General features: G+C 38.6%; 51 protein-coding genes and 1 riboswitch (1 of these 52 running past the window's edge). Of the genes, 5 read left to right on the forward strand and 46 right to left on the reverse strand.

All coding sequences use genetic code 11. From position 1 onward, the window contains the following. The 31 genes from PLZ15_10170 to PLZ15_10320 all read right to left on the reverse strand — a co-directional run. A protein-coding gene (locus tag PLZ15_10170) for a DUF494 family protein (GenBank protein ID HOI30109.1) crosses the window boundary here: on the reverse strand, positions 1-319 show its 5' portion. Its footprint begins 137 nt before the window's first position; the window shows 319 of its 456 coding nt (coding positions 1-319); its start codon is at positions 317-319; the stop codon falls past the left edge of the window. A gap of 4 nt (positions 320-323) precedes the next feature. Then, positions 324-764, reverse strand: a complete 441-nt coding sequence (gene ybeY / locus PLZ15_10175; GenBank protein ID HOI30110.1) for an rRNA maturation RNase YbeY — start codon at positions 762-764, stop codon at positions 324-326. 14 nt (positions 765-778) lie between these two features. Then, on the reverse strand, positions 779-1,360 hold the full coding sequence (locus PLZ15_10180) for a gamma carbonic anhydrase family protein (GenBank protein ID HOI30111.1): 582 nt from the start codon (positions 1,358-1,360) through the stop codon (positions 779-781). Between the two features lie 17 nt (positions 1,361-1,377). Continuing rightward, positions 1,378-2,973 carry a S41 family peptidase gene (locus PLZ15_10185; protein ID HOI30112.1) on the reverse strand — a complete coding sequence of 532 codons (1,596 nt, stop codon included), beginning with the start codon at positions 2,971-2,973 and terminating at the stop codon, positions 1,378-1,380. 4 nt (positions 2,974-2,977) lie between these two features. Further along, positions 2,978-4,486, reverse strand: coding sequence for a lysine--tRNA ligase (lysS, locus tag PLZ15_10190; protein HOI30113.1), 1,509 nt, complete (start codon positions 4,484-4,486; stop codon positions 2,978-2,980). A 12-nt stretch (positions 4,487-4,498) separates the two neighbouring features. Continuing rightward, a complete protein-coding gene (gene dacB, locus PLZ15_10195; protein ID HOI30114.1) occupies positions 4,499-6,013 on the reverse strand; it encodes a D-alanyl-D-alanine carboxypeptidase/D-alanyl-D-alanine-endopeptidase in 1,515 nt (504 codons plus the stop codon). After that, entirely contained in the window at positions 5,982-6,695 is a 714-nt protein-coding gene (locus PLZ15_10200) for a pseudouridine synthase (GenBank protein ID HOI30115.1), read from the reverse strand. Before PLZ15_10200 ends, dacB begins: the two co-directional genes overlap by 32 nt. Next, entirely contained in the window at positions 6,676-7,365 is a 690-nt protein-coding gene (gene scpB, locus PLZ15_10205; GenBank protein HOI30116.1) for an SMC-Scp complex subunit ScpB, read from the reverse strand. Before scpB ends, PLZ15_10200 begins: the two co-directional genes overlap by 20 nt. Next, positions 7,358-8,077, reverse strand: a complete 720-nt coding sequence (locus tag PLZ15_10210; protein HOI30117.1) for a segregation/condensation protein A — start codon at positions 8,075-8,077, stop codon at positions 7,358-7,360. The genes scpB and PLZ15_10210 overlap by 8 nt, the downstream gene beginning before the upstream one ends. A 3-nt stretch (positions 8,078-8,080) precedes the next feature. Continuing rightward, positions 8,081-9,067 carry a tryptophan--tRNA ligase gene (trpS, locus tag PLZ15_10215; GenBank protein ID HOI30118.1) on the reverse strand — a complete coding sequence of 329 codons (987 nt, stop codon included), beginning with the start codon at positions 9,065-9,067 and terminating at the stop codon, positions 8,081-8,083. Positions 9,068-9,137: 70 nt separating this feature from the next. Continuing rightward, positions 9,138-9,341: an HNH endonuclease gene (locus tag PLZ15_10220; protein ID HOI30119.1), complete on the reverse strand. Its 204-nt coding sequence runs from the start codon at positions 9,339-9,341 to the stop codon at positions 9,138-9,140. A gap of 649 nt (positions 9,342-9,990) precedes the next feature. Then, positions 9,991-11,085: a tRNA 2-thiouridine(34) synthase MnmA gene (gene mnmA, locus PLZ15_10225; GenBank protein ID HOI30120.1), complete on the reverse strand. Its 1,095-nt coding sequence runs from the start codon at positions 11,083-11,085 to the stop codon at positions 9,991-9,993. Between the two features lie 172 nt (positions 11,086-11,257). Further along, the gene (locus tag PLZ15_10230) at positions 11,258-13,930 is read right to left on the reverse strand and encodes a PAS domain S-box protein (protein HOI30121.1); all 2,673 of its coding nucleotides are present in this window, start codon (positions 13,928-13,930) and stop codon (positions 11,258-11,260) included. A 371-nt stretch (positions 13,931-14,301) separates the two neighbouring features. Further along, on the reverse strand, positions 14,302-14,682 hold the full coding sequence (acpS, locus tag PLZ15_10235) for a holo-ACP synthase (GenBank protein HOI30122.1): 381 nt from the start codon (positions 14,680-14,682) through the stop codon (positions 14,302-14,304). Beyond that, complete coding sequence (gene ggt, locus PLZ15_10240; protein HOI30123.1) at positions 14,683-16,380, reverse strand: gamma-glutamyltransferase; 1,698 nt, start codon at positions 16,378-16,380, stop codon at positions 14,683-14,685. It lies immediately after the preceding gene. Further along, a complete protein-coding gene (locus PLZ15_10245) occupies positions 16,358-17,272 on the reverse strand; it encodes an MlaD family protein (GenBank protein ID HOI30124.1) in 915 nt (304 codons plus the stop codon). The genes ggt and PLZ15_10245 overlap by 23 nt, the downstream gene beginning before the upstream one ends. Beyond that, a complete protein-coding gene (locus tag PLZ15_10250; GenBank protein HOI30125.1) occupies positions 17,244-17,621 on the reverse strand; it encodes a hypothetical protein in 378 nt (125 codons plus the stop codon). Before PLZ15_10250 ends, PLZ15_10245 begins: the two co-directional genes overlap by 29 nt. A gap of 9 nt (positions 17,622-17,630) precedes the next feature. Then, positions 17,631-18,911 (reverse strand): hemolysin family protein, encoded by a 1,281-nt coding sequence (locus tag PLZ15_10255; protein ID HOI30126.1) that lies wholly within the window; start codon positions 18,909-18,911, stop codon positions 17,631-17,633. Between the two features lie 31 nt (positions 18,912-18,942). After that, complete coding sequence (ssb, locus tag PLZ15_10260; protein HOI30127.1) at positions 18,943-19,362, reverse strand: single-stranded DNA-binding protein; 420 nt, start codon at positions 19,360-19,362, stop codon at positions 18,943-18,945. A 150-nt stretch (positions 19,363-19,512) separates the two neighbouring features. Next, positions 19,513-19,986: an SPOR domain-containing protein gene (locus tag PLZ15_10265; protein ID HOI30128.1), complete on the reverse strand. Its 474-nt coding sequence runs from the start codon at positions 19,984-19,986 to the stop codon at positions 19,513-19,515. Positions 19,987-20,101: 115 nt separating this feature from the next. Next, positions 20,102-21,373: an outer membrane protein transport protein gene (locus PLZ15_10270; GenBank protein HOI30129.1), complete on the reverse strand. Its 1,272-nt coding sequence runs from the start codon at positions 21,371-21,373 to the stop codon at positions 20,102-20,104. Between the two features lie 72 nt (positions 21,374-21,445). Further along, positions 21,446-21,946 carry a hypothetical protein gene (locus PLZ15_10275; protein ID HOI30130.1) on the reverse strand — a complete coding sequence of 167 codons (501 nt, stop codon included), beginning with the start codon at positions 21,944-21,946 and terminating at the stop codon, positions 21,446-21,448. Further along, the gene (locus PLZ15_10280; GenBank protein ID HOI30131.1) at positions 21,939-23,435 is read right to left on the reverse strand and encodes an acetyl-CoA carboxylase biotin carboxylase subunit; all 1,497 of its coding nucleotides are present in this window, start codon (positions 23,433-23,435) and stop codon (positions 21,939-21,941) included. Before PLZ15_10280 ends, PLZ15_10275 begins: the two co-directional genes overlap by 8 nt. A 1-nt stretch (position 23,436) precedes the next feature. After that, positions 23,437-25,782: an endonuclease MutS2 gene (locus PLZ15_10285; protein HOI30132.1), complete on the reverse strand. Its 2,346-nt coding sequence runs from the start codon at positions 25,780-25,782 to the stop codon at positions 23,437-23,439. 8 nt (positions 25,783-25,790) lie between these two features. After that, positions 25,791-26,336: a CvpA family protein gene (locus PLZ15_10290; protein ID HOI30133.1), complete on the reverse strand. Its 546-nt coding sequence runs from the start codon at positions 26,334-26,336 to the stop codon at positions 25,791-25,793. Beyond that, a complete protein-coding gene (locus PLZ15_10295; protein ID HOI30134.1) occupies positions 26,333-26,785 on the reverse strand; it encodes a GatB/YqeY domain-containing protein in 453 nt (150 codons plus the stop codon). The genes PLZ15_10290 and PLZ15_10295 overlap by 4 nt, the downstream gene beginning before the upstream one ends. Before the next feature lie 67 nt (positions 26,786-26,852). Beyond that, a complete protein-coding gene (locus PLZ15_10300) occupies positions 26,853-27,266 on the reverse strand; it encodes a biopolymer transporter ExbD (GenBank protein HOI30135.1) in 414 nt (137 codons plus the stop codon). Between the two features lie 15 nt (positions 27,267-27,281). Further along, the gene (locus PLZ15_10305) at positions 27,282-27,827 is read right to left on the reverse strand and encodes a biopolymer transporter ExbD (GenBank protein HOI30136.1); all 546 of its coding nucleotides are present in this window, start codon (positions 27,825-27,827) and stop codon (positions 27,282-27,284) included. A 15-nt stretch (positions 27,828-27,842) separates the two neighbouring features. Then, positions 27,843-28,526: a MotA/TolQ/ExbB proton channel family protein gene (locus tag PLZ15_10310; protein HOI30137.1), complete on the reverse strand. Its 684-nt coding sequence runs from the start codon at positions 28,524-28,526 to the stop codon at positions 27,843-27,845. Between the two features lie 117 nt (positions 28,527-28,643). Beyond that, on the reverse strand, positions 28,644-29,336 hold the full coding sequence (locus tag PLZ15_10315; protein HOI30138.1) for an SDR family oxidoreductase: 693 nt from the start codon (positions 29,334-29,336) through the stop codon (positions 28,644-28,646). A 5-nt stretch (positions 29,337-29,341) separates the two neighbouring features. Further along, positions 29,342-30,379, reverse strand: a complete 1,038-nt coding sequence (locus PLZ15_10320) for an endonuclease/exonuclease/phosphatase family protein (GenBank protein HOI30139.1) — start codon at positions 30,377-30,379, stop codon at positions 29,342-29,344. Positions 30,380-30,458: 79 nt separating this feature from the next. On the opposite strand from PLZ15_10320, the gene polA reads away from it, so the two are divergent. After that, on the forward strand, positions 30,459-33,251 hold the full coding sequence (polA, locus tag PLZ15_10325; protein HOI30140.1) for a DNA polymerase I: 2,793 nt from the start codon (positions 30,459-30,461) through the stop codon (positions 33,249-33,251). Positions 33,252-33,319: 68 nt separating this feature from the next. On the opposite strand, the gene PLZ15_10330 is transcribed toward polA, so the two are convergent. The 8 genes from PLZ15_10330 to fni are packed head-to-tail and all read right to left on the reverse strand — an operon-like array spanning position 33,320 to position 43,071. After that, entirely contained in the window at positions 33,320-34,075 is a 756-nt protein-coding gene (locus PLZ15_10330) for a hypothetical protein (protein ID HOI30141.1), read from the reverse strand. Next, positions 34,047-35,189, reverse strand: a complete 1,143-nt coding sequence (locus PLZ15_10335; GenBank protein HOI30142.1) for a PQQ-binding-like beta-propeller repeat protein — start codon at positions 35,187-35,189, stop codon at positions 34,047-34,049. Before PLZ15_10335 ends, PLZ15_10330 begins: the two co-directional genes overlap by 29 nt. Then, positions 35,186-37,999: a hypothetical protein gene (locus tag PLZ15_10340; GenBank protein ID HOI30143.1), complete on the reverse strand. Its 2,814-nt coding sequence runs from the start codon at positions 37,997-37,999 to the stop codon at positions 35,186-35,188. Before PLZ15_10340 ends, PLZ15_10335 begins: the two co-directional genes overlap by 4 nt. Then, on the reverse strand, positions 37,996-39,027 hold the full coding sequence (locus tag PLZ15_10345; protein ID HOI30144.1) for a bifunctional phosphoglucose/phosphomannose isomerase: 1,032 nt from the start codon (positions 39,025-39,027) through the stop codon (positions 37,996-37,998). The genes PLZ15_10340 and PLZ15_10345 overlap by 4 nt, the downstream gene beginning before the upstream one ends. A gap of 1 nt (position 39,028) precedes the next feature. Then, complete coding sequence (ptsP, locus tag PLZ15_10350) at positions 39,029-40,783, reverse strand: phosphoenolpyruvate--protein phosphotransferase (protein HOI30145.1); 1,755 nt, start codon at positions 40,781-40,783, stop codon at positions 39,029-39,031. Position 40,784: 1 nt separating this feature from the next. Further along, positions 40,785-41,051 (reverse strand): HPr family phosphocarrier protein, encoded by a 267-nt coding sequence (locus tag PLZ15_10355; protein HOI30146.1) that lies wholly within the window; start codon positions 41,049-41,051, stop codon positions 40,785-40,787. Then, entirely contained in the window at positions 41,051-42,037 is a 987-nt protein-coding gene (locus PLZ15_10360) for a polyprenyl synthetase family protein (protein HOI30147.1), read from the reverse strand. The genes PLZ15_10355 and PLZ15_10360 overlap by 1 nt, the downstream gene beginning before the upstream one ends. Then, positions 42,034-43,071, reverse strand: a complete 1,038-nt coding sequence (gene fni / locus PLZ15_10365) for a type 2 isopentenyl-diphosphate Delta-isomerase (GenBank protein HOI30148.1) — start codon at positions 43,069-43,071, stop codon at positions 42,034-42,036. Before fni ends, PLZ15_10360 begins: the two co-directional genes overlap by 4 nt. A 143-nt stretch (positions 43,072-43,214) precedes the next feature. Between fni and PLZ15_10370 the strand changes: the two genes are divergently transcribed. Then, positions 43,215-44,726, forward strand: a complete 1,512-nt coding sequence (locus PLZ15_10370) for an MFS transporter (GenBank protein ID HOI30149.1) — start codon at positions 43,215-43,217, stop codon at positions 44,724-44,726. Between the two features lie 31 nt (positions 44,727-44,757). Here the strand turns inward: PLZ15_10370 and PLZ15_10375 are convergent, their stop codons facing one another. The 3 genes from PLZ15_10375 to PLZ15_10385 are packed head-to-tail and all read right to left on the reverse strand — an operon-like array spanning position 44,758 to position 47,647. Then, complete coding sequence (locus PLZ15_10375) at positions 44,758-45,597, reverse strand: hypothetical protein (GenBank protein ID HOI30150.1); 840 nt, start codon at positions 45,595-45,597, stop codon at positions 44,758-44,760. 1 nt (position 45,598) lies between these two features. Beyond that, entirely contained in the window at positions 45,599-46,873 is a 1,275-nt protein-coding gene (locus PLZ15_10380) for an MFS transporter (GenBank protein HOI30151.1), read from the reverse strand. A gap of 30 nt (positions 46,874-46,903) precedes the next feature. Further along, the gene (locus tag PLZ15_10385; protein ID HOI30152.1) at positions 46,904-47,647 is read right to left on the reverse strand and encodes a class I SAM-dependent methyltransferase; all 744 of its coding nucleotides are present in this window, start codon (positions 47,645-47,647) and stop codon (positions 46,904-46,906) included. Between the two features lie 158 nt (positions 47,648-47,805). On the opposite strand from PLZ15_10385, the gene smpB reads away from it, so the two are divergent. Genes smpB through PLZ15_10400 form a run of 3 tightly spaced genes read left to right on the forward strand, consistent with a single transcriptional unit; the run spans position 47,806 to position 50,078 of the window. Next, positions 47,806-48,261, forward strand: coding sequence for an SsrA-binding protein SmpB (gene smpB, locus PLZ15_10390; GenBank protein ID HOI30153.1), 456 nt, complete (start codon positions 47,806-47,808; stop codon positions 48,259-48,261). 20 nt (positions 48,262-48,281) lie between these two features. Beyond that, the gene (gene tyrS / locus PLZ15_10395; protein HOI30154.1) at positions 48,282-49,514 is read left to right on the forward strand and encodes a tyrosine--tRNA ligase; all 1,233 of its coding nucleotides are present in this window, start codon (positions 48,282-48,284) and stop codon (positions 49,512-49,514) included. Positions 49,515-49,532: 18 nt separating this feature from the next. Continuing rightward, positions 49,533-50,078 (forward strand): arginine decarboxylase, pyruvoyl-dependent, encoded by a 546-nt coding sequence (locus tag PLZ15_10400; protein ID HOI30155.1) that lies wholly within the window; start codon positions 49,533-49,535, stop codon positions 50,076-50,078. A gap of 17 nt (positions 50,079-50,095) precedes the next feature. Here PLZ15_10400 and PLZ15_10405 read toward each other — a convergent pair whose 3' ends face one another. The 4 genes from PLZ15_10405 to PLZ15_10420 form a co-directional block, all read right to left on the reverse strand. After that, positions 50,096-51,487 (reverse strand): sodium:solute symporter family protein, encoded by a 1,392-nt coding sequence (locus PLZ15_10405; GenBank protein ID HOI30156.1) that lies wholly within the window; start codon positions 51,485-51,487, stop codon positions 50,096-50,098. After that, on the reverse strand, positions 51,474-52,127 hold the full coding sequence (locus tag PLZ15_10410) for a thiamine diphosphokinase (GenBank protein HOI30157.1): 654 nt from the start codon (positions 52,125-52,127) through the stop codon (positions 51,474-51,476). The genes PLZ15_10405 and PLZ15_10410 overlap by 14 nt, the downstream gene beginning before the upstream one ends. After that, positions 52,124-54,601 (reverse strand): TonB-dependent receptor, encoded by a 2,478-nt coding sequence (locus PLZ15_10415; protein HOI30158.1) that lies wholly within the window; start codon positions 54,599-54,601, stop codon positions 52,124-52,126. Before PLZ15_10415 ends, PLZ15_10410 begins: the two co-directional genes overlap by 4 nt. A gap of 92 nt (positions 54,602-54,693) precedes the next feature. Then, positions 54,694-54,793: riboswitch (TPP riboswitch) on the reverse strand. A gap of 20 nt (positions 54,794-54,813) precedes the next feature. Then, the gene (locus PLZ15_10420) at positions 54,814-57,588 is read right to left on the reverse strand and encodes a LysM peptidoglycan-binding domain-containing protein (GenBank protein HOI30159.1); all 2,775 of its coding nucleotides are present in this window, start codon (positions 57,586-57,588) and stop codon (positions 54,814-54,816) included. Between the last annotated feature and the right edge of the window lie 83 nt (positions 57,589-57,671).

Consider the following 57,671-nt stretch of genomic DNA (forward strand, 5'->3'; position numbering starts at 1 on the left):
GTTCAAGTATGGATTCCAGATTCTCAATATCCATCAGACCGAGATTTGTAAGGTGCAGTATATAGTTATGGTTGTCCATACCTAGTATGTCTTTCTCATCTTCAGTTAATATCCTTTTACTTTTGCTTACCGAAGAATTCTTTTTTTCATGTTTTTTATTCAAAAGCATTTTATCATAAATCAAACTGAACGCTATTCCAAGAGTCTGCTCGTCGTAATCTTTACTTTTAGATAAATTATGATTGATATCTTCAAGCGGTATATTCCTGCTCAGCGATTCAAGTATATGTGTTATTACTTCCACAATTTTATTCTTCATATTATTATTGTGTTATCCTTTCAAAGTTACTTATTAAATTAAGTAACCTCTCTTCTTCCGCACGCATTAAGTTCTTTTGTGCTGGAGTTTTGTCCCTGTAACCTATTAAATGAAGAATGCCGTGAATTATTAAACGTCTTATCTCTGTTTCGTATTTAGTTTTAAATCTTCCTGCATTCTCCTTTGCTGCTTCTGCAGAAATTAAAATCTCGCCGTCTAAATTATTACTTTCAAGCGAATAATTAAAGGTTATTATATCTGTAGCATAGTTATGTCTAAGAAACTTCTTATTTACAGGAATAATAGATTCGTTTGTGATGAAATTAATTTCGAGAGAAGTGACATCAAGCTGAAGAATTGATTTAATCCTTCCGACATACTTATGTACGGCCATTTTGTCAATTCTGATTCCCTTTTCGGATGAGACAGTCAGATTCTTAATCATCTATACACCTGTAATTAAAATTTATAACCGCTTTTTATTAATGAATCAACGGTTGTTTTAGTATAAGAAACATATCGTTTTGCCGATATTTCAAATTCCTCGATTTCCTCTTCGGAAAGATCTCTTACTATGCTTGCCGGTACTCCGGCCGCTAATTTCCCTGTCGGAACAAAGAAACCAGGCCTTACAACTGCCCCTGCAGCCACCATAGATCTTTCCTCTATCACTGCGCCGTCCAGTACGACAGCTCCCATACCGATGAGACAAAGATCCTTCAGTTTACATCCATGTAAAGTAACGCTATGGCCGACAGTTACTTTATTGCCAATTATCAGGGGAAATTTGCCGTTTGTAACATGGAGCATAGAAAGATCCTGGATATTTGTCATCTTTCCTATTTTTACAAAATTAACATCACCCCGTACAACGCAATTATACCAGACGGATGAGTCTTCATCAATTTCAACATCCCCAACTATTTTAGAGCCGGGTGCAAGAAAGACAGTCTTATTTATTTTTGGAAAGAGGTCACCATATGGAAATAATTTATTCTCTCCTTCTAATGTATTATGTAAGAACTTTTTATCGTCGTTCATTTAATCCTGATTTACTATTAATTCGAAATCATTTTACCCGCTTCATCAATTAACTGAAGTGCTTTTACAAACTGACTATCATCTCTTAATAGGACTGAATACCATCCTTCATCCTTGAAGAGATCTCTTGCTATAAATGCTTTAAGTCTTATCCCGATCAGATGATTATCTCTTTTGTATTGCTCAAGATTAAATTTAATATTAAGGGACTCTGCAAACTTTACGAACTGATTCATAACTGATTCAGAGATAAAATAGTTTTCCAGAAATGATTTTAAATCATATTTACCTTTAATATCTTTCCCGTTGCTGTCGAGATACTTCCTTATAAACTGATAATACGCATTGTTCCTTCTAAGTTCCATTGAGTAAGGTGTTTCTTCACCTGTCACTACTTTATAATCCGGAGTAATTCCACCTCCGCCGAAAACTTTTCTTCCATTATTTGTCCTGAACATCGTTTTGAGCGTATCTTGAGCTCCCGAATAAACTTGCGATTCATTTACTACAGAATCTATATCTATCAATTCCGAATAGTATTTTTCTTTATCCGAATACTCTCGTTGTATAGCTCTGCCTGAAGGGGTTAAATATCTGGCGATTGTAATTCTTACGGCTGAATTATCATCCAGTAAAATTGATCTTTGGACAAGTCCTTTGCCAAATGTTGTTTCTCCTACAATAAGTCCCCGGTCCCAGTCCTGAACAGCACCTGCAACAATTTCACTCGCCGAAGCGCTCCCCCTATTAACGAGAATTACCAGCGGCAGTTTTTCATAAGGAAATGATTTTGAGGCACGGAATTCCTCGTTGAAACGGTCTATCCTGCCTTTATTTGTTACAATAATTTTATCGCCGTCAATAAAAAAATCGGAAATATTAACTGCCTGGTCCTCATATCCTCCGGGATTATTTCTGAGGTCGAGAATCAGTCCCTTCATACCCGATTCACTTAAAGTTGAGAGGGCTTGCTCTATCTCTTCCGTAGAAGTCTCCGAGAATCGGGTAAGATTAATATACCCTATCGTTTCATTGTACATCAGCGCGACATCAACCGAATAAAGATTTATCCTGTCCCGCCTGATTTTATAGTCTACAAGTTTTGAATTGCCCGGACTAAGAATGGAAACATCAACATTCGTACCTTTTTTACCCCGCAATTTTTTAATGACATCATTATTGGAAAGTCCCACTGCACTAGCCCCATCGATCTTAATTATCCTGTCGCCGGATTGAATTCCAACCGATTCACTTGGCCCGCCGGTAATTGCGGAAACGACAACGATAGTATCTTTTATAATCTGGAACTCAATTCCTATTCCTTCAAAATTTCCCCTTAACTGTTCTTCTGAAACCTCCTGCTCACTTATTGGAATATACACAGTATGAGGATCGAGACTGTTGAACATTCCTTTTATCGCTTCTTCAACTAGAACTGACCCTTTTAAAGAATCGATATAGAGATTTTCAGTATATCTGAGCACATCACTGAATTTTTTAACATCCTGACTGGAACCTGAAATAAAAATGAAGTCATTCAGTTTTACTCCGCCGTAGAGTCCGATCAGAAGAATGATTGCATAAACCGGTATTTGTTTTATATACTGTTTCATCAGTTTACTTTTGCGGTTTCATTTGAGGAAATAGAATTACGTCGCGAATGGATGACTGATTAGTAAGAAGCATTACAAGTCTGTCGATTCCAACACCAAGGCCTGCAGTTGGAGGCATACCGAATTCGAGTGCTCTTACAAAATCCTCATCAATCTGGTGGGCCTCATCGTCGCCTTCCTCTCTCATTCTACCCTGATCTTCAAATCGGTTTTTCTGGTCGATAGGATCATTCAGCTCGCTGAAAGCATTGCAGATTTCTCTGCCGAGTACAAATCCTTCAAACCTTTCAACTAATCCTTCTCTTGTCCTGTGCTTTTTTGCTAATGGAGAAAGTTCAACCGGATAGTCTGTAATGAATGTCGGCTGAATCAATTTCGGCTGCACTGTGACTTCAAAAAGCTCATCGATCAATTTTCCTTTACTCTCGCCTCCTTTTATTTCAACGCCTCTGGATTTAAGAGCTTTAACAAGCTCGTCGTAAGTCGTGCTCATTACATCAATACCGGAGATATTCTTAATTTCATCAACCATAGAAATTCTCTGCCAGGGAGCAGTAAAGTTGATTTTGTTTCCTTCAATTTCGAATTCGAGAGTACCGAAAACATTTTGACATACATAAGCCACCATCTCTTCAACAAACGACATCATCCAGAAATAATCTTTATAAGCAACATAAAGCTCGAGCATAGTGAATTCCGGATTATGAGTTCTGTCCATTCCCTCGTTCCTGAAATCCTTCGATATTTCGTAAACTCCGTCGAATCCACCCACAATTAAGCGCTTAAGATAGAGTTCATCGGCAATGCGCAGATAAAGGTCTACATCAAGAGCATTGTGATGGGTTATGAAAGGACGCGCTGTAGCTCCGCCGTAAAGAGGCTGAAGAATTGGTGTCTCAACTTCTATAATTCCCTTTTCATCCAGATACTTACGTATTTCAGTAACAATTTTTGAACGGGTAATAAAAACTTTTTTCACCTCCGGATTAACAATCAGGTCAACGTACCGCTGACGGTATCTCAGTTCTTTATCAGCAAACTGATCGTAAACTATTTTGTTGCCGTTCTCATCAAGAGCTTCTTTAGCAATTGGAATAGGCAGCAGCGATTTTGAAAGCAATTGATACGAACGGGCATGTACGGAGATCTCGCCTGTTTTAGTTTTAAATACGTATCCGTTAACACCAATTATATCGCCAATATCAAGAAGTTTAAAAATATCGTAAACCTCTCCGATGTCGTCTTTTTTCAAATAGATCTGAATTCTGCCTTCTTTATCCTGAATATGGGCGAAAGATGCCTTACCCATTCTTCTAATTGCCATTATCCTGCCGGCAATCTTAACATCCTTATTCTCAAGCAGTTCAAAACTATTCTTAATATTTGTCGAATAATTATCCACTTCATAACTGTAAGCAAAAGGCATTATCCCTTTCTCAACCAGTTCTTTCAACTCCTCGCGTCTTCTTTGAACTAATGAATTATATTCCTGTTCCGGATTAACAATTTCCAAATTTTCCTCCGATTAATTTCTTGTAAAATTCACAAGTCGGTTGCAGACATTGTCAATTATATAGTTTATTAAACTTGGCGAAACTAAAAAATTATTTACAATAATAGAAAACGCAAAAGTTTCCCCGCCGGTGGTTTTAAGATAACCCGAAAGAGAAGAAATATTCTCATTGAAACCGGCTTTTGCTCTAACATTATTTTCTGCCGAAGTTCTTTTCATCCTTTCTGCGATTGTTCCGTCAACACCTCCAACAGGCAGCGAATCGTAGAACGGTTCATATTCCTCTGAACTGTAAACGTAGGTTAAAAGATTTATTATCTGACGTGGCGATACTAAATTTAGCCGGGATAAACCGGAGCCGTCAACCATAACCATATTTTCCGGATTAACACCCATCGAGTAAAAAAGTTCCTTGCATGCTTTAACGCCGTTTTCCGTAGTACCGAAATTATATGCTTCGTAACCGATCGTCTTCAATATCTGTTCCGCGTAAAAATTATTGCTGTGCTTATTCAGTTCTTTTAGAATCATATGCATCGGAACTGATTCATGAAGAATAAGTGGCGATAGGTTTTCAGTCAGTATAATTTTTTGTGATGAAGCTATGCTGCCGATCTTCCCTTTTACAGAGATTCCCTTCTGTCCGCAAACTTCCTTGAATACCGTTAAGAAAAACATTGTAGGATCAGAAATTGAAATATGTTCAATAACAGGTTTCGAATCTTTTGCAATGCTTCCTGAAACGCTTATTACGTTTGTGCCTCTTAATTTGGAAACAGAAATTGTGTTTTGCGAGTTGTTATTAGACGTAATAACTTTTTTTATAAGGGATGCATAAGCCGTATTCGGTATTACTTCTATGTTTGCCGGAAACCCGGTTTCTGAAGGTTTTATGACTACAGTAATTGTATTATCATTAAAGCTGAGTGCGCCCGACGGAGCTGCAAACCAGGCTGATTCATTATCCCAGGACCACCCGCGACCGAGTCCATGATTGTCGAACGGTGCGTCATCTCCTAATATATCTCCTGTTATTTCCTTTATACCGCGGGATATTAGACTGTCCGCCCACGATTCAAAAACACCTGTAATGTTCCCGCTTAAAAAACGGTTTGAGATTGTAGGATCTCCAGATCCCTGGATTATCAAGTCACCTTCCAGCCGGTTGTTTTTTATTTCGCCGTTGGCATATAATGCCGTCTGGTAAACATAATTTGGTCCAAGCAGAAAAAGTGCAGCCGATGATGTAAATAATTTGATATTAGAAGCAGGATTAAAGAGTTTATCCGAATTACGTTTATAAATAACTTCGCCTGTTTTAAGAGATTTAATCAAAACACCCCAGAAAGCGTTGCTGACATTCGGATCGTTGAATGTATCATCAAGTTGTTCCCGGAGCTCTTCCAGTGAATTGTGAAATGTCTGCTTCTTAACTGTAGCTGTATCTTTCACCTGTCCGGTCACATTACAAAAAAGGAATGAAGAAAGGATAATACTATTTGTTATATGTCTTATATACTTTTTCAATTTCACTCAGATCCAATTTTCTATAGCTGCCGGCTGGTATTTCCTTAACATTAAAAATTCCGTAAGAAATCCTTTCAAGATTTGTAACCCTGTAACCGATTATTTCGAACATTCTTTTCACAAAATGATTTCTGCCTTCTGTAGCCGTAACATAAATCTTTTCCAGAATATTTTTCTTTAAATACTGAATTTCATCGAAGCGGCTTTTTCTTCCATCCATAAAGATCCCCTTCAATAATTTAAGACGATCTTCTTCCAGCAGTTTCTTATTCAATGAGGCCTTATATACCCTGGGAATTTTATTCTTCGGATGCGTAAGAAAATTTGTAAAATCACCGTCATTGGTAAGAATAAGTACTCCGGTTGTATCGTAATCAAGCCGGCCGACCGGATAGATCTTCTGATTTGTTTTGATAAGGTCGGTTACTTTTCTCCTTCCTTTTTCATCATCGGTAGTAGTAACATATCCCCGGGGTTTATTAAGGAGGAAATAGACTTTCTTCTTCGGCTTAATTTTTTCGCCGTCGAGTGTAACTATGTCATTTCCCTCGTCGATAAGCGAAGCCAGTTCGGTAACAATTTTCCCGTTTACAGAAACCCTGGCTTCTTTTATATATTCCTCGGATTTTCTGCGGGATGCAATACCGCACTCGGAAAGAAATTTATTCAGGCGTACTTTCATCTTCGGTTTCTATTTCAGGTTCAGATTCTTGTTCGGGTTCGGTGCTATTGCCCGTTTCATTTTCAATTGTCTCTTCAATTCCGCTCATCATAATTCTTCTTTTCTGTTCCAGGAAATCTTCATCCTTCATAATTTCCTCAATCTCCCTTGGTTTGGGCAGGTCGGATATATTTCTCAAGCCGAAGTATTTAAGAAATTCATCGGTTGTTATATATAGTAGAGGCCTTCCAACTGTATCGGCACGTCCCTGTATTGTTATCAGGTTTTTTTCGAGTAGTGTATTTATTGTATAATCGGAATTGACTCCGCGAATCGATTCGAGCTCAGGTTTGGTTAAAGGCTGCTTATAGGCAATAATTGCCAGCGTTTCAAGGGCTGCCTGGCTTAATCTTCTTTTACTCTTCTCGGTCGATAGGTAGCCGACGTATTTTGCATGGTCCGGTTTAGTAGCATGGATGTAACCATTGGCAATTTTAAGAATAGTAAACGCGTTGCCTCCCTGAGAATATTTTTCATTCAACTCATCTACTGTTTTTTCAACATCTTCGTCGGTGACGGAGATATCGCTGCCGTCAATTGCTTTTATAGCCGTAATAATCTCGTTGGAAGAGATCGGATCATCAGCTGCGAATATTAATGCTTCTACTACAGATATGTAGAGACTATCCATTTGCCAATCCATAAATAATAAAATCGTTTAATGACTTTGATTCCCTGAGGCCAATTTTACCTGCTTTAACCATTTCGAGCATTGCAATAAAAGTGACAACTATTTTAATCTTATTAGCAAGATCTTTCATCAACTCAATAAAACTAAGTTGTTTTCCGCCGTCCAGTTTATTGGCAATATAATCCATCTGCTCGTCGATAGTAACATTCCATTTTTTTATTTGATGAACCGGTTCAGCAGGGCGTTCTGCAATGGCTTTCTTAAATGCTTTGATCAGGTCGTAGAGTGTCACATTTTTCAGGAGAATATTAAAATCATGTGGCGCTTCTTTTTCATCCAGTTCATAATTCCCCCTGAACTGGTAATTCCTCATATTCGATTCGAGGTAGATGAATTCCTCGGACATCTCTTTATAACGCTTATATTCGAGCAGGGCTTTTACAAGTTCTGCCCTTGGGTCTACCTCATCTCCTTTTTCATCAATTTCCTTAGGCAGGAGCATTTTGACCTTTATCTGCATTAAAGTTGCTGCCATCAGGATAAAATCTCCTGCTACTTCAAGGTCCAGCTGCTCCAGCAACCTGAGGTATTCGATAAAATCTTTTGTGATTTTCGATATCGGTATATCATAGATATCGAGTTCATCTCTCTTGATAAAAAAAAGGAGCAGATCCAAAGGCCCTTCAAAATGCTGAAGTTTAATCTTATACATCAATTACCCCAATTTCATCATTAAGTGGACTTCTTGCATCGTTTCCGAAGCCAGTTTCTTTGCTTTGGCTTCACCATCATGCAAAATATCTAAAACTTTATTCAAGTCCTTTTCGTAACTCTTTCTTTTTTCAAGAATTGGGTAAAGTATTGAATTTATTTTTGAAGCACATTTCATCTTACAAGCCACACAACCTAGAGCACCGCTACGGCAATCAGTTTCAATTTCCTTTGTCTCTTCGGGATTGAATTTCTTATGATATGTAAAAACAAGACAAATTTCCGGACGGCCGGGATCATTCTTTCTTACCTTCAAAGGATCGGTTACGGCTTTTCTCAATTTTTGATTTACTGTATCAGCGTCATCCGAAAGGAAAATCGTGTTCCCGAGAGATTTACTCATTCTTTTTCCATCAAGACCGGGCAGCCTGGCAAATTGTGTGATTTTACCTTCAGGTTCGGGAAATACGGGAGCTTCCGGAGCATACTGCTGATTAAATCTTCTGGCTATCTCTCTGGTTATTTCAATGTGCGGTAATTGATCCTCTCCAACAGGTACAACCTCTCCCTTGTAAAGCAGAATATCTACAGCCTGAAGCACCGGATAACCTAGATGGCCAAATATTAGGTTCTCAATATTAAGGTCGCGAACCTGTTCCTTAAGCGTAGGATTACGCTCAAGTCGGGCTTTTGTAATAAGCATTGAAAAAATAAGGAACAATTCAGTGTGTTCCTTAATCTGCGACTGCCGGAACATTGGGGCCTTTTCCGGATCCAGTCCGGCCGAAAGCCAGTCTATTACCATCTCAATCGTATTATTATATATCTCATCCGTCGATAAATCCGTCGTTAATACGTGATAATCGGCTACGAGGTGGTAACTTTCGTATTGGTCCTGTAACTCGATCCAGTTTTCTAAGGCACCGACATAATTGCCGAGATGTAACCTGCCTGTCGGCCGCATTCCGCTTAAAATTCGCTTTTTAGACATAATTCTTGAGAATATTTGTTATCATAAAATTGAACGGACAAAAATAATGAAAAAAAAGGAGAATTACGCTTTAATGAAAAAGATATGGTTTCCAGGTTTCGTCCATCCTTCCTGCCGAACTCTTGATGAACATTATATGGTTTGGAGTATAAGGTCTGATCCGGAGTTGCAGATTGGCTTCGTCCGGGGTTCTGTCCCCTTTCCTGTTATTGCAAGGAAGGCAGGCAGCAACGAGATTATCCCAGCTCTCATCGCCCCCTTTCGATTTTGGAATTACATGGTCGATCGTTAACGGGAGATCCCCTCTGCCGCAATAAGCGCAACGGTGACCGTCTCTCTTCAGAATATTTCTGCGTGTTAAAATTATTTTTTTGTAAGGGACTCGTATAAAATCATTTAAACGGACAACCGTAGGCCAGGGGAAAGAATTTCTAACCGAGTGGATTTTCTTGCGTTGATTATCGGCGATAAGTTCTGCTTTCCCGAGAAAGATGAGAATGACTGCTTTTTTTACGTTGCAAATCGTAAGCGGTTCGTAACTCTGATTGAGAAGAAGGACTTTAGCATTGAGCGTACCATTTGTGCTAAATTTCCGTTCGAAGACTTACCTCCGGCAAAAGAAATTATTTTACTTAAGTGTTTTATGATTGATCCCTTTCAATCAGGGGCAAATATCGTAATTAATTTTAAATAATAAAAGTTATTTATTTGGATTGACCGGGTGAGAAGTGCTTATGTTTCATTCGGAATTATGAATCATAGTGACATGAATTTAACAATTCGTTACGGACAGATATTTAATTGCAATTCTTTTACATAAAGATACTGATTGATATCAGTAAGACAACGCGCCTGTTGTCAGTCCGGACTTTTGCGTTAATCTCCAGTGCTATCGTAAAATAAAGTCAAGGAGGATTGTGCGGTTATTTCTTGATTACGCCGCCTGCTAGGACGTAGCCAAGTTCATCATAGAGGACAAGTGACTGACCCGGTGTTACAGCGTTTTTAGGCTCATCAAACTTAATTGTAATTGATGACTGGCCTGCCTCAATCACTTCCGCTTTCGATGCTCTATCGGAATAGCGGATCTTTCCGAATACTATTTCACCCTTCTTCAGCTCACTTTTACTCACATAATTTACATCATCTGCTGTGACAGTCGCTTCCAGCAGTTCCTCTTTATCACCGATTTCAATTATACCCTTATCGGTATTGATCTCTTTAACATAGACGGGTTTACCGAGCGCGACATTCAGACCCCGGCGCTGACCGACAGTATAGAACGGAATCCCCTTATGCCTCCCCACCTTTTCGCCGTGATAGATGAAATCGCCCTGCTCAACTTTCTCAATAACATCCGGAATTCTTTCTCTGAGGAACCTTTCGTAATTGTCATCCGCGACAAAGCAGATCTCCTGACTGTCTGGTTTTTTAGCCGTCTTCAATTTAAAATCCTCTGCAAGCTGGCGTACTTCATCTTTTGTAAGGTGTCCTAACGGAAAGAGAGTGCGGCTTAAACTCTCCTGTGTAAGTCCCCACAATGCATATGTCTGGTCTTTCCGGTTATCCATCGAGTATCTTAGAGTGTGACGGTTGGAAGTACTATTATAGTCAACCATTGCATAGTGCCCGGTGGCAACATATTTGGCATCGAGCGAATCAGCCTTTTTAAGAAGCTCTTCCCATTTAATTTTCCTGTTGCAAACCACGCACGGATTAGGTGTCCGGCCGTGGAGATATTCATCCACAAAATTCTCAATTACAGCTTCTTCAAACGCTTTTGTAAAGTCGACAGTATAATGAGGGAATCCCAGGTTAGTTGCAACATTCTTAGCGTCGAAAATTGCATCTAACGAGCAGCATCCCGATTCATGTTTTGGGGCTCCGCCTACTTCCATGAATCCCCATGTTTTCATTGTAATACCTATTACTTCGTAACCCTGATTTCTCAGCAGTGCTGCGGCTACGGAGGAATCTACTCCGCCGCTCATTGCCACTATTACACGTTTATCGTTCAAATATTATCCTTTCAGGACTATTAGTCTATTTTGCAACAACAAATATATGGAATTAGTTTAGTTTGATAAAACAGGGGGATTTTTATGATTATCCTGAATAAATCTCTGACTAATTTAAGTTTTATCTCAGAGTTTACAGCCATATAAGAAATTCTGTAATGCTTCTATCCTATTAAACAACCTTTGATTGCGGCAAAGTAAATGAAAATGTAGTTCCCTTCCCCTCTGCACTTTCAACCTTAATTGACCCGCCGTTTTTTTCAATCATTTCTTTGCAGATCAGCAATCCTAATCCGGTTCCTTTCTCTTCATTTGTTCCTTTAGTTGTGAAATGATTATTAAAGCTGAATAGTTTCTTTAGGTTATCCTCTTTGATTCCAACACCGCTATCCATTACAGATATTTTAACAAATTCATTTTCTTCAACGGCAGAAAGTGTGATAGATCCGCCCGAATAACTGTACTTAATTGCATTAGAAATTAAATTTCTCATTATGGTTTCAAACATATCCCTGTCAACAAGAATACTAAGTTTCTCTTCAATCTCAAGTTTTAGATTTATTCCCTTTGAACGGGCAATGTTTATTTGAATATCGATAAACTGTGCGATCTCTTCAATTATATTAGCCGGTTCCGGTTTGAATTTTATAGTGTCGGACTGCAGCCTCGACCAGTCAAGCAGATTATTCAACAATCTCAATGTACCATTAGATATGTTCGATATCCGTCTTATGAATTCAAGTTTTTCTTCCTCAGCCAACTCTTTATAATTATCATCTAAGAATTGCGAGTAGCCTAGCAGTGCCTGAAATGGGCTTTTAAGGTCGTGTGCGATTATCGAAAACAGTCTGTCTTTCATACTGTTAAGGGACTTTAATTCATCGGCATTCTCTTTTATCTGGAGTTCGAATATTTTCCTTTCTGTAATATCCTGCACAAAACCGATCGACTTTGTAAGATTTCCTTTTTCATTATACTGGTGAATGCACTTTTCAAATAAGTATCGGAGCTCACCGGAATCTTTCTTGTATATTCTATGCTCAATCTGATAAGGGATGTTTTTATTTTCCAATGATTTTTTAAATAGCTCGTCAACGGAATGCCTGTCATCCGGATGGATCAACTCAATAAATTTATCGTAGCTGGGAGTGAACTTACCGGCTTCTACACCAAGAACCCTGAAAGTCTCCTCGGACCAGGTAAGTTTTTTATCGGCATGATCCAGTTCCCAGCTCCCTACCTTAGCCATCTCCTGCGATCTTTTTACAACAAGGTCGTTATTCCTCAGTTCCTCCTCTATCCGCTTTACTTCAGTAATGTCATGAACCAGAGAATAAACTGAATTCAATTTACCATTCGGGTCGATATAAGCGGAATTGTACCATTCACAGGTTATTACAGATCCGTCCTTTCGGTAATTCTTGTTGATATTAATATTACTCGTTTTTGTATTCTCTATCATATCCTGCGAGAGTGTATCAACTTTCTTAACATCCTCTTCATAAACCCATTTAAAATCGCCGATTCTTTTGCCGATAACCTCCTCAGCTTTCCAGCCGAACATATCTTCAGCGCGTCTGGACCATTTAATTATTTCGTAATTGCTTCCGAATTCTATTGTTGCAAGTGGAGTATTTTCTATGTGAAAATTCAAATGATTTAAGGAATGACTTAGTTTCGACTCGATCAATTTTCTATCTGTTATATCGAGAAGATGAACTAGGTAACCGCTTATCTTACCGTGAGAATTGAACCATGGATTTATCAGGCAGTTGAAGTAATACCTTCCCGTTTTAATCGTCTTATATATTTTTTTATCCTGTACAATATCGAAGTCATACTCAAAATCATAATTTACCTGCTGACCGGTCTTTAAGAGGATGCGTGCTTCCCCGGGTAAATTCGGGTCGTCATACAAATAGAAACCTGAAACTTCATCCCTGTTGACAATACCGAACAGATCCAGAGCAGCCTGATTAATCTCCAGAAGTCTTGCGTTCTGATCGTACAATTCCATTGGGACAGGCGATTGAGAAAAAATGCTTTTGAATTTCTCCGCGCTGACGAATAATTCATTTTCAATCTTTTTCTTTTCGGAAATATCCGCTCCTGAAATAACTGAGCCGATTATTTTGCCGAGACGGTTCCTGACCGGAGAATAATTGAATTTAGCAAACCATGTCTCGCCAGTTTCCTTATTACGGAGCGTAAATTCTTCTTCGCTTCCCGATATGCCGCTCAATGCCCGTTTGGCAGGTGAATCTTCGTACGAAACTAAATTGTTCTCTCTATCATATACTTCGAAATATTTCATGAAACCGTCTAGCGGGATATTCGATATCTCTTTTCTGCTCAACCTGCTGAATCGAACGAAAGCATCGTTGTATGCAATTATATTATTTTTATTATCTGTAACTATAATTGCATCTGAAAGGCTTGAGAATACTGCTTCTATCAGGTCACTCCCTTTAACCGTTTCATGTTCGGGACTTTTTAATTCATTTGTATCGCGCAGGATGAATAGGATAGAATCATTTCCTGAATTACCTGAAAAAAGGATGGATGATATTGCCGATTCAAATATCTTACCGTTCAGCCTTAAAAACCGTAATTTGCCGTTCGCCTTCCCCTCTTTCTTTGTCTCCTCAAGAATTATATTCATACGGTTATCAGAGGGGTCCATAATTCCCTTAATTCCTAACAGACATAATTCAGCTTCGGGCAGGCCGAATAAAATGGATGCCTGCTTATTTGCAGAAATAATTTCTCCCCCGATAGAAGATACTATAATGGAATCCGAGCAGTGATCCCATGCCAATCGAAATGCCGCTGAATTATTTTCCACCACGCACTCCTCAAAATGGATAGTTGTAATATTAGAAATACTCTTTCGGTTGGCTTCTGCAACTGCATCTACATCTATTGCTTATACTGCTTGCTGTGATTGTAAAAGTATTTTACAATTCTGAACTATTTATATGTAGTAACCGTAAATACAAACAGGGAACACTTTAATTTAATCTACTTTTACTTGTATGATTTTTTTAAAAATTCGGCTGGTTTACAATTTAATGTAAGAATTTTAGTCTCATAAATCACCAAAATAATTGAATGATTTCTTGTTCAATGATTCTATTCACAAAATTGAATAATAGCAGGTGAGGAGATTTCTTACCCGGTTATTTCAGGGTTTAAGTATTGGATTATGAAATGATATTATTTTTTTAATGAATACAGAATTGCAACACTGGTAACGTAATTTTCTGAGTGGCTCATAGATATCTTAAGGTCTTTACCATGATTCAGGTAATCCTTAAGTGAACCGTAAAACTTTACTTTTGGAAGTCCGTTCTTCTCGTTAAAAATCTCTATCTCCTGCCAGCTGTAGACTTCGGCGGAATCGCATGAAAGGGCTTTGTAGATTGCTTCTTTAGCCGCAAAACGGGCAGCAAGGTGCTGATACTTATTTTTCTTGGTAAGGCAGTACTCCAGTTCAAGAGCAGTGTATATTTTATTCAAAAAGCGTTCGCCGAAGCGGTCAACGCTCTTCTTAATTCTTTTGATCTCTATTATGTCTATTCCAACGCCGAGTACCATTTACTCTCCCGAAGCTTTTCCAAATGCGCGCGGATCCGAGGCGCCGTAAAAAGTATTTTTATCAGCATCGATAATTATCCCCTCCATCCTGCCTAATGATTTCAACGTTCCAAATTTATGACCTTTAACAGTCAATATCTCCTTAACTTCTTCCGAAATACTTCCCTTTTCATAATAGATTTCATCAGGAAGCCATTGATGATGAATACGGGGACTTTCGATAGCTTCGTAAATATTCATTTTAAAATCGATTACGTTTATAATTACCTGAAGAACCTGCGTAATAATTGTAGAACCGCCGGGTGAACCGATTACCATAAACGGCTTACCTTCTTTCAGTACAATCGTAGGCGTCATAGAGCTTAACATTCGTTTACGAGGCTGTATCGAATTGGCATAGCTCCCAATAAGACCGTATTGATTAGGTGCTCCGGGTTTGCTGCTAAAATCATCCATCTCATTATTTAGAAGGAATCCGAGTCCGTCTACAACCATTCTGTTTCCATATGCGCTGTTCAGCGTGTAGGTGGTGCTGACCGCATTTCCGTATTTATCGGCAACTGAATAATGGGTTGTCTCTTCACTCTCATGGTATTTTAACTTAGAAGGAGCTATCAATTCGGACGGTAAAGCATTCTCCAAAATTGAATTAGCGATATTAGCTCCGTACTTTTTAGATGTAAGGAATTCTACAGGAACCGGATAGAAATCCGGGTCTCCTAAATGAACTGAGCGGTCGGCATAGACTCTTTTCAGTGTTTCTGTCAGCAGGTGATAGTAACGGCCGCTTTGAAAAGTCAGTGAATCGAGACTAAAGTTTTCCAGAGTATTCAAGGATTGAATAAGGCATACTCCTCCGGATGATGGAGGGCCCATAGAAATGATTTTGTGTCCCCTGTAAGTTCCGGCAACAGGTTCACGCTCAATTGTTCTGTATATTTCAAAATCCTTTAATGTAAAGATTCCGCCGTATTTATCTGATTCCTCAATGAACTTAGCTGCAATTTCTTTTTTATAAAATCCTTCTATTCCGTTTTCTTTTATATAGTTAAGTGTTTTAGCTAAATCCTTTTGGACAAACAGATCACCCTCTGAGTATTTATTCCCCTCCTTTGTAAATATCTTTGCGGAGGGTTCATAATTTAGATATTCATCATGATAATAATTGATCGACTCAGCCATATCCTTCGTTAAAACAAAACCTTTTTCAGCCAGATCTATTGCAGGTTGAATTACCTCGGCAAGCGTCATGGTCCCGTATTTTTCCAGCGCTGTTATAAATCCGTGGACTGTTCCGGGGACACCGGCAGATCTCCAGCCGAGCTGACTATTCTTTGGATCGTAATTGCCGGCACTGTCCAGGTACATCGTTTCGAAAGCAGCAAGCGGAGCAGTCTCCCGGAAATCCAATGTTGTACTCTTCCCGCCGGCAGTATGAATAACCATAAACCCGCCCCCGCCGATATTCCCCGCGGTTGGGTAAGTAACAGCCATAGCAAAACCGGCGGCCACTGCCGCGTCGATCGCATTTCCGCCTCTGTTTAATATCATTGCGCCTACATCGGTTGCCGGCGGACTTGCGGTAACAACCATTCCGTTTTTTGAGACAGCGGGTTTACCTTCCGCCAGAAGAAGATAAGATGAAATGAAGAATAGTAGAGTTGTAATCAGGATTTTAGAAGAGATCGATATTCGCATCAACCTTTATTCCCTCTTTTTGAAGCTGCTCGAGAAGTAACCTTGTCAGCTCCTTCAGATTTGTTAGGGAGGATTTTAAGTCGTCTACCAGTGTAGTATCGTTTATCAGTCGGCCTATATTATTCCGGCTGCTGTTAGTTTCATCGATTAATTTATTTACTTTGGAAATAAGAATACGGGAATCATCGAGTGTATTTTTAAGTGATGAAATCGTGCTGCTTAGTGAATCCTTATTTGTTTCTATAAACTTATTCAGGGATTCTGTCAGTTCTATTCCGGAATTAAGGAGAGAATTTATTTCGGACCGGTTTTCAGAGATCAGAATATTCAGATTCTCGGTTAGTTTTGTAAGGTTAGCCAGGGATAGTTTAAGGTCGTTGTTGAATTGTGAATCTGTAAGAGTTGTATTAAGGCTGGAAAGAGTGATTTTAACTTCTCTTATAACATCTACTAGATCCTTTTCAACCGAACCGAATACAGCCATTGCGGAGGCCACATCCCCGAGGAATAGACCGTTTTGTATTAACGAAAGGTTAAGATCATTTTCCGAAGCTCCGGGATCCACTTCAACTTTCTTTCCGCCCATCAGGTCAAGCATCATAATGTGAAACTTTGCGTCCTCTTTCAACTCGATATCGGAATCAATATTTATTTTTACCAGAACATTATTCTTCTCAATCTTCATATCGTCTACAAATCCTTTGCGTACTCCATTAATCGTAACAGGATCGCCTATTTCCAGTCCGGCGACAGAACTGAATTTAACCGTAAGCTCTTTTCTCTGCGCGTTAACGTTTATGTTTTTTGCCCAGCCGAAGACCCAGATTATTATAATTAATCCGAGCAAAACGGTAATGCCAACTCTAATTTCCGATTTCCGCTGATCCTTCATTTCCTTTTACCATGTTTTTAAGAGCAATAAATTCAACAGAATCAATTCTGCCGTCGTGAATAAAATACCTTGTCTGATCAATCAGATCCCCGAACTTATTCATACTTGTTTCAAAATTCCCTTTTTTAAAGAATCCGATATTATCATGGAGCAATGATTTTAACGAGTCCTGGTATACCGATTTTTCAAGGGAACTGATCTTTTCATCCATTTCTTTAAGGGCAACTTCAAATATTTTTTCCTTCCCGATTCCTGATATCTCCGGCCAGTATTGCCTGTAGAGGTAGAGTCCTACTCCTATGATAATCGTAAAAAGAGTAATTCCGGTAAGAAAACAGCCTTTTTTCATTAACCTATTCTAGGATGAAATTCTTTCTACAAGAACCTTGTTGATTCTTTTGTTGATTACTTCTTTGACGGTAAATTTATAGTTATTATAAGTAAAATGAAAACCTTGAGCCGGAATAATACCCGCATGATTGAAGATAAAACCGCCTACAGTATCGTAGTCGTCGTTTTCTGAAGCTAAATCCTGCTCAAGCAGTTCGTTCAACTCAAATATTGATACTTTTCCGAGAACCATATAAGAGTTTTCGCTAAGCTTAATAATTTCCTTCTCTTCACGGTCGTACTCGTCACGGATATCGCCGACAATTTCTTCAATAACATCTTCAAGGGAAATTAAACCGGCAGTGCCGCCGTATTCGTCAACTACTATCCCGAGGTGCATTTTTTTATCCTGGAAATCGTGAAGCAGGTCGTTAATCAATTTGGTTTCAGGTACGAACATTGCATCTCTCGCAATTTTCCGTAATGACAAAGTCTTCCTAAGTTCCGGGTTTCTTAGATAAGGAAGAAGGTCCTTAGCATAAATTATCCCTGCAATATTATCAAGGTTATTATCGTACAGAGGAATACGGCTATGCCCTGAATCCGTTATAACATTCATCAGTTCCTCGAAACCGGTATCAATAGAAACAGCAACAATATCAACTCTCGGAGTCATAACCTCGCGGGCTGTTACATTCTTAAAATCGACAATACTCTGAATAATTTCATTCTCCCCTTCTTCGAACGTCCCTTTCTCGGCACCGAATTCAGCTAGCTCCGAAATTTCTGTTTCCTTAAGAGCCGTTTTAGTCTTATCGGATTTAATTCTGGAAGTAACAAAACGGAGGATGTCTGTTATGATTTTTGCTATCGGATAGAAAATTATACTTATCCAGTAAAGAGGGATTGCTACTAATTTTGCGAATTGCACCGGAAAACGGTTCGCCCATAACTTGGGTGTAATTTCACCAATAAAAAGTATTATGGCGGTTAAAATTATTATCTGTAGAAAAAGAGCCACTTCCTTCGAAATATTAAGAGAAGCAGCCGCATCGAGCGCAATCAGGACTGCGATAATCGATGCAGAGATATTGACGATTGTATTGCCGAGGAGAATTGTTACAAGAAGACGCCTTGGATTTTCGAGCAGAACCTGAATATAGCTGCCAACAATCCTGTGGGATTTCTTAAGTTCGCGAATCTTCTTTTTATCAAGTGAAAAGAGGGCTACCTCAGATCCCGAGAAGAAGGCTGAAAGTATTAATGAAATTACAAGTAACGCTGATCTAACTATCCAGTCCGGGTCCAACTAAATGTTATCCTATCTTGTTCAACAAAATTTAGAACGGAAGATCATCATCTTCATTCGGGGCAGAAGGAGCTGCGATATCGTACGAGCTTCTTTCGGATGCCTGTTCACCGTTCGATTCCCTTCCTTCCAGCGGAATCAGTTTTTCCGAGATAATTTCAGAAATATACTTCTTTACTCCGTCCTTATCGGTATAATCCCTTTTCGAAATTCTCCCCTCAACATAAAACTTTTTCCCTTTTTTAAGCGCTTCTTTGTAAAAATCGGGAAGACTGTAGGCAACTACATTGTGCCATGTAGTCTCATTCACCCAATTGCCGTCCCGGCCTTTATATCCGCGCGAGGTTGCAATTGAGAATGTTGAAACAGACGTATTATTCGTCGTAAAACGATGCTCGGCATCATTACCCAGATTTCCTATAAGCATAACTTTATTTAGTGAGAATGCCAAATGATTCACCTTTTATTGTTTTTAATTGCCGGTTAAAGATTATAATTATTCGTTGAAATTGCAACAAATTATTTTCTTTACATTTTTAGATTATTGAACTAGTCACTTTTCAGCTTATTAAATGAACAAATCAATGATACAATTCTTTCTCTATTGTTCCGTCACAATGAATGCGTCTTTGAAAACGGGAATTTTCCAGATTGTATTCCTTACACTTTCAGCCTCTACCCTTTCCTTAAACGGCGAAAGATGAACCGTGTAAAGTTTATTTGGACCTTTTTGTGTAAGATTCATAAGGAAAGAGATCTTAGACTGGTTTTCGATTATAAACTGTTCAGCCCTCTCTCTTGTGGAAAAGGCGCCCAGCTGAATGATATATTTAACTTCAGCAGGTACTATTTCTTTTTCTGCAGGAATAACAGTCGTATCAACTATTGCCTTTGCAGTAGAATCTGACATAACTTTTTCAGCAGCTTCAGGTTCGGATTTAACCGTATCAATTTTTTCCACATCATCAAAAACATAAAAATCCGGTTCCCTGTTTTCCTGCGTTGTTTCAGTTGATGCAGTACACCCGATTATTAAACTGAACAGTAGAATTAAAAGTGCTGATCTTAATTCCATTCAAATCTCAAAATATTATTAGTGACAGGCTAAATTTAGTCAAATTATTTCAGAACTATAAAAAAAATCCCGCCTCCCTTTTTCAGACAGGCGGGAAAAATAAGGTATAGAGCTGTTATAAATTGAATCCCAGATTAAATCCGAACAGATTTGTTGAATTCTCATACTTTCCGTTAAACGGAATCTTTGAGTCGGCAACATCTTCAGTAAATGAGATATACTGATAAGCTGCGTCGAATCTGATATTCTTTGTAATCTGGTATCCGAAACCAACTGTAAATTCGTTACGGTTTGAACCCGGTAATGACGGATCCATATAAGTTGTAGGAATCGGTGATCCGTCGTAAACATAACCGGCACGCAGTGCAAGGTCGCCTAAACGGTACTCGCCGCCTATTTTCAAGCCGAATGTGTTGTTCCATCTCTTAGGCGAAATAAGGTCGCCCCATACAGCTGTGTTTTTTTCGAAATCTGCTTCTAATTGATTGTAACTTTCCCAACCGACAAACATAAGGTCTGTATTAACTGTAATATCCTTTGTCGGATTGACAGAAACTCCAAATCTCATATCCCAGGGCATTGTAAGCTTAGATTGACCTCTTCCATCAGGGAATAAGTCAGCATGACCGATCGGGAAACCTGTAGGCTTTGCCGGTAGACCTGTAAAAGTAAGGTCGCCGGAGAAGTATAATGTAGCTTCACTTCTGAAATTAAATCCGAAAGAAATCCAATCAAGCGGAGTAATAAGAACACCTAAGTTATAAGCAAGAGCAGGATCTCCGTTTGCTTCAAGATTAATTTTTACGTTAGATACAGCCGGTAAATTTACACCCGGTGCAAGCGGAATCGGCGGAATATCTGCTGCCTGAAGGAACTGAACTGAAGAAACAATGTAGGAAATTCCGGCGCCGATTGAGAGGAAATCATTTACTTTGTATGCGATTGTGGGTGTGATATAGAAAGTTTTTAAATCTGTTTTTACTGCAAGTCTCTTGCCGATCCAGGTTTCGGGATATTCCGAACCTAATCCGTAAGGATTATTTACTCCTAATCCGATCGTAATTCCGTTATCAAGTGCGTATGCTGCGTAAAAATTTATAGGTGTAAATGTTTTTTCAACAGTGGATGTTGTAGTAGTTAACGGAGATGGCCCGGTAAAATCAACAGTCGGCATAATAAGGGTAGTACCCATAACTAAATTGAAACCCTTGATATTTGACAAACCGGCAGGGTTGAAGTAGATAGCTGAAGCATCTGGTACCATTCCAACGAATGCGCTTCCCATTCCCATTGCTCTGGCATTTTGTGTACCGGTCTGGAATCCTCCTGCAAAAAGACTGGTAGAAACAAGTGAACATACTACAAGTACTTGTAATAATTTCTTCACACAACCTCCTATTATTGTTTGAAAATTCGTGGAAAATATAGCTATTTGTTTGTTAAAAGCAAATAAGTTTTATTATTCGATTGTCATGATAATCGCATCTTTTTCTACCGATTCCCCTTCCTTAACTAAGACCGATTTAACCGTACCGTCGGACAATGACCTGAGTTCGTTCTCCATCTTCATAGCTTCAAGTATTACGAGCGGTTCTCCGATCTTAACTGTATCTCCAACATTCTTTTTTATTTTGAGAACCAAACCGGGCATCGGCGCTTTAAAATCGGCTTTGTGCTGACCTTTCATTTTGTTACGCATAAGTTCTGTAGCATGTTCCTCAAGCTTCGTCCTCACAGTTGTATCGAAGTACCATCCTTCAAGTAATAATCCGAACCTTCCGTCATCAAGTTTTGTACATGCGATCTCATACGGTTTTTCGTCAATCTTAAGGAGAAATGCGCAATTATTTATTTGCGAAAGCTCAGCTGATACAATTCTGCCGTTAATTTCAATTTTATCCACTGAAAGGACTTTAATAGTAATCTTCTTATTATTTAGAGTGACTACAAATTCATTCATAAAGCTGTCCGGTCCATTTATTGGATGAGGGCAAGTCGTTCTTATTTGTAGTTACAGATGTGTTTTTGTTCTTTAATAGGACAGCCATTATAGAAGCTACTTCCTCGAATTCACCCGATGATTCATCTTTCCATTTATCCGGAACAAGAGGCATAAATTCATTTTCAATAAAATTAATATCGAATGTACCGTCAAGAAATGTCTTCTGTTTAAGAACCCAGTTGAATGCAGGTATATTTGTAATTACACCGCTAATCTGATATTCCTTAAGAGCCCTGTTCATTCTGGAGATTGCTTCCTCCCTTGTCCTGCCCCATGTGGTAACCTTGGATAGTAACGGGTCGTAAAAGATAGAAACATCACTCCGTAAATCAATCCCTCGATCGATGCGTGTACCGGGTCCAGATGTCAGACGGTGATGAATAATCTTGCCTGTAGAAGGGGCAAAATTGTTGTCAACATCCTCAGCATAAACACGGCATTCAATTGCGTGCCCGTTAATTTTCAGGTCATCCTGATCAATCTCAAGTTTATGTCCGGCAGCTACTTTAATCTGAAGTTTTACTAGGTCGATACCGGTTATCATTTCTGTTACAGGATGTTCGACCTGAAGGCGCGTATTCATTTCCAGAAAGTAGAAATTCTTCTCCTTATCCATAAGGAACTCAATGGTTCCGGCGTTGTAATAACCGCACGCTTTTGCGGCATTAACAGCCGCTGCTGTTATTTTAGAGCGGGTTACATCATCAACAAATATAGACGGCGCTTCTTCAATTACTTTCTGATGCCTTCTCTGAACCGAACATTCCCTCTCAAAAAGGTGAATATAATTTCCGTGCTTGTCGCCAAATATCTGAACCTCAATATGCTTTGGATTCAAGATTAATTTCTCGATGTAGATTTCAGATTTGCCGAAAGCTTTAAGTGATTCATTCTGCGCACGGTTAAACGACTCTTCAAATTCCTTATCGTTAAATACTTTTCTCATTCCTTTGCCGCCGCCGCCGGCTGCTGCTTTCAGCATTACCGGATAACCGATCTCACCGGCAACCCTTATCCCTTCTTCAAAGCTCTTAAGCGGTTCAGTTGTACCGGGAACGATAGGTACATTGTGGATTTTCATCAGATGGCGCGCAGATGTCTTCTCACCCATCATCTCAACGGATTTTGAAGAAGGTCCTATAAATGTAATTCCTGCTTCTTCAACCATTCTTATGAATTGAGAATTTTCTGATAGGAATCCGTATCCCGGATGAATTGCTTCAACGCCGGTTTTTTTACAAAGTGCAATTATCTTTTCTTTGTTCAGATACGATTCATTTGCTGGCGGCGGACCAATTAGGTGTGCTTCATCGGAAACTCTTACATGAAGCGAGTTTCTATCGGCTTCGGAGTAGATTGCGACTGTTTTAATATTCAGCTCGCGGCATGCTTTTATAACTCTTACCGCAATCTCTCCCCTGTTAGCAATCAGGATTTTCTTAAACATATTATTTGAACTCAACTATTGTAATTCCGTCACCGCCGCTTTCAATATTGGCAAAATAAAAATATTTTACAAATTTATAATTCTTTAATGTCCCCTGTACAAGTTGTTTTAACGCGCCCGTTCCTTTACCGTGAAGTATTTCAACACGGTCGTATCCGTTCATATTTGCGGCATCAAGGAATTTAAGGATTTCAAGTTCGGCTTCGTCTATACGCTTACCTCTGATATCGAGCCGGTAATTCTGATCGCTTATAATGTCGTGCTTGAAATATTTTGCTTCTTCAAAGTCTTTCTTTTTGGCCGGTACAAGATCGGAATACCGTGCTTTTATTTTCAACGACCCGATAGTTAAAACTGCTTTATCCTTCTCAATATTAATTTCATCAATAACACCTGCTGAATTGGTATCTCTAATTGAAGCATAATCGCCGGTTTTAAGCTTGACTTTAACGGTACTCTCAACCTTTTCTTTTTTGAAAACTTTTTCCGCGTCCGATTTCAGTGTATTTATAACTTCTTTCTCTTTTTTCACAACATCTTTTCTAGCATTCGATTCGCGGATATTTTTTACGGCGTTTTCAATCTTCTTGTTTATATCCTTTAGATAGATTTCAGCTTTCTCGCGGGTTTCCTGGAGTATCTCCTTCTTCTGTTTTTCAAGCTTGTCTACTTTCTCCTGATAGAGATTTGTCAATCCTTTCAAACGCGAATTCTCAATTTCCAGGCGCTTAAGCTGATCCCTCAAGTCCTTCGACTTTATTTCAAGATTGGCAAGGAAATCCTCGATCTTCGACTTATCCTTATCGAGATAGGTTTTAGAAAGATTAATAAAATCGACGTCAAACCCGATTCTTCCGGCAACTTCGAATGCGTAACTCGAACCCGGTATTCCCTGGTTAAACCTGTATGTCGGTTTTAAATTATCCGTATCAAATTCCATCGAAGCATTCTGGAATTTATCGAGCTGATTAGCAAGTATCTTTAGTGAACCGTGATGAGTTGTTGCAAGAACCTTTGCTCCTTTATCTCTTAAAGTAACAAGAAATCCGGTTGCAATAGCCGAACCTTCTGTAGGATCTGTACCTGTTCCAACTTCATCGAGAAGAACAAGAACCTTACTGCCTGAGTGATCGATTATATTTTTAATATTAGTAAGGTGAGAACTGAAAGTTGAAAGATCATCTTCAATCGATTGCGCGTCTCCGATATCGACTAGAACATTATTAAAAAAGTGGAGATTGGAATCGGGATGAATAGGGACTGGAATTCCCGATTGAGCGAGAAGCACGACAAGGCCCATTGTTTTAAGTGTTACAGTTTTTCCGCCTGCGTTAGGCCCCGTAATAAGGATTACCGCTTCCTCCTGCATCTTTATATTCAATGGAATTGTAGCTGTGAAACCGAGTTTTTTCAGAAGGATCGGGTGACGTGCTTCAATTAATTCCACTGCGCGTCTTTCATCGAATGTTGGTATAGCACCGATTATTTCGAGAGAATACTTTGCACGTGCGAAGATTGAATCGAGTTCCGATATGGCAGATAGAGAGGTTTTAAGTTCACTGCTTACTCCGCCGATTTTCTCAGTCAGGTTTTTAAGTATCTTCTCTATTTCTCTCTTCTCAGCAAAGGTTAGAGATAGAATTTCATTGTTCAGTTCGAGAGTCTCTGCCGGTTCTATATACACAGTCTGCCCAGTAGCCGATTCCGAGTGAACAAATCCCCTCACATGCCGTTTGTGTTCAGCTTTCACCGGAAGAACTATTCTGCCGTCTCTTAACGTTATATATTCTTCCTGAACAAGATAGGAGTCGCTAAGCTGCTTCAGCATTCCATTAACCATCTTACGGAGTTGCGTCTCTTTGTCCCGTATATCATTCCGGATCTCTCTTAAGCGTGGTGTGGCATCATCTTTTATTTCGCCGCTTTCTGTAAAGACTTTGGAAATCTGATGCTCAAACACTTTATCTACAAAGAGAGATTCTCTTAATTCGGAAAGGAGTTCTACTTCGCTGCCGTGAGACTTTAGATACTGAAAGAGTTTGCGAGAGGTCTCAGCAAGCTTTAATACTTCCAGAATATTACGAGCCGCTAAAACAGTTCCTTCAATCCGCGAGCGTGAGAGTGTTTCATTCAGATCGGGAAGATAATCGAGTGGAGGAATTTCATTTTTTATCAGAATTTCCTTCGCTTCATTTACACGTTTTCCGTCTTTTACTGCCTCTTTAACATCACTGTAAGGTCGAAGAAAGCTGATTTTCTCTTTACCGTTTTCTGTTATACAGTACTTACTTATATAGCCGGTTACTTTGCTAAACTCAAGTTTTTCGAGTGTTTCAGTTGAGATCATAATATTAACTAATTTAGTGAATCGACAGGGGGAGTTGAAATTTTATCTTTATCTTCGATTATACTTTTTATAAAGTCGGATGCCTTGGCGCGATGACCGATTATAAGGTCGATGGACGAAGGTATAAGATTGTAAATATGATTGTATAGCAGAGAATCTGATGCGGTTTTTTTATCCGGGAAACTGAATATGTTAAGGAATAAAAACATGCCGCTAAGGAAGAATATTATTTGAACAGTTCCAATAAGCCCGCCGACGAACTGATTCAAAAATTTATTGAGCTTATCAACAGGGTGAACAATTCTTTTAATTATTGAGGCAACCAGAATTGTAACAAGGAAAATAATTATCCCGGCTACAACAGTTGAAAAGTATTCATCTCTATTGAATATCGGATTAAGAAGCTGCCCGAAATTGTCAGAGAATTCGAAAGCAAAAGCTATCGCGGCAATTAATCCGATCAATCCGATAATCTTCCGGATAAGTCCATCCTTGAAGCCCAGGAGGAATCCTATAACCGCAGCAATAAATATTACTATATCGATGTAGTTCAATTACCACTCAGAAGTTTTTCAACTATTTCTTTTATAATTTTTCCGTCGGCTCTTCCTTTTAAATTTTTTGCTGCGGCTGGCATCAGCTTAGGAAAATCCTCCTTCGCAGTTGCACCGATTTCAGAAGCTAACTTTTTAATCTCTTCTGCTACTTCTTCATAAGAAAGCTGCTTGGGCAGGAACTCTTCAATAATTTTCAATTCCTTCATTTCCTTTTCTGCAAGCTCCGTTCTCCCGGCATTCTGAAACTGTTCAATCGATTCCTTCCTCTTCTTTGCAGATGTAGTTAATAATCTTATCTCGTCATCAGCAGTCATTTCCTTTCCGGATCCGCTTTTTTCGAATTCAAGAATTAGTGCCCGAATAGACCGGATTGTCTCAAGCCTTATTTTATCACCCGACTTCATCGAGTCTTTAAGTTCCTGATTGATTTTTTCTTTAAGATTCATTTTTAACCTCAAAAAAAAAGGTAGGCCATTATTCAATAACCTACCTTCAATTGATGAAATATTAGATTTATATCTTAAGCAGAGTTGAATAGTTGATTCTTAAACAGGAAGCTTTTCTTAATTCCTGCTGAATATCCGTAACTACTCCCATTTGAGAACTCTTGTCGATACGGAGCGAAACGATAACATTCGGAAGTGCAACTCTTTTAGCATACATAATCTTCTGAATTTCATTAATCTGAGTAAGGCTGTCGTTAACCTGAATTCTACCATCCTGACCCACCCAGATATACGATACTAATCTTTTATTCTCTATTTTTTCGATCGCCTTGGCTTCAGGCAAGCGGAAACTGACCAGAACGTCAACTTCTCTTAGAGTTGTAGTAACCATAAAGAACAAAAGAAGCATAAATACAATATCCGGTAAGGAGGCAGTTGGAATACTCTGCTTTGTACTGGCTCTCTTTTTTTCAAATTTCATTCTAATTCCTCTAAATTATTTTTTTATAGCCTCAGGTTCAGCTATACTGATTGTAATTGGAATCTTATCTCTTATCTCTTTCATTTCTTCACTTCTTTCATCTATATCTACAAATCGTCTCCCTAATCTGGTAATAGAGTATTCAGATCTAACCTGAAAATAAGCGTCTTTAATTTGATCAAGTGCCTGAACATACAGATTGTAATCGGTTTTACGATCAACTTTAACTGAGACAACCAGTTTTTTGTTAGCGGGTTGATCAATCTTACTTTCAATTCTTGGTTTCAGTGTTTTGGATATCTGAGGGATAGCAATAATTTCATTATTTAATAGTACGTCTCCGTTCTCATTAATCAGCACAGCTGCAAGACGGTCTTTTGAAATAGGAACCAGTTCCTGTTGCTCGGGAGGAGTAAATTCAGGAAGTGTAAGACCGATACCGGTATCCACATCGATAACAGTTGAGACCAGAAAGAATAGAAGAAGCAAGAATGAAATATCCGCCATAGAACTGGTAGGAATTTCTGCATCCGGCAATTTCTTCTTTTTAAGTGTAATCATTTTTTAATCTCTGTGTTATTTCTTCATTTCGTAAAGTGCGTCAATTAATTCGATGGAGCTTTCTTCCATATCAGCAACTATTCTGTCAATTCTTGAAACGAAATAGTTGTAGAATGTTTGAAGAATCATAGCAACAATAAGACCGAAAAGAGTTGTAAGAAGAGCAACAGAGATACCGCCAGCAACGATAGAAGGAGAAATCTGAGCAGCTTCTTTAATAGCGTCGAATGCCTGGATCATACCTTGAACTGTTCCTGTAAATCCGAGCATAGGTGCCAGAGAGATGAAAAGTGAGATCCAGATCAATCCTCTCTCAAGGAATCCCATTTCAATTGCGCCGTAAGCCATGATAGCTTTTTCAGCAGCTTCCAGACCTTCGTCTGCTCTGAGAAGACCGGCATGAAATACAGAAGCAGCAGAACCTCTCGTATTTTCACATAATTTTATTGCTTCCTGAACACCGCCTTTTGATAATGCGTCTTTTACCTGAACAACAAATTTCTTGGTGTTCATTGTTGCGCGTGTTAATGTCCAGAATCTCTCGATTGTGAACCCAAGCCCGATTACTAGACATGCCAGGATTGGCCACATGAAGCCGCCGCCTTCAATGAATTTCTGCTGCAAATAACCAATTGCGCTTTGGTCCTGGACTTGTGCTAAAACTAATGATACTATTCCGGTTATCTCTGCGAGTTGCATAAGAAAAAGCCTCCGATATTGTTATTAATTAAAAAAATATGTCAAAAGTTATAAATTCTTCGAAAAAGATGTGGGTAACATTAAATAAATGAGCTAAAAAAGTCAATAAATAATTTTTTACTCTTTTTTATTAAATCCTCTTTTTAGCTTGTCCGGCATTACTATTATTTCACCAGTCTCATTATTGGGGCTCTTGAAAAAGAATTCCGCCTTTTTACAGATTTCAACCGGCTTTACGAGCAGCGACTTGTTCTTAATCCATTCCCGGTTTTCCTCCGAATCGATTGCATAGGGTGCAATTGCATTTGCCCTTATATTGAATGGAGATCCTTCCAGCGCAAGAATTCCTGTTAAAAAATTAATACTGTTTTTAGAAATGCCGTAGGAGCCTTTTCTTTTCTCCGGATAGATTCCGCTTAAAGCGCTTATTAAACAGATAGCTCCCCCCTTTCCCGTTCTGCATAAACTGAAAAAATATTTAGAAATTAGAAAAGACGTTTTAAGGTTTAGTTTGAGCATCCGGTTTAGTTCTGACATTGTTGTATCTTCAATACTCTTTCCGCCGGTGTATCCGCCTACAGTATTTAATAAACAATAATAATTTTCTTCTGAAGTTTCTATTTTTGAAAATACTGCGCGGACATTTTTTTCGACTGACAGGTCACCCGCGATAATACGGTTTTTGTTTTTTGGACCGGAATCATCTTTAGAAATAAAATAAAATTTATGGTAATGCTGCTTCGAAAAATATTCAACTGCATGAGATCCTAGATGCCCTGTAGAGCCAAACAATAAGAATATTAAATTCATTTCTGTTACTTGTCTGTTAAAATAAATTTTGCGCCTACCGGGAAATGGTCGCTGTACCCACCCAGATACCTTGAGCCGGAATATGTGGGAAGCGGCCCGCCTTGCCGTTCTCCTTCCTTTATAACCATAAAATCCGGTTTAATTACTTCATAGGAATCGCATAAATAGTCAATCCCCTTCTTATCGAACAGTGATCCGGAAATTATTATCTGGTCAATCATATTCCAGGTAGAACCGAATAAGTAAGATCCTTCATTCCTGGAAGCTTTTGTATATGCAAGGTTCAACAAATTATTATTCGATTCGCTGCAATTAAATTCTGAAGCGCCAAGTGTTTCTTGTATGGATTTATTATCCGGCTCGTCGTTAAAATCGCCCAAAAGAATAATCTTACTGCTCTTATCTTCAGAAAGTATTTTATCAACTAAATTTTTCAGTACCCGTGCAGCGGCTATTCTGTTTGGTTCCGATTTAACCTCTCCGCCCCTTCTCGAAGGCCAGTGATTTACAAATAAATGAATAATTGATTTTTCATTTTTATGCCGCAATGCGACATGAAGTATATATCTCGTAGGTGTTCCGGTAGGTATTTCAACCCGCAGAGTATCCAATTCTTCTATATCAAATACTTTCCGGTCGTAAAACAGGGCTACATCAATCCCCCTTTCGTCCGGCGAATCTCTGTGGGCAATAATGTAATCCCTGTGTTTAAAACGGTAAACAAGCCATTTAAGAACATTTAAATTTTCCACTTCCTGAAAAGCAATAATATCAGGGCCGCATCCGTCGTTCATGTGGTTTATAACTTTGGCAAGATTCGATATTTTGGTTTCGAACCGGTCGATTGTCCATTGACGGCTGCCTTCCGGAAGGAACTCTTCATCGTTTATGTTCGGATCATCTTTTGTATCGAATAAATTCTCAATATTCCATGATGCCACATAAAAACTCTTCCCGTGATTATCCACCTGGCAGTGTAATGTTGTAAAAGTGAATAGTAACAGAGTAATAGACATCATCAAAATTGTTTTATAATATCTCATAGAGTTTGTGGTTATTGTTATAATGAATAATTATTTTGGCTGAAGAATATACATAAATTATCGTAGAGCGTAAACAATCATGTCCGATAGAAAAAGGAAAAAATTCGTCATAATTGACGCAATGGCCTTAGCGTACAAAGGCTATTACGCGTTTATTTCAAGACCACTTACTACGGCTAAAGGAGAACCCACTTCCGCTGTATACGGCTTTATGAGTCAGCTCCTTAAAATAATTGAGGATACAAGACCCGACTACTTAGCCGTTGCATTCGACTCCAAAGAGAAAACTTTCAGGCATGAACGCTATGAAAACTACAAATCATCCCGTGAGGCAATGCCGGAAGATATGATTCCTCAGATACAGAGGATAAAAGAAATAATAGAGGCATTCAGAATTCCGCTCTATATTCTGCCCGGTTACGAAGCTGATGATCTGATAGGAACAGCATGCAAAAAAGCGGAAGCCTCCGGACTTGATTGCTATGCAATAACACCCGATAAGGATTATGTACAGCTTATAACACCAAATATTAAGGTAGTGAAACCTGGTAAGTCCACAGATGAAATAATAATTCTCGACGAAAAGAAAGTAAGGGAGGAATTGGGATTTGAGCCAAGGCAGATGATCGATTACCTTGCTCTAGTTGGTGATAGTTCCGATGATATACCCGGTGTAGCCGGTATCGGACCTAAAACAGCTCTACCGCTTATCCAGCGTTATAAAACTCTCGAAAATATTTATAAGAATATTGAAGAGATTGAGAAACAGAGTATCATCAATAAACTTAAGGAGAATAAAGAGAACGCATTCCTCTCGAAAGAACTCGCCACTATTCATACAGAGGTTCCTTTCGAGTTCAATTTGAATGATGCCATTTATGAAAAGCCCGATTTTGAGAAACTTATAAGGCTGCTCGGCGAGCTTGAGTTTAAATCATTCGTTACCAGAATCAAAAAACTTTTTACCGATGAGAAAGAAGAACCCGAAAAAGTTGAAATTGCAGAAGAACCTTTGCCTGAAGAGAATATCCAGGTATTCGAAAAGAATAAAGTAAAATATAAATTGATTACCGGAAGTAAAGAGGCCGCGGAATTGGCCGGACAATTACTGAGCTCCGATAAATTTGTTTTCGATACTGAAACCGATTCTCTCAACACACTTGATGTTAATCTGGCCGGCTGCGCTTTTTCAATTAAACCGAAAGAAGCATTTTTTGTGGCGGTTAACCCATCACGCGAATCAGCAGGATTATTTTCGGCCGACCTTTCCGAAAGATTGCCTGTAGAGCAATTCATAAAAATATTCAGACCTGTATTCGAAAGTGAAAATGTTAAAAAGATTTGTCAGAACGGTAAATATGATATTTCCGTATTAAGGCATTACGGCGTAACCGTAAATAATTTTTATTTCGATACAATGCTGGCGAGTTACGTAATTGACCCGGATCAGAAACACGGAATGGACGACCTCTCCGAAAAATATCTTAACTACAGGCCTATTCCCCTTCTGGATTTGATCGGCTCGAAGAAAACGCCGGAGAAAATTTTTGAAGTCGATCCCTCAAGATTATCCGATTACTCCTGTGAGGATGCCGATATAACATTCAGGCTTTATGAACTGATGAAACCGGTACTTAAAAAAGAAGGCCTTGAAAAAGTAGCTTACGAAATAGAATTCCCGCTAGCTCCTGTGCTTGAAGATATGGAGAGAACCGGAATAAGGATCGATACAAAAAGCCTGGAATTATTTTCAGAGGATCTTCAGGTGAAGCTGGATGAGTATTCTGAAAAAATTTATGGTTTTGCTGGTGAAACATTTAATATCAATTCAACACAGCAGCTTCAGAAAATATTATTTGAAAAGCTTAAACTTCCTCCTACAACAAAAACAAAAACCGGATATTCGACCGATGTACGCGCTCTCGAGTCGTTGAAAGGCTCTCACGAAATAATTGATATTATTATGGATTACCGGCAGGTAGCAAAGCTGAAATCTACATATGCCGATTCGTTACCGGAGCTTATAGAACCGGGTACAGGCAGAATCCATACTACTTACAATCAGACTGTGGCTTCAACCGGGAGGTTATCAAGCATCGATCCTAACCTTCAGAATATTCCGATACGAACGGAATTGGGAAAGGAGATCCGTAAAGCTTTTGTCGCAAGAGATAAGAATCATCTTATTCTAAGCGCCGATTACAGCCAGATAGAGCTTAGAATCATGGCCAGTATTTGCGGCGATCAGAATTTATTAGAAGCATTCCGTAATAACGAAGATATCCACCGGCGAACTGCTGCACTCGTCTTCAATGTAGACCCGGCCGATGTTAATCCCGACATGAGGAGAAAAGCAAAAGAGGTGAACTTCGGCATACTTTACGGGCTCGGCCCCTTCGGGTTGAAATCCCGTCTCGGTATCACTCAAACCGAAGCCAAGGCCATTATTGATAATTATTTTAATTCTTTTAAGAATGTTAGAAAGTTTATGACGGATTCTGTTAAAATGGCACAGAAAAAAGGTTTTGCCGAAACATTAACCGGCCGCAGAAGATTTCTGAAAAATATAAACAGCAACAACAGAATAATAAGACAGTTCGAGGAGCGTGTCGCTATTAATATGCCGATCCAGGGCACAGCCGCCGATATGATAAAACTGGCAATGATAAAAATCTATTCGGAGCTGAACAGACTTAAACTGAAGAGTAAAATGGTTCTTCAGGTACATGACGAACTTGTTTTCGATGCGCACAAAGACGAATTAGAAATCTTAATACCGCTGATTAAGAAATTGATGGAAGAGGCAATGCCGCTTGATGTACCGATTATAGTGGAAACAGGAACTGGAGAAAACTGGCTGGACGCTCACTAAGCATTTAAATGAGTATGATAATTTTTCGACTGATTTCTGACGACCAGAGCGGCAGTATATAATCCGATCTAATCGAAGAGGAACCTGTAAATCAAGTAACCGAAATTTACCTGAAGCAATCCGAAAGTAATACCGCTGTAGAGATCAAGCCGGTCAACCTCTTTTAATTTTGCCGGATCTTTCGATTGTAAAAAGCCTTCGTAACGGTTATCGGCTTTTATTTTGAAATACGCAGAAGCAGCGCCAAGAACCGCTGCCGTTCCTAAAAGAATCTTAAACAATTGGGAATCCGAAAACGATTCATCCTTCTTCTGTTCGGGTAATTCAAGCGGGATGCGGTTATAAAGCGATAGTTCACTGGAATGAACAGGTTTTGTGTAACCTTTCTTTTTCAACATTATTGTATGAAACTGATTTACACTTATAAAGTTTGGTGTATAAGCCATTAATGAATCATATATGAATACGGCAGCATCCTGCGGACTGGTGTCAACATAATATTTATCGAACAAATTAAAACTGATCAGATATTCCTTATCGCATAATTTTATGTTAACCGAATCGTTTATCTCGTGTTCGTTCCACCTCTCAAGATTTTCTTTAATTGTGAAATAGTATTTACCTAATGTAACTTCTCTTCTTACTTTACCATAACCTTCCAGCCGGTCGTTAATAAATATTAGTGCGCTGTCTTTATTTGTTTCGATTTCAAGAATGCTTTTGCAGTCCTGCCCGTTTGCATTTAATAAACCGCCAAGTAGAAACAACAGAATATTTAAGATATGTTTTCTCATATCAGTTGAAACTGAATGTTCTGTAAGCATGAATGTTGCCCCTGTCCGAGCCAAGGTAAAGAATTCCATCTCTGAGAAGTGGCGTAAGCTTGACCCTTCTTTCGAACTCGAGTGTTTTGAAAACCAATCCGAGCGAAGAACTAATCAGATGGACTTTTTTATTTGCGTCCGGCTGTATTAAAACTGTTTTTGTAAGAAGAGGCGTTGTGTTTATTGAACCATTTGTATCGTAAATCCAGATTTTTTTCCCGGTTTCTTTATTAAGTGAATATAATTTCCCCGATAAATTCCCGACGATCACCTTTTCATCATCAAAAACAGGAGTTGAAACAATTCTGGCTCCCGTCCCATATTTCCAATTAACTTTCCTGGCTTTGGTATCAAATGAGTAGATGTAACCTTGACTGTCCCCGAAATAAATTACATCTCCGTCGAAAGTAAATCCACCTTCAATAGGAGAAGATACTTTCTCCCTGAATATTATTGTCCCGTCATTTCGGATCATAAGAATCAACTCACCTTTCATAGTTCCGAGTGCAATAAAGTTATCGTTGGCAGCAGGATTTGACAATACCGATTCATTTATTCTAACCGAATATTCGCGTTGGGCTGCATAATTATACTTTATTAATTCACCCCTGTCTGTCAGAACGATTATACCATCCTCCAACCTGATCATCTCATTCGTAACCGAGCCGTTTATTCTATCCTCAGCAAGTATCTTGTTGTTCAGGTAATCGAACATTATCAACCTGGAATAGAACTGATTTTTTTCATTAACAATAAAAAATAATCTTAGACTGTTTACAACCGGAGCAACAGAAATTGCACCTGTGTATTTCTCATAGCCGACAGCTTTACCGTTTTCTTTAGCATAGGCGTAAATTCTTCCCGATAGATCTGCTGCAATCAAATATTCATCAACTATAAGCAAAGACGTATTAGGTTGACTGCCATTTGTAACTGCTGTCCATAACCATTGAAGGCTATCGGAGATCGATTCAGGTTGATAGAAAATTCTTCTCTCATTCAATCCGAAAGAGAGAACGCTTTTATCATCAATAAAAGTGTTCTTAAGAATAAGAGGCTGTGTGCAGGAGTATAAAAGAACCAGCGACGATATAATGAAAATAATCTTTTTCAAAAGTCCCACCCGAAGAAAAACTGATAAAACAAACGGGGCTGGAACTGCGAGAAATTCTTCTCTATCTTTTTACCGATATCATACCTTAGTGTTAGAGCATTGAATAAATTAATTCTAAAACCTAATCCAACGCTTCCCAGAGTTTCTTTATACTTATCATCCCATGCCGAACCGGCATCGAAAAAGATGGCCCCGCGTACTTCAAAAAGATTAAGTCCAATGAACGGTAATCTTATATAAAACTGGTCGATCATCGGGAATCTTAATTCTACGGATGTTAGCCAGAGTTTTTCTCCCCGTATAGACCATCGCGGCCATCCTCTTAAATCCCAACTGCCGCCTGCAAAATATCTCCGTGCTTCTTTACCATGATTTATGAAGAATGCTGCACGTCCTGCTAAAGCGCTTCTAAGACCAAGTCTGAAATATTTTCTGTAATCGGCAATAAAAGAGAAATAATTGAGATTACTGAATTTTACGTCACTGGTATATCCTAATAGTATTCTTAATCGAGAACCGTCGATTGGTCCTGAAGAAGCCCAGATTGAATTATCGTGCACAAACGAAAGCGTATTGGAGACCATCAGGGATTTTCTTGTAATGAATTTCTCTATAATTTCTTTATCAGAATTGGCAATGCTTACAGAAGCTTCTAGACGTTGAAAAGTAGAGAAAGGGAAATAAAGTTCGAAAAATCCTCCGTATACCCGTTCGTAGAAATAGACATCCGATTCGCGGATATCGTAGCGTCTGCCTGAATAATTGAAAATACCGTATCCGTAATTTGTCCGCTCGCTTAGACTGAGCCGGGTTATAGCAACATTAAAATTTTTCAGGATTTCACTCTGGACTTCAGCCGTGTTATAGAGATAGAATAGGTATCTGTCGTCTCCCAGCAAATCGCTAAGGCCGAGCAGTGCTCCGCCTCTCGAACCGAATACCGGATCTGTAATCAGCTGCCCTACCGCATAATCGAGTGTGTATTCACGTTCATAAACAAGCCGGTCGGTTTCAGCAGGAAGAGAGATTCTTTTTTCTATCCACCTGGCACGCGCTTTTGTAAATTCATTTGTCAGTACTGCTAACCCAGGCTCATAAATATTTTCGAGACTAAGATTGTAGAACTGGAAAGAGAAATTCTCAAAAGCGGAAGTGACAATATTCTTATTGTCGATAAACGTAAAGCTGTAAACACTTGTTACAAATCCTGTAATCTGTTCAATTTTATTCTGCTCACCCTTACTTCCATAATTCATTCTGTAGATGTTGTATGTCCCGTCGTAGTCGCATGTAAAATAGATCTGATTGAAATCCGGAGAGAAGGAAGGGGTTGAAAAGTTTGCGTTAATGTATGTTAAATAGTTTATCTGTTTCGATTCGATATCGTACTCAAAGAGATTATTCTTCTGTCTGAATTCTCCGGCCGTTCTATCGGAAGCATAAATTATTTTAAGATCATCTTTATAGAATACCGGATCGATATCCTGGTAATAATCGTTTGTAAGCCTCGTAAGTTCGGATTTTTGGATTTCGTAAGTATAGAGGTCGTTATACCCTTTCCTGTCAGTAGCACTGAAAACTATCAGATTTCCATCCCTTGAAAAATTGGGTGAACGAATTGATATCAGGTCTTCGAATCTAAGTGTTGCAACAATTTCCTCATCATAAATTGAATAGAGATGTATTACATCCTTGCCAAGTGATTTTGTAATGAAAGCGAGATAACCCTGGTTCGATAATCCGAGTGAATTTTCGAGAAGATGGAACGACTCAAAATCAGACTCCCTTTCACCCTCAATAAGAATTTCGGGATCGATATAATCATCCTGATCCAGATCGTACTTCATCCTGAATAGTGAAGAATAACCGTTATGGTTCCCTATAAAGTAGATCTCTTTGTTGCCGTTCCGTTCAAAATAAACCGGATCGAAATTGAATCCTTTGTTTGTAATCCGTTTCGATTTGATAAAATGAGGATAACGCGCTTCATAAAGAGGGAAATATTCCTGCCTTAGCTTGAATGTGAAATAATTATCGATCGCCTCGAATTTATCCCCAAGCGTAAATTCCAGATTTTCCCTGAACGAATTAAATCTCCAGAAATTTTCGAGCAGCAGAAGTATTTTTTCCTCACCGTACTTCGCAGCAACAAACTCAAGGAACTTCTGACCTTCTTTGTAGATAATATATCCGTACACACTTTCGAGGTTTTCGAGAGTAACAAAATTTCCGTTTAGAACCAGGTCGCGCATCACCATTTCCGACTGTGTATCCCAGTCGAACGACCAGTATTCAGCAAGACCTTCTACAAACCAGAGGGGCGGGAGTCTGGTGTTATCGATCCGGTGATCCGAGAGAATATTGAAAATCTTATTAGTCATAAAAACATGAACAAGTTCATGTCTTATAACATGTTTGAAACTGCCCAGATTCCCCTGGTAAGGAATTACGACACGTCCCTTCATAAATTCGAAAAATCCGCCTACACCTTCTGGAATAAATCCTGTGGTTATATTCGTCTGCTGAAAATGAATATGAGAGTTGTAAAAAATAAGCGGGATTTTTACTGTGATATAATGATTGAACTTAACCTTATATTCCTCGTAAGCATCCTCGGCATACCTGGCTCCTATCTCGGCAAGCTCTTCGAAATCATCATAATAATAGATGTTGAAATGTTCCGTCTTAAGGACTTTCCAGTTAAACTTTTCATACTGTACTTTATTTCTGCCGAAAAAATAGAACTGAGCAAATACAAATTGCGGAATAAAAACAATCAGCAGAATATATTTCCAGTTCTTAACCGTCAAAGACGTTCCTTTAGATAGTTTATGTTATCAATCGAAGTGGGATTTATACCCCGTATTACAGCAAGGTAATATGAAATCCAATCGCCGAAGTAAATAATATCCACAAGTCTTTCCTTCCAGGTTTTTTCTTTGCTGGATATATTAATTATTTCGCATCCCTTCTTTCTAATTATCTCGGATGTAATTTCATAACGTTTCTTAACCTGAGGATGATAATCTTCATCCATTATATTTATTAGAATCAGGTTTACCTGTTTTGGATCGAATGTATCCCAGCCGAGTATTTCATTATGATCGAGTTCCGGGAGTAATCCGTAAAAAGAATGAAGCTTGGAATTTTCATTAAACTGTCCTTTATACCTCGCGCCAATTGCAGAAGTGTATTCGGATACTGCGTAAATTAACGGTATATAGCCGATAAACTTCTGTGCAAGATCGAGCGCGTCATTCTTTGTCTGAGAATATACTTCCCCTTTACGCTTCAGCAATCCGATAATTGAATTAACAACTTCATTTTGTTCGGGAATCAATTTCAAAGATTGAACTAATTTTAGCAATGTAAAAAAATTGACCCAGAGAGCGAATCGCGGCTGGTATCCTTTCATCAACCTACCGAGCGGAAATTTATTTTTAAGTGCGAATTCCTCGAGTTTACCGCCCGTTGTTATGCAAGCGACCTGGCATTTTCGTTGAATTGCTTCGTTAGCAGCAGCAAGAGTTTCTTCTGTGTTCCCGGAATAAGAAGATGCAATTACAAGTGTACTTTCGTCCGCATAGGGAGGCAGCTCATAGTTTCTATTTACTACATAAGGGTATTTCAATTCTGTCCTGAAGAAATTCTGCAGAAGGTCGCCGCCTATAGCCGAACCGCCCAGTCCGCTAAGCACAATATTTTTTATTTTCGATGTGTCTATAGACGAAACATCTATTTGGCTTTGCCATGCGGATTCAACCTGGTAGTAGGATTCCTGTAAAACTTTAAACTGGTTTTCATTGTCGTACATCTTGATCATTTCTTGGATTTCCATTTTATCCTCTTATTAAATTTTTGATAAGATCCTGGATTTGTGAATTAAAGAAATTGTGCAGGTGCTGACTAATCTCCTTCTCTGAACTGAAATTGATGCATTCCTGGGCCAGAGTTTTAAGCTCTTTATAATTAAGACTTCTTACGATTTTTTTAATTAAAGGAATAGCGGAGGCAGAAACACTTAACGAGTCCAAGCCAAGGCCGATAAGAAGCGGGACAGCGAACGGATCGGCAGCCATCTCTCCGCACATACTAACCGTAACACCGGCTTTTTTACCTTCGGAGATAATATGATGCAGTGTTCTTACAACTGCCGGATGAAATTCCTGATATTGACGGGATACAATATCATTACCCCTGTCAACAGCAAGCAGATACTGGATAAGATCGTTAGTGCCGATACTAATGAATTCCACTTCAGCAGCAAATTCTTTAGCCATCACGGCTGCCGAAGGTATTTCGATCATTATTCCTATTCCGATATTTTTATCGAACTGTTTCCCCTCGGCTTTCAGTTCTTTTTTACATTCCTCAATAATTCTCTTGGATTCTTTTATTTCATAGATCGATGCAATCATCGGAAGCATAATTTTAATATTCTTATGAGCACTGGCTCTGAGGATTCCTTTAATCTGGACTTTAAAGAGTTCCGGGTTATCCAGAAGGAGACGAATTCCTCGCCATCCGAGCATCGGATTCGGTTCATGGAGGTCAACCGGAAGTACTTTATCTCCGCCAATATCGAAAGTTCTTATTATCACTGTTTCAGGATAGATCTGTTCAGAAATATTCTTATAGATCTGGTATTGCGATTCTTCATCCGGGAATTCTTCATACTCTTCGAACAGTTGCTCAGTTCTAACAAGGCCGATCCCATTAGCTCTATTATGAAGAATAAAATCCATTTCGCTCGAAACATCAAGGTTTGCAAGTAGCTTAACTTCCCTGCCGTCAATTGTTTCTGCAGGAAGATCTTTCAGTTTATTCAGTTCTTCATCGTGCTGGGAGAGTTTTCTAATTTTCTCTTTATAAGAAGTTAGCTGATTCTCATCCGGATTGATTATAACCTGGCCGAAAAAGCCGTCTATAATTATCAGGTCGTCATCTTTAATCTTATTTGTAGCTTCATGTACGCCTACTACTGCAGGAACATTTAATGACCTTGCAAGTATCGCAGCATGGGATGTAAGACCGCCAAAATCAGTAACATAACCTTTAACATCAGCACGTGCGAACAGGACAGTATCGGACGGTGAGAGATTTTGTGTAATAACAATTAGGTCGCTAGAAATTCTGCTTTTAAGTTTTTTCTTTTTCAGATTCCTAATTATTCTGTTTTTAATATCCTCTATATCATGTGAACGCTCTTTCATGTAAGGTTCGTTAGAGGAATTCATAATCCTGGTATACCTTGAGATTTCGTCCTCAACAATATATTCAGGGACTTTCATTTCTTTTTTAATCCTGTTCTCAATTGTAGAGATGAGTATCGGATCGTCGAGAATCATAATCTGAGCATCAAAGATAGCTGCCCTTTTTTCGCCAAGCTTATCTACCGCAAGGGAGAAGATTTTCCTGAGTTCCTTCCTGGATTGCGCCAGAGCCGAATCCAGGTTTTGTAGAGCTTCCTCGATATTTGTAATTGAATCTTCCGAGACAGATTCTTTCTGTTTCTCGTATATGAATGCTTTGGCAATTGAAATACCCGGGGCCGCTGCAATTCCTTTTAATATGTTGTCTGCCTTTTTATCCATGTTACATCTCGTCAAATCCTCTGTTAAAATAGTCGATTATTTCAAGTGAGGCTTCATTCTCATCGGGACCGTCGAATGTTAATACGATTTCAGAACCTTTCTCTGCAGCCAGCGTCATCACACCGATAATACTTTTTCCGTTAATATGCATTCCGTCCTTATTGAGGAAAAATTCACACTTGTATTTTGATGCAAGCTTTACAATCGTTGCTGCAGGACGTGTATGAAGTCCTGCATTGTTCACTATTTTTACAGTTCGTTCAATCATTATTTCTTTCTACCGATTAATGCATTAGCAAGCCAGTTCATTAGTAATCTTCCTTCTTCATCCGGAAGATAAGAAGAATTTTTTAATGCTAATTGAGTGTACCGTAGAATTTCTTTCTTTGCATCCTCAATAACATTCAGATCCTCATAAATTTTCTTGTACCGTCCGACTTCCGATCTGTCGATCCCCTTGTTTCTGATTAACTGTAAGAGGAGATTTCTGTTTTTACCGGAAGATTTTTCCAATGCACGTAGAAATAAATAAGTCTTCTTTCCTTCGACGAGATCGCTGCCGATTTTCTTGCCGAACTTCTCCTCTTCACCGATTATATCCAACAGGTCGTCTTGAATCTGAAAGGCCATTCCGAGATATTTCCCGTAATTTCCTGCAGCTTTGATATTTTTTTCATCAGCCCCTGCTATACCTGCGCCAATAAGACAGCACATTTCAGCAAGTGCAGCGGTCTTTTTGTAGATCATTACTTTGTATTCTTTTATTGTAACGACCTTCCTCAGCTCAAATTCTTTATCAAGGCTCTGACCTTCGCAAACTTCAATAATTCCCTGCGTAAATATCTTTAGAATTTCCGCACAGTCTTTTTTACAGTCTTTAAGAAGATTCTCATATGATAATGCAACCAGTATATCACCGGCAAGAATAGCAGTATTGGTGTCGTACTTTTTATGAAGTGTCAACCTGCCTCTTCTGAGATCAGAATTATCCATGATATCATCATGGACTAATGTGAAGTTGTGCAGAAGTTCTACAGCAAGAGCAGCGTTATATGCATCTTTAAATTTTCCGCCTACTGCCTTAGCTGAAGAAAGAACTAAAAAAGGACGTATTCTTTTACCGCCGCCTTCGAGGACGTATTTACTCGGTTGATAAAGCGATTCCGGTTTTTTACCCTTAAAATAGAGAGCCAGCTTCGATTCAATTTTTTTTAATTCGCTACGGTACATTAATTCACTCGTAAGAGTTTTCAATAGAGCTCCGATTTTCTAATTAGATTTTTTTTTTTGAAACTTTTTATATCCGGTGAGCCGGTCAGATACATTATTTTTTTAACAACGTTGAACCATTCATTTACTAAATCTATAACACCTGATTCTCCGTAAGAATTCACAACCTGGAGAATTTTTCTGGCTGAGGCAGCTATATCGGCGCCGAGTAAAAGAGATTTTGCAATTTCCTCAGGCATATTTATTCCTCCCGAGGAAATCAGCATAAAACGGTATTTCTTTCTGAGTTGATTCACTGTCCTCAGACAGTATGAAGTCGGCAGACCCCATTCCCTGAAATACTGATCCTCTTTTTTACTTCTGATCAATTCAACAGCGGCCCAGCTTGTACCACCCGCTCCCGCCACATCAATCCCTTTTACTCCGGCTTCAAGAAGAATTCTAGAGGCCGCAACAGAAATGCCGGACCCGACTTCTTTAGCTATAAGCGGTATTTTCAATTTTGCCGCAAGCCGTTCAACGGCTTTTATAAGACCTTTAAAATCGGTCTGGCCTTCGGGTTGAATTAACTCCTGAAGTGGATTAAGGTGGATAACGAATGCATCTGCTTCTATTAGATCTGAAAGGTATTGTACATTTTCAACAATATTTTTTGATTTGGCCACCTGTGCTGCACCAAGATTTCCAATAACAGGAACATTGCCGGCATTCTTTCTAATCACTTTAAATGAGTTAAGGTGATTCGAATTTTCTAGGGATTGTCTCTGGCTCCCCACACCAATCGGAATATTCAGATGTCTGGCAGCAATCGCCAGTTTTTCATTTATTTTTGCTGCTTCGCCTGTGCCGCCGGTCATGCATGAGATCAGAAACGGATAGGATATTTTCTTCTTAAAGAAATTTGTTGATAGATCGATTTTTTCTATTCGCACTTCCGTTGGAGCAAAATGCTCGAATTCATAATTCTCAAAACCATTGGTCCGGTAATTGAATTTGACATCATCCGTTAAACATAATTCAATATGATCTTTCTTTCTTTTTGAAGTTTGGCTTTTCATTATTAGAAGGTCTGTAAATTCACCGACAAAATAAAAATTTTCCGGTATATAATCTGTTCAATCATTCAAATATTCTTATTGAATCTCCATCTTATTTGAAATAAATTGAAAACCGGAGTTTACACTAAACTGGCGGAATAACAATGTCCAAACCCAAATTAAGTTTCTGGCAGATCTGGAATATGAGTTTCGGTTTTTTGGGAATTCAATTCGGATTTGCTCTGCAGAATGCAAATGTAAGCCGTATTTTCGAAACTCTCGGAGCTGAGATCGATAAAATACCGATCCTCTGGATTGCCGCACCCGTTACCGGATTAATTGTACAGCCGATAATAGGCCATATGAGCGATAAGACATGGAACCGTCTTGGAAGGAGAAGACCGTATTTTCTTGTAGGTGCAATACTTGCATCGGCCGCACTTCTTATAATGCCAAATTCACCGTACCTATGGTTTGCTGCAGGAATGCTCTGGATACTAGACGCATCAATCAATATCTCAATGGAACCTTTCAGGGCATTCGTAGGCGATATGCTTCCTTCCGAACAAAGGACTGTTGGATTCTCTATGCAGAGCTTTTTCATTGGGACAGGAGCTATAATTGCTTCAGCCCTCCCCTACATAATGACTAACTGGCTTGGTATTGCGAATACGGCGCCGGCAGGAGAAATCCCCGACTCCGTTAAGTATTCATTTTACATCGGAGGAGTTGTATTCCTGCTGGCAGTAGTTTGGACTGTCTTCAGCTCTAAAGAATATTCACCAGAACAATTAAAGAAATTCGACGAGGCCGAAAAATCTTCTTCCCAATCCAAACAGATCACCTACTCTACAGAACCGGTAAACCGGAATATTTTATTTAGAAACGGATTGATCTGGGTTGTTGCAGGATTAATTTTACTCTCCTTCTTCAACTATTTTCTTTATATCGATCTTGGCCTTATAGTTCTATTCGGCGGTATAAGTCTATTTGGTCTTCTTCAGATAATTTCTGGATTAATGACAAACGGTAAAAAGCAGAACGGATTTGTTGAAGTAATTAATGATTTATATAAAATGCCTAAGACAATGATCCAGCTGTCCTATGTTCAGTTCTTTTCCTGGTTTGCCCTCTTTGCGATGTGGATTTATACAACACCTGCCGTTACACATCATATTTACGGCGCAACAGACAACACTTCGGAATTATATAACGAAGGAGCAAACTGGGTTGGTGTATTAATGGCAGTCTATAACGGATTTGCGGCAATTATGGCATTCGCAATCATGTGGATTGCCAGCCGGACCAGCCGCAAGACTGTTCATATGATCAGTCTTGTTATCGGTGGTATAAGTCTTTCGTCATTTTATGTAATAAAGGATCCGCAATTACTTCTAATTGCTGAACTTGGAATCGGACTGGCGTGGGCTTCAATTCTTGCAATGCCTTATGCAATACTAACCGGTTCCCTCCCTTCGCATAAGATGGGAGTATATATGGGGATATTCAACTTCTTCATTGTAATACCTCAGATTACAGCCGCTGCTATACTCGGATTCTTTGTTAGAAGTCTCTTTGCAAACGAAGCAATCTATGCTTTGCTGCTTGGCGGATTTTCGATGATAGTGGCAGGGATACTTGTAATGTTCGTAAACGATGTTGATGAAGTAAGATAAAATTAAGTAGCAGAGCTATTCTACAGCTCTGCTACCGGTTTTTATTAATTACAACCTGAACTGCATAATCCGATAAGAATTTTTCTTTAGAACCTTTCAGATCGAGCAATTCTATTTTTATAATACGGTATGAATCTTTAATATTTTCGGTAAATACTGTTTCTTTAACTCTGTAATCTACATTTTTTCTCCAGTCGGAGGATCCCGATTTCCAGTTCTTATCGAGGCAACTTGAAATACTATTGATTAAGTCTTTGTGAAGTTTTTCTGCCTCGTTCAAGTTATCTGTTTCCAGGAAGACTGAAGTAAAGGAACCGTCACTCTCGTCAATAAATGAATCTTTTGCACCTTTCAGTTTAATAAATGAATTTGAAGAATCATACCGGTTTTCTAACAGCAGGAAGAATGCATTTGAGTGAGCAAGAATAAATTGAAGTGAAGTGCAGAAGTCAGCATCAGCCGGTAGCGATACTGAATTTGATCCCGCGATTGCATACTGGAACTGATATTCCCCTACAGAAGAAGAATCTCCTACTACGTAAAGTATCCATTCACCGTCTTCTGTAATATCAGTAATGATGCTTGCAAATCCCGGTGTAGTTTTATCGCTCTGCTTAAAAACATCGCCTTGCGGTGTAACGAATATCAATCCAGGATTAAATTTTTCTGAAAAGACAATAAAATTAACGGTTTCACCTTTGTATAACGGAATCCTGTAACCGTCATATCTTCCGAATTCAGGCTTCAAATTGTCAGATAAAGTAAGACTTCCTTTTGTTTCATTGAACTCGACTTCAAACTGTGCATAAGAAAGGTTTGATACTAACAGAATAAATAATACAATGTATTTTTTGAAATCTGAGTATTTCATTTTAATGTCCTGATCCTACTTTGCTATTTTGTGATTGTTTTGTTACCGGATTATCTTTAACCATTACCCAGAGAAGCGAAGAAGTTAGAAGTGTTACACCGCTGATAATGAAGATAAGACTTTTATCAGATGAATTCTGTATGAAAGATCCGAGTACAAGACTAACAAACAATTGAGGCAGAACTACTGATAAATTGAAAATCCCCATAAAGAAACCCATCTTCGACTTATTTACCTTTTCCGACATAATAGCAAATGGAAGGCTTACAATTGCGGCCCAACCGATTCCGCATACAGCCATTAGAATCCAAACTATAAGAGAAGAGGAGCCGAACAGAACAATTCCAAAATATCCAAGAGACATTATTGCAACTGCGAGCATATGAGTTTTTACTCTTCCTATTTTTTCTGTTACAGGTTCAAGAACGAATGCCGGCAGAAGCGCGCCTACCGCATTAAGAATTAAGAAAGAGATGGATAATATCTGACCTGTTTCATCAATTGATGAGGGATTCAATTTCTGTTCTACGTATCCGATCATATAAACAAACATTGTCTGCACACCGATCCACGAAAATGAATGTGCAAATAAGAGTTTAAGGAACTGACTCCAGTCGGTTTTCGACGAATGATTTTCACTAATCTGAGATTTTTCAACTGTCAATTCTTTTTTTTCTTTTATAAAGAAAAGGGGAACAATTGAGAACAACAGTACGAGTATAACTCCGAAATAGATCAGGAAATAATTTCCGAATACTGCACCGATTGCATAAGCCAGTACACCGAACGATCCGGATATTGTCTGCATCCATGTATATCCTTTGGTACGTGGTACACCTTCGGGCGTTACATCGGCAATAATTGAACGGGTCGGGTTGAAAGAGATATTTATTGCAAGGTCGAGTGTAAGAGCAACAACAACCGCAACTACAATAATACTTGTCATTCCGAATAATTCACTAATTTCGCCAATATTCGGCAGAGCGAAAAGCATAAGAGCCGCTAAGCTACCGCCAATAAGAATAAATGGCCGGCGTCTTCCGCCCCAGAACCAGACGTTATCGCTTATAAGTCCGACAATGGGCTGGCCAATAATTCCAGCGAGAGGTCCGGCTGCCCAGACAAAACCGATCTCGTGGAGGTCCAGATTAAATTTTGTGCGCATCAACCAGCTTAATGCAGCAATCTGAATTGATAGGGCAAATCCCATTGCTGTGGCAGGCAGACTAAGTATTGAATAGAACGGTTTACTAAGCCGTTTCTGCATTTCTAACATTTCAACCTCGCGTGTGTTGTTTTCAAAAACTTAAACTTTCTTAAATAAACCTTCATAACCAAATGTTACAATTTCTCTAACCAGAGGTATGCCGGGTATTTTAAACTTCGGCAGATTATACCGGTAGCCGTATATCGGTCTGAAAAGAAATAATTCTTTCTTGACCGGGATTAATTTATTTGAAAAAATATATTTCTCGAAAAGGCCGATTTTCATTCCGGTTGAATAATGCAATTTAATTTCATCAACATAATCAACTCTTTCATTCAATGATTTTGCGATAGGCCGCAGTATAGGCTCCGGCAGAAGATGCAGATATGGAATAAATTTCAAAAAACTTTTAGCAATCTGCTGATGACCGGCAAACGGTGAATACTTTGGCGGAAATGTTATAAACAAATATCCGTTTTCATTTAACAGATTATTGAGGTTATTGAAAAGTGCATATTTATTATGAACATGTTCAATCACTTCACGCATTATTATTAAATCAAATTTTCTTCCAATTCTGTCAGGCAGCGTCTGATCTGTTATATCACCCTGAATAATTTTAAGTGAAGAATTCTGTTTCATGGCAATGTCAATCCGGTCCCTGCTCAACTCTATGCCTGTAGCATCAAATCCGGTTTTGGTCAATACATCAATCAATCCTCCTTCCGCACACCCGATTTCAAGTATTGTCATATCATTAAATCCGGGAATGTTTTTCTGGAAATAAGGAAGAAGATAGTTTAGAGTATATTCCTTCTGTTCAAAGAAATGCTTTTCGGCCATGATTCTCTTTAAAAGTTGGGTGAAAATTTAATGAAAGTTTTGGAATGGAAAAAATTTGTCCGGACAGTTATTACAATTTGATAAAAATCATTTGGAATCGGATAAATTCTTGCATTTATTTGTCAATAAAAATAAATTTTGTCCGGCATTTTGAAATTATGGTCGATAATACTTCTGAGAAGAATTTAACAGTTAACAGGAAAGCCCAGCATGAATACTTTATTCTGCAGCGGTTTGAAGCCGGTATCGTTTTATTAGGATCCGAAGTTAAATCTTTAAGGCTTAACAGGGCTTCGCTTGTTGACAGCTTCGCAAGTGTTGAGAACGGTGAGGTCTGGCTCTACAATGCTAATATTAATGTTTACGACCAGGCCAGTATAAATAATCACGACCCTGTCCGGAAAAGGAAGCTGTTATTCAATAAAAACGAAATAAGAAAATTAATAAAAGCAACTGCTGAAAAAGGGAATACATTAATTCCACTAAGACTCTACTTCAAAAATGGAAAGGCTAAAGTTGAGATTGCAGTAGCAACAGGTAAAAAGAAGTTCGATAAGCGTGAAGATATAGCTAAAAGAGAAATTAGCCGTGAACTTCAGCGAAAGCTGAAATAATATTTAACCGGAGACCACTATTGAGTAAAAAAGACTTATTCCCTCCCGTAAATGAACAGATGGATATCATAAAACGTGGAGCCTTTGAGATTATCCCCGAAGAAGCACTCATTCAGAAACTTGAAAAATCCTTAAAAGACAACAAACCGCTAATTATAAAGTTAGGCTGCGATCCTACACGTCCCGACCTTCACCTTGGGCATTCCGTTGTGTTGAGAAAACTTGCACAGTTCCAGCAACTTGGACACAGCGCAGTACTTATTGTAGGTGATTTTACCGGAATGATTGGCGATCCATCCGGAAGAAATGCAGCCCGACCCCCTCTTTCGTTTGAAGAAGCCAGAGAGAACGGCAAATCATATTTTGAGCAGGCTTCCAAGATTCTTGACAATGCAAAAACCAGAATTGTTTACAATTCCGAGTGGCTCGGAAAAATGAGTTTTGAGGATGTAATACGTCTGGCTTCCAAATATACTGTAGCCCGAATGCTTGAAAGAGACGATTTTACGAAGCGCTATAAGGGTGGAATACCTATTTTGATGCACGAGATCCTCTACCCGCTGGCACAGGCAATGGATTCAGTTGCAATTAAGAGCGATGTTGAACTGGGCGGAACTGATCAGAAATTTAATCTCCTCGTTGGGCGTGATATTCAGCGTGAATTCGGAGCAGACCCACAAGTAATCCTTACAATGCCTCTACTGGTAGGAACAGACGGCGTAGAAAAGATGAGCAAGTCCCTGGATAACTATATCGGCATAAATGAACCTCCAAAGGAAATCTATGGAAAGACTTTATCTATATCTGATAGCATGATCTATCCGTATTTCGAATTGACTGCGGATATATCGAATGAGGACCTGAAAGAAATCCGTGAACTGCTTAAAGATAAAACAGTTAACCCCAGGGACATCAAAAGGAAGTTAGCCAGGACTCTAGTGGCAATGTATCATTCAGAAGAAGCTGCCGTTATTGCAGAACATGAATTCGACAAAATATTTGTAAAAAAGGGATTGCCTGATGAAATTCCGGAGATTGTAATTCCGGCTAATGAATCAGGTATTGAAATTCTCGATCTGTTAGTTCAAGTAGGCTTTGCTCCATCTAAAGGAGAAGCTCGAAGGCTGGTACAGCAGGGTGGCGTTACTGTAGACGGTAATAAAATCTCCGACATTAAAGAGGTTATAAAACTTGAAGGGAGTAAAGTACTGAAAGTAGGTAAAAGAAATTTTATTAAAATTGTTTGTTCATAAATAGGGAGGAATAGCAAATTGTACGTTCCAACAAAAATCTTCTTCACCAAAGGAGTAGGAAAGCATAAAGAATATCTTGCATCCTTCGAATTAGCTCTTCGAAGTGCCGGGATCGAAATATGTAATCTTGTTTCTGTAAGCAGTATTTTCCCGGTAGGTGCCAAAGTCATTTCAAGAACGCAGGGTTTGAAACTCTTGAAACCCGGCCAGATTACACATTGTGTAATGGCAAGAAACGCTACAAATGAACCGAACCGTTTAATTGCCTCCTCTCTTGGAGTTGCAATTCCGGCTAATAAAACAATGTACGGATATCTTTCAGAACATCATCCATACGGTGAAACGGAAAAAGTTGCGGGAGATTATGCGGAGGATCTTGCTGCTACAATGCTAGCTACTACTCTTGGTATAGAGTTTGAGGCCGAAAAGGCCTGGAATGAACGTGAACAGGTCTATAAGATGTCGGGTAAAATTGTAAGAAGTTTTAACGTTACCCAATCTGCACAGGGCGATAAAAACGGATTATGGACAACAGTACTTGCAGTTGGAATTCTTCTTCCTTAAACCATTATAAGAGCGGTTTAATTTAACCGCTCTTTTTTTATTAATCCAGCTAAATGAATTATCAGTGCTGCAATTAATCCGGCTATCATCGGTTCAACCAATTGAAGATATTGATTTTCAATTTTATCTATTATGAAATACCATATTACACTTAATAAAGGAGCTGCAATTATTTCGCTAATTGCATATTTATACCCCACTTTGAACTTTTCGTAGTAAGCCCCGAAAATCAGTAATATAATTCCCGGTATACAAAAGCTTCCAACAACAAACCAGAGATTAATAACAGATTGAACAGTGTACGCAAGAAGTATTGCAACGATAGCTGATATCAATATACCGATTCTGGTAAAGAGTATTAAATCCGCCTTCTCCCGATTTTTCAATTGTTTAAAGACTAAATCTCTTCCAAAAGTGGTTGCACTGAGGAAAAGGAAGCTGTTCGAAGTAGAAAGAATTGTTGCAAACAGCGCGGCATAGAAAATACCTTTCAGACCGCTGGATAATATTTTTTCAGCATAGAGAGGAAATGCCATTACAGGATTCTCCAGACCGGGGATTAATGCCCTTGAAAAAAGTCCCGTTGTAGTTGTCAAAAAATCGAAAACTGCCCAGAGTAATACAGAAATTATTATCCCCCATTTTGCGGTCGAAGAGTCCTTTGCCGCATAACATCTCTGATGAAATCCCGGATCAGCAAAAGTCCATAGCGCTATAAGAAACCAGACCAGTATATAGAATGAGGAAGCACCTCCGGTTAAGCTGAGATGATCGGGAGGCAAATTATTTGCCAAAAAATTCAGATCGCCTACATCCTTAAACGATACAATAACAATTATTATGAATCCTGCGAACATTATGAAAAACTGAAATACATCAGTATAGAGATCACTTTTATAACCTCCTTTGATCAAGTATATTGATGAAAATAGAGCAGCTATAATAATTGATGTAAGCAGATCTGTCTTAAAAATTAGCTGAAGCAGGCTTCCGACCATTAAAATATAAGGTGCCGGTGAAACGAGTATAAAAATAAGAACTGATGATAAAAGACCGATTAGATGGCCATATCTGGCTTCAAGCATATCTGGTATAGTAAAGAGTGAGGCATTCCTTATTTTCGGCGCTAAGAAAAAAGCAAAAACAATCGCAAAGATGTAATAAGGTAATCCCTGTGTAAACCAGCTCAATAATCCGAATTTATAAGTGAATTCACCTACTCCGAGAATTCCACCGTACCAGGTAGATACATTTGTAAGGATAAAGAGAAAGAGACCTACTTTCCTTCCCGATAAAAGGTAAGATTCTGCAGTATCATCTTTCCGGATCGAGGGTAGGAATCCTATAAGAACCATCACAGCAAAAAAAGTAACGATTATTATTATATCAGTACTGCTAAATGAGACCATTCTCTTTCATCACCTTCAAATCACGGACAATAAAAACTGATCCATTAAGGATCTTAAGTTTCAGCATATCAGAAGTAGCAATATTGCTTGTACTCTCCCGTTTTCCGAATGGGAGAGCAATATTCTTAAGTGGAAATTTCAATCCGACGGAAGTAATTTTAGCCGATTCGTCAAATCCGTAAATAGAGATTGTTTCGCCTGGTATTGTATTTAAAACGGTGTTCCCCTTAAACGTCCTGAGCAAAGATTTTTTATGGATTACGGTAACAGAAATCCGGTTAGAAAATTTCAGAACTATACCAAGATTACAGAATGAATGATCGAGGCGGTCGCCGGTAGCTCCGAGAAGAACCGCTTCTTTATAATTTTTTGATATTGCATATTTTAGAGCTTTTTCAACATCTGTATCGTTCTGACGATTAATCTTATTGATAACGCATTTATCATTAAAATACTCTGTAACATCCTTCCGTATCGAATCAAGATCTCCAATTATTAGGTCGGGAATTAATTTATACTTATAAGCAGTATTCGCGCCTCCATCGGCACAGATAAGGAGTGAATAGCCGGAATCTTTTAAATAAGAAATCAATTTCCGGTCCGGGGCTTCACCGTTAGCAAGAATAATACATTTTTTCATAAGCCGATCCGCATTCCGATTAATAAGTTCCTCTCTGCGGCAGGGAAATATTCCTTCCCTATTCCGTATGAGGCAAAGAGGTTATTAAATAAATTATTTACCTGAATAAATATTTTTATACTTTCCATAACCGGATCCGGATTCAATTCATAACTCGAATAGAAATTAAGTACTAAATAAGAGTCCACTTTATTATCCGTATAATCTGTTAATCCGGGATACAGATTTAAATAACGGGTCAGATTGTTGTCGTAGTTATCCGTATAGAATTCGCCGACATATTTTGCAGTTAGCTTCGCATAAAAGTTATTATAATGATAATTAATAATTGCATTAAATGTAACATCGGGGAAACCGCTGATTCTGTTTCCTGATAGGTCAACTTTCAACGGCACCGGACTTCCATCGTCATAAAATGTAAATCCGTTGCTTATATAATTTTTACCGAATGAACCGTTCAGCACAAGATCAAATGATTGATTCAATTTATAACCGAGACTGCCTTCTATTCCATAGTGAATTGTTTTATTCATATTCCCGGTGACGGGTTGACCAAAACGGTCCAGCTTACCATTTTTAACGATCTCATCATTAAAAATCATATAGTAGAGATTGACCGATCCGGATAAATCAGTTCCGTTGATAAATGTTCCCAGTTCATAATTATTCATCTGTTCTGGTTTTACAAGAGGATTGGAAAAATCGTACCTGCCCCCTGGTGTAATTTCGAACTGCGGTACTGCACCCCCGCTTGATTCGGCAGCATCATAGTAATTCTTTAATCTCGGTTCTCTTGTAACATTCGCGTAAGAAAAATAAATATTATGATCTTCATTTATTCTATAGTTAATTCCAACTCTGGGATTCAGGAAAATGCCGTCAATTTCAAATTCATTGTTAAGGTATTTTTCATTTTTTATTGAATATTTATGATATGCAAACTGTAATTCGGCAAGCAGATTTATCCGTTCATTAAGAGAATAATTCTCATTGAGAAAGAAATTTACAATGTCTTTGCCGCCTTCATAATAATAGTACCGGAAATCTTTAGTAATACCAGCGGGCAGATTCTCACCATAATTTAGGCTGCCCCAATGAACCGATTGGTGTTTCCTGATTTCACCTCCAAGAATCAGTTCTCCAGACTGATGCGAAATACTAATACGGGGGATCCAGCCGAATTGCTTGTTTTCTACCATTGCCCGAATTAATACGTTGGATGGATTTGTTAAAGGCATAAAACCGTTTTGAGAGGTTAGACGGAAATATGTTGTATCGCCCCAGGAGCCGTCATAATCGAAAAATCCGTCGCCCAATACAGCGAAAAGCGCTGAATTGAATATAACACGGTCACTCATTCTGTATTCATTAAGCAATTCAAAGTGAGATTGAGAAAAATTCTCGATCTCATCCGGTCTTCGAAGGGCCTTATATGTGTAACCATTCTGATCCGCTTCCCAGTATGATAAATTTTCTTTACGTAAATCCGGATTGTTAACAGCAAATTTCGGCAGACCGTTATAAGCTAGTCCATCGGCAATCGGACCGCCGTATATGTTTATTTGAGAAGTTAATTTTTCATCATATCTAACAGCTGATAAATGGAATGCATTAAAATCAATCCAGCTTAAATTTCTGTAACCGCTGCTTAAAGTTTTTGATAAATTAGTATAGAAGGAATATTTTTTACCTACCAGTCCGCTTGAATAAGTCAGTCCGTATTTCCTAGTGTTATAATCCCCTATCGACGCGGTGAATTCCATTCTGGGTTTATCCGAAAAAGCAGATGTAATTATGTTTATGGAACCGCCAATTGAAGGATAACCTGTAATACCCGAACCCGCTCCTCTCTGTACCTGAATAATCTCAGTACTTTCAAGAAGGTCCGGGAAATCGAGCCAGTAGACATTATGATCTTCAGGGTCATTCTGCGGAATTCCGTTTATAGCAACTGAAATTCTCCTTTGATCGAATCCCCTTATGCTCAAATAATTATAACCCAATCCGTTTCCATTTTCTGAATAAAACATAACAGAAGGCAGGTAACTTAATATTTCAGGAATATCCTGGTTTGTATAGGATCGCTCAAGTTCCTTCCGATCAATTTTTGAAAATGTGACAGGCGTTATTCCCTCTTTTGCAATTGATCCCTGAACAAGAACAGTCTGACTGGAAATGATATTGCTGTTCAGCAGAATTATTTTATTACCTTGAAGATATTCTGAGACTGAAATCTGAAACGATTTAAAAGCGATATGACTGAATGTTAAAATGGCGTCTGGAGTAAGGTCCCCTATAAGAACAAATTCACCATTCTCATTTGTTGATGTACCGATTGAGGTCCCTTTGATTATTATATTAACCAGTGGAATAGGTTCCCGGTCGTAATAATTAAGGACTCTCCCGCCCAATTCTTTTATTTGGGCTAAAAGCGGGACTGTTATAAACAAAAAAAGAATAATTAATTTTTTCATTTTATTCCTCCATCCTGTTTAAACAGGAGATAGTCCGTTTTAAAACGGACGGTTAAGAAATAAAAAAGCCGTTCCGGAAAACGGCTTAACTAATTATTCTCCGACCGTTTTCCTACGCTGGCATTATCCAGATCAGGTTCGAGGGTTTGTTCTCAGCCGCAGCGTATTCTGCAAGCACCCCTAACGACTTTTCAAATCAAATTCAAGAACAGTTAATTCAGTATACTGAGTTTCTGACCGATCTTAACACGATCGGATTTAAGATTATTCCAGTTCATAATATCAGCGACCAGAACTTTATAAATGCGTGCAATAGTCCAGAGCGATTCCCCTTCTTTTACCAGATGAACTTTACCATCAGTTTTCTGTTGAGAATTTACAGAGGCCGATTGGGCAGAACCACGTACAACAAGCTGCTGTCCTATTTTAATATTTGAATTATTTAATTTATTCCAGGACTTCAGGTCATCAACCGGAACATTATACTTCATCGAAATATGACCGAGAGTTTCACCTTTTTGAACTGTATGAACAGAAGCTGCTGCCGTATTTTTAATTTCAGATTTAGGTTTTGAAGTATTTTCAGAAAGAGTATTATCAGGTTTGGAATCGGAATATAAGACTAAAGATTTACCGGCAACTAATTTATTCCCTGAAAGATTATTCCAGCTTTTAATTTCATCTATAGTTACATTATAAAGCGTTGCAATAAGACTAAGAGAATCTCCAGGTTTTATAGTGTAATTCACTGAATTACCGGAAGCACGTTTTGTATTGTCGCCGAGAGACTGAACCGGTTCTTTTCCATGAACTGAGAGCAACTGACCTGCAACGATTTTATTTGAATTCAGATTATTCCATTTTTTCAGCTGTGCGATAGTAACATTGAATTTTTGAGCGATTTCGCTTATCGAATCACCTTTCCGGACAGTATACTTAGTCGTTTTGGAAGCAATATTACCTGAACTTGAATAAGTCGCGGGAAGATTGCGCGCATCACCCGAATAAATTACAAGCTTTCGCCCCATGTAAATTCTATTGCTCGTAAGATTATTCCATTCCTTAATCTGAGAAACCGAGACACCGTATTTTGTTGCGATAGATGAAAGCGATTCGCCGTTTCTAATCCTGTGCTCTATCCATGTATCTCCAGAATTAGCAAAAAGGATCTGACTCTTTTCAGCATTACTCATTTCATTAATTTTAGAGTAGTATTCATTCTTTTCATCCGGGACGTAAACTGTTATTTCCTGGCCTACTTTTAATCGTGAAGTGTAAGGAAGGTTATTCCAGTTTCTTAAATCGGAAACTCTGACATTAAATAGATCTGCAATATCCACTAGATTATCTTTACTCTTAACAAGATATTTAACAGGGCTCTTACCTTCTGGGATTATATATTCTACAGAGTCGGACGAAATTTCCTGATAGAGCTTGAGAAACTTATCAGAATCAGTATCGGTTGTAATTTGAAGTTTATAGGATGGATTATTATCAAGACCGTTTAATTCCTCTTCAATAGCCGGAAGAATATCGGTGTTGATAGCGATATCTTCCAGATTAATGTAGGAAGTTGGGATTTTGAGTTCCATCCCGATTGCTAATTTTTTCTTGGTTGATATTTTATTATAATTTGCAAGTTGTGTAATACCTACGTTATATCTCGAAGCTATCTGAGAAATAGTTTCACCCGAAGAAACTGAATGAATTACATATTGAAGTTTTGCGTCATCAGGAAGATTATTCAAATTTTCCACGAAAAGTTCATATGTCCTGGTAGGTACTTTTAGTGGATAACCTCCTTCATAATCGGGCGGAGTTGAATTCTGTGTAAGTTCTGAATTCATTTCACGAAGTAGTTCGGTGCTTATTCCGGCACATTTTGCAAGCACGTTCAAATCGATAGCTTCTGTAATCCGGTGAACTGTATAATCGTGAGGTTTTTCAAACTGTATATTGGAGAAACCATATTTTTCCGGCTGGCTTGCGATAAGCGTAACTGCTATGTATTGAGGCACGTAATTGCGGGTCTCGCGCGGTAAATAAGGACGGAGAGACCAGAAATCGCTTGAGCCGGCTCTTCTCATTGCTTTACGGACTCTTCCTTCCCCGCTATTATATGCTGCAAGGGCCAGATACCAGTCTCCTAAAGAATAATAAAGATCTCTTAAATGACGTGCCGCTGATAAAGTCGCCTTCTCAGGGTCTCTTCTTTCATCTATATGAACATTAACATCGAGGTCATACAACCGGGCCGTTCCTTTTATGAACTGCCAGATTCCAACGGCTTTAGCCCAGGAACGGGCTACAGGATTCAATCCGCTTTCAACCATGCTTAGAAAAATCAATTGTTGCGGGACTTTTTCTTCGGCAAAGATACGGGCCATCATTGGAAAATATTTCCCGGAGCGAGAGAGCCAGCGTTCCATATGCTTACTCCCCTTTCCTGTAAAATATTCAATATACTGTTCAACATGACGATTTACCTCGAGCGGGAAATCACCAACAATTACAGTAATACTTTTGTTATCCTCTTCATTTACTATTACAGAATCCTCATCCTCCATTGCAAAATCAGGAATCCTTTTATTCATCCATTCTTCAAGGGCATTGATAGTTACATTTTCAGGAAGTTCCTCCATGCTATCTACGTACGATTGGTAATCTTCAACAATAGAGTTTTCCAGTTCAATAAAAATTTCATTTTCTTCTACATTTGGATAATAGCTTAATTTATTTATTGTTGTAAGAGCTGATTCATAATAACTGAGTGCTTCTGCTTTAAAACCCAATTTCTGTTTGTAGAGTGCGTTGACATAATCCCGTCGTGCGTTTTCAAGCATCTCATTTACAATTGAAGATACTGTGACTTTTACAGTATCCTGTCGGACTTTTAATGTTGAATTTGAAGATGAATTGAATGTACTGCAGGCGTTAAAACTGATAATGACGACTAATAAAATAAACAGAAGGATAAGTTTTTTCACGCAGACCCCAAGTGTTTGAATTATGGTTGCAATTTAAGCCCTTAACAATTTTTTGTCAAGCTTAATATTATATAATTCCATTT

Source organism: Melioribacteraceae bacterium, assembly GCA_035362835.1.
GTDB lineage: Bacteria > Bacteroidota > Ignavibacteria > Ignavibacteriales > Melioribacteraceae > DSXH01.

Coding starts and splice junctions, on each gene's coding strand:
- ybeY (HOI30110.1), bottom strand. CDS start 764: ATGATTAAGAATCTGACTGTCTCATCCGAAAAGGGAATCAGAATTGAC.
- PLZ15_10180 (HOI30111.1), bottom strand. CDS start 1,360: ATGAACGACGATAAAAAGTTCTTACATAATACATTAGAAGGAGAGAAT.
- PLZ15_10185 (HOI30112.1), bottom strand. CDS start 2,973: ATGAAACAGTATATAAAACAAATACCGGTTTATGCAATCATTCTTCTG.
- PLZ15_10200 (HOI30115.1), bottom strand. CDS start 6,695: ATGAAAGTACGCCTGAATAAATTTCTTTCCGAGTGCGGTATTGCATCC.
- scpB (HOI30116.1), bottom strand. CDS start 7,365: ATGGATAGTCTCTACATATCTGTAGTAGAAGCATTAATATTCGCAGCT.
- PLZ15_10210 (HOI30117.1), bottom strand. CDS start 8,077: ATGTATAAGATTAAACTTCAGCATTTTGAAGGGCCTTTGGATCTGCTC.
- trpS (HOI30118.1), bottom strand. CDS start 9,067: ATGTCTAAAAAGCGAATTTTAAGCGGAATGCGGCCGACAGGCAGGTTA.
- acpS (HOI30122.1), bottom strand. CDS start 14,682: ATGGTACTCGGCGTTGGAATAGACATAATAGAGATCAAAAGAATTAAG.
- ggt (HOI30123.1), bottom strand. CDS start 16,380: ATGCGAATATCGATCTCTTCTAAAATCCTGATTACAACTCTACTATTC.
- PLZ15_10245 (HOI30124.1), bottom strand. CDS start 17,272: ATGAAGGATCAGCGGAAATCGGAAATTAGAGTTGGCATTACCGTTTTG.
- PLZ15_10250 (HOI30125.1), bottom strand. CDS start 17,621: ATGAAAAAAGGCTGTTTTCTTACCGGAATTACTCTTTTTACGATTATC.
- PLZ15_10265 (HOI30128.1), bottom strand. CDS start 19,986: ATGGAATTAAGATCAGCACTTTTAATTCTACTGTTCAGTTTAATAATC.
- PLZ15_10275 (HOI30130.1), bottom strand. CDS start 21,946: ATGAATGAATTTGTAGTCACTCTAAATAATAAGAAGATTACTATTAAA.
- PLZ15_10280 (HOI30131.1), bottom strand. CDS start 23,435: ATGTTTAAGAAAATCCTGATTGCTAACAGGGGAGAGATTGCGGTAAGA.
- PLZ15_10285 (HOI30132.1), bottom strand. CDS start 25,782: ATGATCTCAACTGAAACACTCGAAAAACTTGAGTTTAGCAAAGTAACC.
- PLZ15_10295 (HOI30134.1), bottom strand. CDS start 26,785: ATGAATCTTAAAGAAAAAATCAATCAGGAACTTAAAGACTCGATGAAG.
- PLZ15_10300 (HOI30135.1), bottom strand. CDS start 27,266: ATGAAATTTGAAAAAAAGAGAGCCAGTACAAAGCAGAGTATTCCAACT.
- PLZ15_10305 (HOI30136.1), bottom strand. CDS start 27,827: ATGATTACACTTAAAAAGAAGAAATTGCCGGATGCAGAAATTCCTACC.
- PLZ15_10310 (HOI30137.1), bottom strand. CDS start 28,526: ATGCAACTCGCAGAGATAACCGGAATAGTATCATTAGTTTTAGCACAA.
- PLZ15_10315 (HOI30138.1), bottom strand. CDS start 29,336: ATGAATTTAATATTCTTATTGTTTGGCTCTACAGGGCATCTAGGATCT.
- PLZ15_10320 (HOI30139.1), bottom strand. CDS start 30,379: ATGAGATATTATAAAACAATTTTGATGATGTCTATTACTCTGTTACTA.
- polA (HOI30140.1), top strand. CDS start 30,459: ATGTCCGATAGAAAAAGGAAAAAATTCGTCATAATTGACGCAATGGCC.
- PLZ15_10330 (HOI30141.1), bottom strand. CDS start 34,075: ATGCTTACAGAACATTCAGTTTCAACTGATATGAGAAAACATATCTTA.
- PLZ15_10345 (HOI30144.1), bottom strand. CDS start 39,027: ATGGAAATCCAAGAAATGATCAAGATGTACGACAATGAAAACCAGTTT.
- ptsP (HOI30145.1), bottom strand. CDS start 40,783: ATGGATAAAAAGGCAGACAACATATTAAAAGGAATTGCAGCGGCCCCG.
- PLZ15_10355 (HOI30146.1), bottom strand. CDS start 41,051: ATGATTGAACGAACTGTAAAAATAGTGAACAATGCAGGACTTCATACA.
- fni (HOI30148.1), bottom strand. CDS start 43,071: ATGAAAAGCCAAACTTCAAAAAGAAAGAAAGATCATATTGAATTATGT.
- PLZ15_10370 (HOI30149.1), top strand. CDS start 43,215: ATGTCCAAACCCAAATTAAGTTTCTGGCAGATCTGGAATATGAGTTTC.
- PLZ15_10375 (HOI30150.1), bottom strand. CDS start 45,597: ATGAAATACTCAGATTTCAAAAAATACATTGTATTATTTATTCTGTTA.
- PLZ15_10380 (HOI30151.1), bottom strand. CDS start 46,873: ATGTTAGAAATGCAGAAACGGCTTAGTAAACCGTTCTATTCAATACTT.
- PLZ15_10385 (HOI30152.1), bottom strand. CDS start 47,647: ATGGCCGAAAAGCATTTCTTTGAACAGAAGGAATATACTCTAAACTAT.
- smpB (HOI30153.1), top strand. CDS start 47,806: ATGGTCGATAATACTTCTGAGAAGAATTTAACAGTTAACAGGAAAGCC.
- PLZ15_10405 (HOI30156.1), bottom strand. CDS start 51,487: ATGGTCTCATTTAGCAGTACTGATATAATAATAATCGTTACTTTTTTT.
- PLZ15_10410 (HOI30157.1), bottom strand. CDS start 52,127: ATGAAAAAATGTATTATTCTTGCTAACGGTGAAGCCCCGGACCGGAAA.
- PLZ15_10415 (HOI30158.1), bottom strand. CDS start 54,601: ATGAAAAAATTAATTATTCTTTTTTTGTTTATAACAGTCCCGCTTTTA.